The organism is Rhizobium sp. BK538, from assembly GCF_014197575.1.
Lineage (GTDB): Bacteria > Pseudomonadota > Alphaproteobacteria > Rhizobiales > Rhizobiaceae > Rhizobium.
The window spans coordinates 1-57,081 of the sequence record NZ_JACIFT010000023.1; the positions used below are offsets into that span (position 1 = coordinate 1).

Annotated in this window: 51 protein-coding genes (1 of these 51 only partly in view); 26 read left to right on the forward strand and 25 right to left on the reverse strand. The window is 60.3% G+C overall.

Features of this window, described 5'->3' with window-relative positions; genetic code table 11:
- Positions 1-166: 166 nt before the first annotated feature.
- Positions 167-6,661, reverse strand: a complete 6,495-nt coding sequence (locus FHX09_RS23955; protein ID WP_184450755.1) for a hypothetical protein — start codon at positions 6,659-6,661, stop codon at positions 167-169.
- Positions 6,662-7,128: 467 nt separating this feature from the next.
- On the opposite strand from FHX09_RS23955, the gene FHX09_RS23960 reads away from it, so the two are divergent.
- Positions 7,129-7,497 carry an Hpt domain-containing protein gene (locus FHX09_RS23960; protein ID WP_007792209.1) on the forward strand — a complete coding sequence of 123 codons (369 nt, stop codon included), beginning with the start codon at positions 7,129-7,131 and terminating at the stop codon, positions 7,495-7,497.
- Positions 7,498-7,695: 198 nt separating this feature from the next.
- Entirely contained in the window at positions 7,696-8,016 is a 321-nt protein-coding gene (locus tag FHX09_RS23965) for a 2Fe-2S iron-sulfur cluster-binding protein (protein ID WP_132593172.1), read from the forward strand.
- A 291-nt stretch (positions 8,017-8,307) separates the two neighbouring features.
- Here FHX09_RS23965 and FHX09_RS23970 read toward each other — a convergent pair whose 3' ends face one another.
- On the reverse strand, positions 8,308-8,934 hold the full coding sequence (locus tag FHX09_RS23970; protein ID WP_007792217.1) for a DUF922 domain-containing protein: 627 nt from the start codon (positions 8,932-8,934) through the stop codon (positions 8,308-8,310).
- Positions 8,935-9,025: 91 nt separating this feature from the next.
- Between FHX09_RS23970 and folP the strand changes: the two genes are divergently transcribed.
- From folP to folK, 3 genes are read left to right on the forward strand one after another with little or no spacing between them, the layout of a single operon-like run.
- The gene (gene folP / locus FHX09_RS23975; RefSeq protein ID WP_132593170.1) at positions 9,026-9,898 is read left to right on the forward strand and encodes a dihydropteroate synthase; all 873 of its coding nucleotides are present in this window, start codon (positions 9,026-9,028) and stop codon (positions 9,896-9,898) included.
- Positions 9,895-10,263, forward strand: coding sequence for a dihydroneopterin aldolase (gene folB, locus FHX09_RS23980; RefSeq protein WP_007792223.1), 369 nt, complete (start codon positions 9,895-9,897; stop codon positions 10,261-10,263). Before folP ends, folB begins: the two co-directional genes overlap by 4 nt.
- Positions 10,256-10,774, forward strand: coding sequence for a 2-amino-4-hydroxy-6-hydroxymethyldihydropteridine diphosphokinase (folK, locus tag FHX09_RS23985; RefSeq protein ID WP_132593168.1), 519 nt, complete (start codon positions 10,256-10,258; stop codon positions 10,772-10,774). Before folB ends, folK begins: the two co-directional genes overlap by 8 nt.
- 51 nt (positions 10,775-10,825) lie before the next feature.
- Here folK and FHX09_RS23990 read toward each other — a convergent pair whose 3' ends face one another.
- The 4 genes from FHX09_RS23990 to FHX09_RS24005 all read right to left on the reverse strand — a co-directional run bounded on the left by FHX09_RS23990 (position 10,826) and on the right by FHX09_RS24005 (position 14,715).
- Positions 10,826-11,377 (reverse strand): hypothetical protein, encoded by a 552-nt coding sequence (locus tag FHX09_RS23990; RefSeq protein WP_184450756.1) that lies wholly within the window; start codon positions 11,375-11,377, stop codon positions 10,826-10,828.
- Between the two features lie 210 nt (positions 11,378-11,587).
- Positions 11,588-12,667, reverse strand: coding sequence for a TIGR01620 family protein (locus FHX09_RS23995; RefSeq protein ID WP_184450757.1), 1,080 nt, complete (start codon positions 12,665-12,667; stop codon positions 11,588-11,590).
- Positions 12,664-14,139, reverse strand: a complete 1,476-nt coding sequence (locus tag FHX09_RS24000) for a YcjX family protein (RefSeq protein WP_132593164.1) — start codon at positions 14,137-14,139, stop codon at positions 12,664-12,666. Before FHX09_RS24000 ends, FHX09_RS23995 begins: the two co-directional genes overlap by 4 nt.
- A gap of 78 nt (positions 14,140-14,217) precedes the next feature.
- Positions 14,218-14,715, reverse strand: a complete 498-nt coding sequence (locus tag FHX09_RS24005; RefSeq protein WP_007800227.1) for a histidine phosphatase family protein — start codon at positions 14,713-14,715, stop codon at positions 14,218-14,220.
- A gap of 272 nt (positions 14,716-14,987) precedes the next feature.
- On the opposite strand from FHX09_RS24005, the gene dksA reads away from it, so the two are divergent.
- Positions 14,988-15,407 (forward strand): RNA polymerase-binding protein DksA, encoded by a 420-nt coding sequence (gene dksA, locus FHX09_RS24010; protein ID WP_007532954.1) that lies wholly within the window; start codon positions 14,988-14,990, stop codon positions 15,405-15,407.
- A 72-nt stretch (positions 15,408-15,479) separates the two neighbouring features.
- Here dksA and FHX09_RS24015 read toward each other — a convergent pair whose 3' ends face one another.
- Positions 15,480-16,493: a flagellar biosynthetic protein FliO gene (locus FHX09_RS24015; RefSeq protein WP_132593162.1), complete on the reverse strand. Its 1,014-nt coding sequence runs from the start codon at positions 16,491-16,493 to the stop codon at positions 15,480-15,482.
- 287 nt (positions 16,494-16,780) lie between these two features.
- On the opposite strand from FHX09_RS24015, the gene FHX09_RS24020 reads away from it, so the two are divergent.
- Positions 16,781-19,381 carry a PAS domain-containing sensor histidine kinase gene (locus tag FHX09_RS24020; protein ID WP_184450758.1) on the forward strand — a complete coding sequence of 867 codons (2,601 nt, stop codon included), beginning with the start codon at positions 16,781-16,783 and terminating at the stop codon, positions 19,379-19,381.
- A 78-nt stretch (positions 19,382-19,459) separates the two neighbouring features.
- Positions 19,460-19,648, forward strand: a complete 189-nt coding sequence (locus FHX09_RS24025) for a hypothetical protein (RefSeq protein WP_132593158.1) — start codon at positions 19,460-19,462, stop codon at positions 19,646-19,648.
- 262 nt (positions 19,649-19,910) lie between these two features.
- Here FHX09_RS24025 and FHX09_RS24030 read toward each other — a convergent pair whose 3' ends face one another.
- Together FHX09_RS24030 and FHX09_RS24035 are read right to left on the reverse strand one after the other, a co-directional pair.
- The gene (locus tag FHX09_RS24030) at positions 19,911-20,837 is read right to left on the reverse strand and encodes a pseudouridine-5'-phosphate glycosidase (protein ID WP_132593156.1); all 927 of its coding nucleotides are present in this window, start codon (positions 20,835-20,837) and stop codon (positions 19,911-19,913) included.
- Between the two features lie 28 nt (positions 20,838-20,865).
- Positions 20,866-21,810, reverse strand: coding sequence for a carbohydrate kinase family protein (locus FHX09_RS24035; protein ID WP_007800240.1), 945 nt, complete (start codon positions 21,808-21,810; stop codon positions 20,866-20,868).
- 241 nt (positions 21,811-22,051) lie between these two features.
- On the opposite strand from FHX09_RS24035, the gene recA reads away from it, so the two are divergent.
- The 5 genes from recA (at position 22,052) to FHX09_RS24055 (ending at position 28,728) form a co-directional block, all read left to right on the forward strand.
- The gene (gene recA / locus FHX09_RS24040) at positions 22,052-23,140 is read left to right on the forward strand and encodes a recombinase RecA (protein ID WP_007800243.1); all 1,089 of its coding nucleotides are present in this window, start codon (positions 22,052-22,054) and stop codon (positions 23,138-23,140) included.
- A 154-nt stretch (positions 23,141-23,294) separates the two neighbouring features.
- Complete coding sequence (gene alaS / locus FHX09_RS24045; RefSeq protein WP_183723011.1) at positions 23,295-25,955, forward strand: alanine--tRNA ligase; 2,661 nt, start codon at positions 23,295-23,297, stop codon at positions 25,953-25,955.
- 471 nt (positions 25,956-26,426) lie between these two features.
- Positions 26,427-27,467, forward strand: coding sequence for a group II intron reverse transcriptase/maturase (gene ltrA / locus FHX09_RS24050; RefSeq protein WP_246699504.1), 1,041 nt, complete (start codon positions 26,427-26,429; stop codon positions 27,465-27,467).
- Between the two features lie 30 nt (positions 27,468-27,497).
- Positions 27,498-27,707, forward strand: a complete 210-nt coding sequence (locus FHX09_RS30090; protein WP_245505527.1) for an RNA-directed DNA polymerase — start codon at positions 27,498-27,500, stop codon at positions 27,705-27,707.
- Between the two features lie 169 nt (positions 27,708-27,876).
- Positions 27,877-28,728 carry an AraC family transcriptional regulator gene (locus FHX09_RS24055; protein ID WP_184450759.1) on the forward strand — a complete coding sequence of 284 codons (852 nt, stop codon included), beginning with the start codon at positions 27,877-27,879 and terminating at the stop codon, positions 28,726-28,728.
- An 11-nt stretch (positions 28,729-28,739) separates the two neighbouring features.
- On the opposite strand, the gene FHX09_RS24060 is transcribed toward FHX09_RS24055, so the two are convergent.
- From FHX09_RS24060 to FHX09_RS24070, 3 genes are all read right to left on the reverse strand, one after another.
- On the reverse strand, positions 28,740-29,360 hold the full coding sequence (locus tag FHX09_RS24060) for a glutathione S-transferase family protein (RefSeq protein ID WP_132593150.1): 621 nt from the start codon (positions 29,358-29,360) through the stop codon (positions 28,740-28,742).
- A gap of 107 nt (positions 29,361-29,467) precedes the next feature.
- A complete protein-coding gene (locus FHX09_RS24065) occupies positions 29,468-29,914 on the reverse strand; it encodes a GNAT family N-acetyltransferase (RefSeq protein WP_007789518.1) in 447 nt (148 codons plus the stop codon).
- Positions 29,915-29,992: 78 nt separating this feature from the next.
- Positions 29,993-31,204: an NADP-dependent isocitrate dehydrogenase gene (locus FHX09_RS24070; RefSeq protein ID WP_007789520.1), complete on the reverse strand. Its 1,212-nt coding sequence runs from the start codon at positions 31,202-31,204 to the stop codon at positions 29,993-29,995.
- A 186-nt stretch (positions 31,205-31,390) separates the two neighbouring features.
- Between FHX09_RS24070 and FHX09_RS24075 the strand changes: the two genes are divergently transcribed.
- From FHX09_RS24075 to FHX09_RS24120, 10 genes are all read left to right on the forward strand, one after another.
- Positions 31,391-31,921, forward strand: a complete 531-nt coding sequence (locus FHX09_RS24075) for a hypothetical protein (protein ID WP_184450760.1) — start codon at positions 31,391-31,393, stop codon at positions 31,919-31,921.
- 167 nt (positions 31,922-32,088) lie between these two features.
- On the forward strand, positions 32,089-32,919 hold the full coding sequence (locus FHX09_RS24080) for an RNA methyltransferase (protein ID WP_007789524.1): 831 nt from the start codon (positions 32,089-32,091) through the stop codon (positions 32,917-32,919).
- Complete coding sequence (gene murI, locus FHX09_RS24085; protein WP_007789526.1) at positions 32,900-33,700, forward strand: glutamate racemase; 801 nt, start codon at positions 32,900-32,902, stop codon at positions 33,698-33,700. The genes FHX09_RS24080 and murI overlap by 20 nt, the downstream gene beginning before the upstream one ends.
- Before the next feature lie 107 nt (positions 33,701-33,807).
- Positions 33,808-34,935, forward strand: coding sequence for an MFS transporter (locus tag FHX09_RS24090; RefSeq protein WP_132593146.1), 1,128 nt, complete (start codon positions 33,808-33,810; stop codon positions 34,933-34,935).
- Positions 34,936-35,028: 93 nt separating this feature from the next.
- Entirely contained in the window at positions 35,029-36,543 is a 1,515-nt protein-coding gene (locus FHX09_RS24095; protein ID WP_184450761.1) for an ATP-binding protein, read from the forward strand.
- Between the two features lie 265 nt (positions 36,544-36,808).
- Positions 36,809-37,426: a 30S ribosomal protein S4 gene (rpsD, locus tag FHX09_RS24100; RefSeq protein ID WP_007789529.1), complete on the forward strand. Its 618-nt coding sequence runs from the start codon at positions 36,809-36,811 to the stop codon at positions 37,424-37,426.
- 170 nt (positions 37,427-37,596) lie between these two features.
- Positions 37,597-38,526, forward strand: a complete 930-nt coding sequence (locus FHX09_RS24105; RefSeq protein WP_132593142.1) for a glutaminase — start codon at positions 37,597-37,599, stop codon at positions 38,524-38,526.
- 59 nt (positions 38,527-38,585) lie between these two features.
- Positions 38,586-39,470, forward strand: coding sequence for a tRNA 2-thiocytidine(32) synthetase TtcA (gene ttcA, locus FHX09_RS24110; protein ID WP_007789532.1), 885 nt, complete (start codon positions 38,586-38,588; stop codon positions 39,468-39,470).
- 29 nt (positions 39,471-39,499) lie between these two features.
- Positions 39,500-40,324 carry an inositol monophosphatase family protein gene (locus tag FHX09_RS24115; protein ID WP_183722864.1) on the forward strand — a complete coding sequence of 275 codons (825 nt, stop codon included), beginning with the start codon at positions 39,500-39,502 and terminating at the stop codon, positions 40,322-40,324.
- Between the two features lie 242 nt (positions 40,325-40,566).
- Positions 40,567-41,163, forward strand: coding sequence for a LysE family translocator (locus FHX09_RS24120; protein WP_132593138.1), 597 nt, complete (start codon positions 40,567-40,569; stop codon positions 41,161-41,163).
- 83 nt (positions 41,164-41,246) lie between these two features.
- Here the strand turns inward: FHX09_RS24120 and FHX09_RS24125 are convergent, their stop codons facing one another.
- The 3 genes from FHX09_RS24125 to grxD form a co-directional block, all read right to left on the reverse strand.
- A complete protein-coding gene (locus FHX09_RS24125; protein WP_132593136.1) occupies positions 41,247-42,527 on the reverse strand; it encodes a multidrug effflux MFS transporter in 1,281 nt (426 codons plus the stop codon).
- 35 nt (positions 42,528-42,562) lie between these two features.
- Positions 42,563-43,768: a multidrug effflux MFS transporter gene (locus FHX09_RS24130; protein ID WP_007789536.1), complete on the reverse strand. Its 1,206-nt coding sequence runs from the start codon at positions 43,766-43,768 to the stop codon at positions 42,563-42,565.
- A 143-nt stretch (positions 43,769-43,911) separates the two neighbouring features.
- Entirely contained in the window at positions 43,912-44,247 is a 336-nt protein-coding gene (grxD, locus tag FHX09_RS24135) for a Grx4 family monothiol glutaredoxin (protein ID WP_007532908.1), read from the reverse strand.
- Positions 44,248-44,532: 285 nt separating this feature from the next.
- Here grxD and FHX09_RS24140 point away from each other — a divergent pair, with 285 nt between their 5' ends.
- Positions 44,533-45,684, forward strand: coding sequence for a hypothetical protein (locus FHX09_RS24140; protein WP_184450762.1), 1,152 nt, complete (start codon positions 44,533-44,535; stop codon positions 45,682-45,684).
- A 21-nt stretch (positions 45,685-45,705) separates the two neighbouring features.
- Here FHX09_RS24140 and FHX09_RS24145 read toward each other — a convergent pair whose 3' ends face one another.
- The 3 genes from FHX09_RS24145 to FHX09_RS24155 all read right to left on the reverse strand — a co-directional run bounded on the left by FHX09_RS24145 (position 45,706) and on the right by FHX09_RS24155 (position 49,901).
- Complete coding sequence (locus FHX09_RS24145; protein ID WP_007789538.1) at positions 45,706-45,939, reverse strand: BolA family transcriptional regulator; 234 nt, start codon at positions 45,937-45,939, stop codon at positions 45,706-45,708.
- Positions 45,940-45,958: 19 nt separating this feature from the next.
- The gene (gene purL, locus FHX09_RS24150; RefSeq protein WP_132593134.1) at positions 45,959-48,193 is read right to left on the reverse strand and encodes a phosphoribosylformylglycinamidine synthase subunit PurL; all 2,235 of its coding nucleotides are present in this window, start codon (positions 48,191-48,193) and stop codon (positions 45,959-45,961) included.
- A gap of 289 nt (positions 48,194-48,482) precedes the next feature.
- Positions 48,483-49,901, reverse strand: coding sequence for a PLP-dependent aminotransferase family protein (locus tag FHX09_RS24155; protein ID WP_184450763.1), 1,419 nt, complete (start codon positions 49,899-49,901; stop codon positions 48,483-48,485).
- A gap of 79 nt (positions 49,902-49,980) precedes the next feature.
- Between FHX09_RS24155 and FHX09_RS24160 the strand changes: the two genes are divergently transcribed.
- A complete protein-coding gene (locus FHX09_RS24160; RefSeq protein ID WP_132593130.1) occupies positions 49,981-50,247 on the forward strand; it encodes a DUF1127 domain-containing protein in 267 nt (88 codons plus the stop codon).
- Here the strand turns inward: FHX09_RS24160 and FHX09_RS24165 are convergent, their stop codons facing one another.
- The 7 genes from FHX09_RS24165 to FHX09_RS24195 form a co-directional block, all read right to left on the reverse strand.
- Positions 50,248-50,646, reverse strand: a complete 399-nt coding sequence (locus FHX09_RS24165) for a hypothetical protein (RefSeq protein ID WP_007789545.1) — start codon at positions 50,644-50,646, stop codon at positions 50,248-50,250. It abuts the gene before it with no gap.
- A 48-nt stretch (positions 50,647-50,694) separates the two neighbouring features.
- Positions 50,695-51,366, reverse strand: coding sequence for a phosphoribosylformylglycinamidine synthase subunit PurQ (purQ, locus tag FHX09_RS24170; RefSeq protein WP_132593128.1), 672 nt, complete (start codon positions 51,364-51,366; stop codon positions 50,695-50,697).
- An 8-nt stretch (positions 51,367-51,374) separates the two neighbouring features.
- Positions 51,375-51,620, reverse strand: a complete 246-nt coding sequence (locus tag FHX09_RS24175) for a hypothetical protein (protein WP_007789550.1) — start codon at positions 51,618-51,620, stop codon at positions 51,375-51,377.
- 21 nt (positions 51,621-51,641) lie between these two features.
- Positions 51,642-51,884 (reverse strand): phosphoribosylformylglycinamidine synthase subunit PurS, encoded by a 243-nt coding sequence (purS, locus tag FHX09_RS24180; protein WP_007789552.1) that lies wholly within the window; start codon positions 51,882-51,884, stop codon positions 51,642-51,644.
- A gap of 33 nt (positions 51,885-51,917) precedes the next feature.
- Positions 51,918-52,682 carry a phosphoribosylaminoimidazolesuccinocarboxamide synthase gene (gene purC, locus FHX09_RS24185; protein WP_007532892.1) on the reverse strand — a complete coding sequence of 255 codons (765 nt, stop codon included), beginning with the start codon at positions 52,680-52,682 and terminating at the stop codon, positions 51,918-51,920.
- A 231-nt stretch (positions 52,683-52,913) separates the two neighbouring features.
- Positions 52,914-55,208: an EAL domain-containing protein gene (locus FHX09_RS24190; RefSeq protein ID WP_132593126.1), complete on the reverse strand. Its 2,295-nt coding sequence runs from the start codon at positions 55,206-55,208 to the stop codon at positions 52,914-52,916.
- 456 nt (positions 55,209-55,664) lie between these two features.
- Positions 55,665-56,222: an alpha/beta hydrolase gene (locus FHX09_RS24195; protein ID WP_037081977.1), complete on the reverse strand. Its 558-nt coding sequence runs from the start codon at positions 56,220-56,222 to the stop codon at positions 55,665-55,667.
- A gap of 159 nt (positions 56,223-56,381) precedes the next feature.
- Here FHX09_RS24195 and FHX09_RS24200 point away from each other — a divergent pair, with 159 nt between their 5' ends.
- Positions 56,382-57,081, forward strand: the 5' portion of a protein-coding gene (locus FHX09_RS24200) for a DUF2189 domain-containing protein (RefSeq protein WP_132593124.1). The gene runs 104 nt beyond the window's last position; only the first 700 of its 804 coding nucleotides appear in the window; its start codon is at positions 56,382-56,384; its stop codon lies beyond the right edge, outside the window.

The window sequence follows — 57,081 nt, forward strand, 5'->3', positions numbered from 1 at the left end:
TCCTTCGGCACCAGGCTGTCGAGCGTCACCATCTCAAGAGCCGTCTGGGTGGGGGCAGGTTTCTTCAACATGTCCCACAGAATCATAAAACCCCCGGCTACGCCAGGGGTTTGTCAGCAGTCTGAGGGCCGCCTTTTGGCGGCCATTTCTTTTTTGCCTAGGCGTCTTAGCTCAATCGTCCCGCGGCATGAGCAAGCATCGTGTAGACCTTGCCCGTGTCGGAGGTCAGATAGGACTGCGTGATCGTCTTGTCGCGGTCGCCGCGAGAGACATCGGCAAGCAGCTTTTCGAAATCGGCGATGTAGCGATCGACAGCGGTGCGGAACTCCGGCTCGCGATCGTACTTGCGCTTGATCTCGTCGAAGGTCTGCTGGCCCTTGAGCGTGTAGAGGCGGCGCGTAAATACGTCCCGCTCGCCGCGCTGATAGCGACGCCACAGGTCGACCGACGCATCGTGATCGATCGCGCGAGCGATATCCACCGAAAGCGAGTTTAAGGACTCGACTACATGGCGCGGGTTGCGGCTATCGGCGGTGCGGGCCGGTGCTGCCGCGGCAGCCTCAGCGCGGGGTGCCGGTTGCCGGGCCGGAGCTTCTTCGGCAGCCTCTTCGCGCGATGCGCCGCGCAGGAGGTCGCTGATCCAGCCGCCGGTTGCCGGCGAGGCTGGAGCCGGGGCGGCAACGGGCGCCCGCTGCGGCGTCGCGGCCGCGGGTGTCGGAGGCGTTAGCGAGCCGCGCAGGCCGAAGTTTTCGATCGGCGTGGGCGTTACGGCCGGTGCCGAGGCGGGTGCTGCCGGAGGGGTGGGCTGGGGTACCTGCTGGGTAGTGGCCGGCTGGGCCGGACGTGGCGCGGGTTGAGGCTGAGGAATGGCCCGCGGCGCAGGCTCGGAGATTTCGAGCTGCTGTGTCGAACGGCCAACGATGTGCGAGATATCCTGCAGGGCCTTGATCTGCTCGGCGACGGCGCGACGCATGGCAGCGGCGCTCTCCTTGGCTTCCTCGGGAAGGTCGAATGCACCGCGCTTCAGCTCGCTGCGGGTCATATCGAGTTCCTTGCGGATGTCGCCGGCCGAGCGGCGGATCTCCTCGGTCGCACCGGAGAAGCGCGATACCGCCTCCTCGACTGCCTCGCGAAGCGACTCGCGCATGGTCTGGGCGGCGCCGTCGGATGCGCGACCTGCCTCGCCCAGCATACGCTCCACGTCCGACAGAGACGCTGTCAGGCCACCGCGCAAGCGGTTGGAGAGCTCGCCGGATCGACGCTCCGCATTGCCGAATGCACCGTCGATTGTCGCGTTGGCCTCTTCTCCGGCCTTGACGAGCGCGGCGCGCATGGTCGCGGCCGCTTCCTCTGCACGCTTTTCGGTTTCGGAAAGAACCCGGCCGATGTCGGAGAACGAGGACTGCACGCTTTCGCGCAGCGTACCGCTGACCTGGTTGGAGCGCTGCTCGGCGCGGTCGAAGGCGGATTCGACCATGCCTCCCAGCGAACGCATGGTCTTTTCAATCTCCTCCGAGCGCTGGACGAGGCCAACGGAAAGGTTCTGCAGTGCGGTTTCGCGATCCTCAAGCGTCGAGACAAGGTTCGATTGAGCCGCTGCGAGCAGACCGGATGCCTGGCTGAGCACCTTTGAATGCTCGTCGAACCGCCCGATGATGCCGCCGACCTGGGCGAGCGTCTGGCCGGAAATATCGGACAGGCGATCGACCTTGCCTTCGAGCAGGCGGGTCGAGGCGGAAACCATTTCGGCGGCCTTGGATGCGGACTCGGTGAAGCGCGACGTCGTATCGCCGAGGCGACCATCGACCGCCGCCAGATCTTCGGCCGCACGGCTCATCATCTGGCCCATAGCGGAGCTGTTGTCCGACAGGCGTTCGATCAGCTTGTTGACGTTGGCAAGCAGGCTGTTCTCCATCGCGTCGACGGCCGACGATGCGCTCTCTGTGCGTGCGGCGATCGCGCTGATCAGAGCCTCGTTCTCACTGCGCAGGCGTTCGGTGCTGCGCTCGGTCGCCGCCGTGATGCGCGCGGCGGCGTCCTTGCCAGCCTCGGCATAACGGTCGATCAGCGGCCGTGCCGTTTCGTCGAGAATGCGCGACAGCTCTGTCGAGCGGCCGGCAAGCATCGAATTGAGTTCGCGGGTCCGGTCGTCGAGCGTCGTGCGGATTGCACTGCCGCGCGCTTCGAGCGCTTTTTCGACATCGGTCAGCGTCGAGTCGATTTCGCGTGTGCGGTCCTCGATGCTTGAACGGATGGCATTGCCGCGAGCTTCCAGAGCACGTTCGACCTCTGCCATGGTCGAGGTGATTTCCTGGCTTGCATCGGAAATCGTCGTGCGGATGCCTGCGCCATGACTTTCGAAGGTCGCCTGGGCGTCGCCGAGGGCGCGGGAAATGGCGCCAACCTGACCGCTGACCAGGGTTTCCGCCTCCGCGACCTTGTTGATAATTGCGTTGCCTGCCTCCGAGAAGGTTTGAGCGACGGCCGCTGCCTGGCCGGCGAGGCGGTTCTGTGCCTCGGAAACGCGACCGACGATCTGTTCGGACCGCTCTTCGATTGCACGGCTGAACTCGTTGCTCTTGGCCTCAAGGCCTTCGGCAAACTGCTGTCCGGTACGCCCGAGGTTTTCGGCGGCGCGGGTCGCTTCGTCGTCCATGCCCTGCGTTGTCTCGGCGACGGCGCTGCGCAGCGAAGCGGCGAGGCCGGCAGCCTTGCCTTCAATCGTGCGATTGACGGCATCGAGACCAACGGTCAGAGCGCGGTCCATCGTCGACAGGCGCTCCTCGATGCGGGCGCTGCCACGCTCCATTGCCTCGCCGATACTCGCTGTGCGGGTGTCAATGCCCGAAGTCAGATTGGCCGTGCGGCCATCGATCGTCTCCGCAAACTTTGCGGCGCTGTCGTCGAGCGCTGCCGCGATGCGGCCCGTAGCCTCTTCGCCGAGCGTCCCAAGGCGCGAAATACCGTCGGACAAAGTGTTGGAGAGGCGGCCGCCAGCGGCGTCGACCTGCTCGGCTACGCCGCCGACGCCGTCACGAATGCGGTTTTCGAGGGCGGCAAGGCCGGCCTCGACACGCGACCCGGTTTCCGCAAAGCGACCGGTCATGCCTTCGATTGACTGGTCGAGCTGTGAGGAGAAGGTTTCTGCCGAGCGTGAGATCTCGCCTGCAGCCTCCTTGAAGCGGCCGGCAATATGGCCGGTGCTGTCACGTAGGCGGTCTTCGAGAGCGCGGCCGCTGTTGTCGATCGTCTGGCGAAGCGAGACCTCGTGGTCTTCCAGCGACATTTCCAACATGCCGACGCTGGTGGCGATCGACGCTCCGATTGTTGTCGCCTGGTCGGAAAGCGTGTCACTGATACGGGCGTGAGCGTCGCTGAGCGCGAGATTGATCGCCTGTTCGCGATCGGTCAGCGTCGAACGGATGCGTTCGTGAGCCGCGTCCAGACCACTTTCGATGCGTGTGGCCGCATTGCCGGTCAGCGCTTCGAAGCGATCGTGTGCCGCGGCAAGGCCGCCTTCGATGCGGGATGCTGCATCGCCGTGCAATGTCTCCAGTCGCTGATGCGCGTTGCTCAGGTTGGATTCGATGCGGGCAGCGGCGTTGCCGGTCAGCTGCTCGATGCGGTCTCCACCGCTCGAGAGCGTGCCAGCAAGCGTCGATGCGTGGTCACTCAGCGAACGCTCGAGGCGTTCCTGGCTCTCTGTGTAGGCGCTGCGAATTGCGTCCGACTTGTCGACGAGGGCCCCGGCAACGCGCGATTCGGCTCCGGCCACCGTGTCGAGCAACGCGTTGGTGCGCGCTTCCAGCGCGTCGTCAAAGCGGCTCTGGCTTTCGCTGAAGGAGATAGCAAGCGCCATCGCCTTCTCGTCGAGAGTGTCCGAAAGACGGTCCTGAACCGTGGCAATCGAATTCGCGATGGTATCGACGCGGCGGGCAAGCGCATCTTCGATGCGGCTATGGCCTTCGTTCAGGGATACGGCGAGCGCCATGACGCGGTCGTCGAGCGCCTCGGTGATCCGGTCATGTCCGCCGGCAAGCGAGTTGCTGATCGTTTCTGCGTGGTGGCCGAGCGTGTCTTCGAGACGGGCCTGGCTGTCGTTGAGGGAAATGGCAAGTGCCATGGCCCGATCGTCGAGAGCCTCTGTCAGCTTCTCGTGGCCGCCGGCGATCTGGTTCGCGATCGTCTCGGCATGATGGCCAAGGGTATCGGCAAGCCGCGTTTGGCCTTCATTGAGCGAAATGGCGAGCGCTACCGTCTTGTCGTCAAGCACTTCGCTGAGCTTTTCGTGGCTGCCGGCGAGCTGGTTTGCGACTGCGTCGACATGAAGGCCAAGGGTATCGGCAAGGCGGATCTGCCCCTCATTGAGGGAAATGGCGAGTGCCATTGCCTTGTCATCAAGAGTGTCGGCAAGCTTCTCGTGGCCGCTGGCGATCGAGGCGGCAATCGCTTCGGCACGCTTGGCAATCGTATCCTCGAAGCGGTTCTGGCTCTCATCGAGCGAAATGGCCAGCGTCATCGCCTTGTCGTCGAGCGTGTCGGCAAGCCGCTCATGGCTGCCGGAGACGGCGCTGATGATTGCTTCCGAGCGGCTTGCAAGCGTGCTCTCGAAACGGTCCTGGTTGTCGGCGAGGGCAGCAGTCAGCGCACCGCCGCGATCGGCCATCACGCCGTCGATCCGCTCATGCGCGGAGTCGAGCGCCTGCGTGATGTCGGCTGCTCGCCTGGAGATCATCGTATTCAGTTCGTCGGCACGGCCAAAGGCCGAGGTGATCTGCTCGGTTCCCGCGGAGACCGCAGAGCTTAGATCGGAGGTCGTAGACAGCAACGTGTCGCGGAACTCCGTCGCGCGTGCGGCGAGATTGTTGTGGAGTTCCGACGTGCCCGAGGCGAGCGCCAGCGAGATCTCGGAAGTGGCATGGCTGAGCGCCGACGTCATACCCGTCGTTTGCGTATGGATGGCCTCGGTGACTTCGGAAACCTTGCCCGCCAGCGAGCTTTCCATAACTTCCTGGCTGGTGGCGAGGGCGGTGGCCAGTGCGAAGGACTGGTCGGTGAGCGACGCGCCAAGGCGCTCGATGCTCGAACTCAGGATGCCGTTCAGCGAGTCTGAACCGCCCGTCATCGTGTCGTTGATACGGTTGAGGCTCTCCATGAGCTTGGTGTCGAGCGAGCCGGCGCGCTTGTCGAAGGCATTGGCGAATTCCGCGACGCGCTCATCGAACGAGGTCGAGAGCTGCGCGACGGTTGCCTGCAGCCTCTCGTCAAAAAAGCCGGAGCGCAGATCGAGGTCCATGATGGTGTCGTCGACGCTCGACTGCAGGCTCTGGCGGAAGCTAGAGCCCTTCTCGTCGAGCGCGCTGTTGAGCTTGGAGAGAACGTCGTCCAGCGTGGTACTGATCGTGCGTTCGCCGCCGGTCAGGCTCTCGTTGATCTCGCGGGTGCGGGCGATCAGGATCTCGTTCAGCTGGCGGGCGCGGTCGTTCAGCGCGGCGTTGAGCTTCTCGGCGTTGCTGTCCATCGTCGACGCACGCGTCTCGAACTGCCGAAGGATCTGATCTCCGTGTTCGCTGAGGCTCGACGTGAGTGAATCCAGCCGCGTATCGAATTCGTTGGTGAGCGCGAATCCTGAGGACGTCAGCGTTTGCAGCAGCGAATCCGTCTTTGCAGCAAGAAGCGTGCTGAGCGACTGGATCGCCGACTCCGACTTTTCGGTGATGGTGGCCGCGCGCGTGTCGATCATCGAGGCGAAAGCTTCGCCCGAGGTTGCCAGGCGTACAGCGATTTCTTCCGTCGCTAGCGACAAGTCTTCCTTGAGCTGGTCGTGCACGCCGGCGATCGACGTGCGGATACGCTCGGCGTGATTGACGATCGCTTCTCGCTCCGAGCCAAGCTCGTGCACGAGGCCGCGCACGCGCAATTCATTGTCTGCGTAGCTGCGCTCGAGCGCGTTGACCTCGGAGTGGACCAGGGTCTCAAGCTCCGAAGCGCGCGCGATCGTACGCTCGATGCCTTCGTTCATCGCAGAGACTTCGCGGCGAACGGCCTGGCCGACGGTCATGATGCGTTCGGAAGCGACAGTCTCCGGTTCAGAGAGGCGAAGTGCCACCTCGGCCATGGAGCGTGCTGCGTTGCGCATGTCCTGGGCACGGGCCATCATGACGGCGAAGGCATAAAACAGCAGCACCGGCACGATGATGCCGATGAAGCCGGCGATGACGCCCGGAAGCGCCAGAAGATCGGCCAGGGAGCGGATCTGCCAGATCTGGGGCGAATAGAGCAGGGCCATCAGGCCAAGCCCTGCGACGATCCAGAGAAGCGACACGATGGTTGCGTTGCGGATAGCTGATCGGCTGGATCCGTTCTCCAACGACTTCAGCAGCGAAGCTGGAGATATGCGGTTGGCGTCATTGGCGGCGAAGGACGGCGCACGGGACGGCTGCTCGGGCTGGCGAGGCGTGTTGGCAGGGCGCGCGCGCTTGGTTTCCTTGGAGGTTTGTTCACTGCGGGCACTTGGTGTTTCGGACAATTTGGCCTCCGGGGCGTCGGTCTTGCCGTTGCGAGACAGCGTATCGTCTTCTCCGAAGTCGATCTGGAGCGCTTCGTCCAATGCCTTGAACGCCTTGTCCTCGATCGACTCGTTGTACTTGTTGTTCGCCATTTACGTTACGCCTCGTTACATCCCAGCCGGTTCAACAACGCATCCGGGCTTCCCGCCGAGCCCGAACAAAACCTTAGCCTCTGAGCTCGCCCGCCCACATTGCCGAGGACGGATAAGCATATCATTTCAGAGTGGATAGCTGCTTTTTCATACAGACGGTATCAAAACATTACCATTATCCACTTGACGAGCAAAGGCAGGTGCCACAGAGCTCGCCCAGTAGTATCGTAGTGACACATCCGGGACTGCTAGACAATTAACGCAACCGGTCAAATCCCCTAGCATTAAGGGCTTGTTAACATCATTTAATAAATGTGTGGCTTTAAAAACCAAAGAGTTAGGGGTGTTTAACAGACGTTAACCATAACCCGAGAAATCCGCCCTGAATGTGCCGGAATTTAACGCGATGCCCACCCGGCGCCCGCACGATCATAGAACGGCGGGATAGATGACGGGAGAATTGGCACATGGCAGCAGTCAGTATTGCGTTTGCGGCACCCGACAATTGCAAGGGTCCACGCCCTTCGCAGGAGCGTCCGGTAGATCTGGTGCATCTGGCAAACCAGACAATGGGCGACAAGAGCCTGGAAATAGAAGTTCTGCAGATGTTTGCACGGCAGGCACGAGCTTGCCTGCAGGAGATATCATCCGGTAACGCGAAAATCGTTGAGGCCGCAGCGCACCGCCTTAAGGGTGCCGCCGGCGCCGTGGGCGCGTTCCGCGTTCATGCAGCTGCGGAGGCGCTCGAGGGCAATTGCGGCGATGCGGCCACGATGGCGGCGGTCGGTATCGCGGTGATCGAAGCCGAGAACTTCATCCTCAAGCTTTGCCGCTGAGCCGTAGGGTCAGATACGAGACCCGCTGATCCATTTCGGGGCAGCGGGTCTTTTTGTGACTGTCGGCATGGCGCATTTTGACAAGCGCGTTGCTTCCCAATCTGGAATGAAAGGTATCGGGCGGTCGATGTTGACTGCCTCGACGATTTGTTGGAAGAAAAATCCAGACCCTCCCATTGACGACTACCGGAAATCATTATGCCCAAACTGACCATTGTCGCCTTCGACGGCACGCGCTTCGATCTTGATGTCGATCAGGGATCGACCGTTATGGAAAATGCCGTGCGCAATTCGGTGCCGGGCATCGAGGCCGAATGCGGCGGCGCCTGTGCCTGCGCGACCTGTCATGTCTACGTCGACGACGAGTGGACGGATCGCGTCGGTCCGCCTGAGGCCATGGAAGAAGATATGCTCGATTTCGCGTTTGACGTGCGTCCGACGTCGCGGCTCTCCTGTCAGATCAGAATGAAGGCAGCCCTGGATGGGCTCATCGTCCACGTGCCCGAGCGGCAGGCCTGATCCACTGCACTTCCCAAAAAAAGCCTCGCTGGCCGTTAGACGAGCGAGGCGAGGTAGGCGCATTACCTACGGACGAGGGAGGATCATCCGCGGCTTCGCAACGCGCCAGGAGAACCCAGGAGCGAAAGTTCGGGCTTACGGACCTGAACTTTCGAATGTTTGAATATTACCGCGTTGTAGTTGATTTAGCTAGACCGAGAAATAACCACTAAAACACTGGGGCGACTGCAGTTTCACACAAGTTTTGTTACGCGGATAAACTTCTGTGATCGTTTTTGACCTAAGAATCAGCTATCTTACGCCGCCGGATTTCTTTAGCCGGTGGTCGAGCAACCTCATCATGCGATTCTGGAAATTGGCGGCTTCGACTCGGTCGAATCGGGCCTGCAGCCGATCGTGTTCCTCGATGCCACGCGTCGATACCTCGGTAACGAGCTCCTGCATGCGTTCGCAATTGGGTTGTGGAGGCAGGGCGAGAATCTGCTTTTCCATGACGCGCGCCTGGTTTCGCGCGATCTCGGCATGGCGTTCTTCGTGGCGCTTGATGTCGCTCGAGAGTGCATCCCAGATCATCGAGAGCTGTTTGCTAGCACCTTTACGGTTGGTCCAGCGCGGCAGGATGATCTGCGTATGGACCGTCACCTTGGCATTGCCAACCTTGCACTTGCCCCCTGCCTGGACATAGGTGGCATCGCCGCCGAAGCGGATTTTGGTCGCGCCGGGATGGCGGGCCGACGACCCGCTAGCCGTCGGTCCATTGGAGCTCAGCTGTTGATCCAGCTGATCTGCGGTTTTGCCGCCGATCGCGAAGTAGGAGTAGCTCTTGGTCGCGATGACGGCGGCAGAGGCCGGCGCGCACACCAAGACGGTCATGGAAAAGCCGAGCAGGAGGGGCATATAACGCGGTACGGAAAGCATTCTACAGATACTCAGGTTGAAGTTTGCCGGAGCTTGGGGCATAGGCACCGCTAGCGCAATATCGTTGACGCTTTTTCAATCGATAGGATGAATGCCATTGGCACAGCTTCGGAGCAGTTTCTGGCGCGTCGGGCATGGTCGTGAGATCGAGCTGGGCGCACGTTCCGTGATCATGGCAATCGTCAACGTGACGCCGGACTCCTTCTCGGACGGCGGGCGATACGAGACGGTTGATGCCGCCGTTGCGCATGCGCTCCAGGCCGCTGAGGAGGGAGCCGAGATTATCGATATCGGCGGCGAATCGACACGTCCCGGCGCCGATGTCGTCACTCCCCTGGAGGAGCAGGCACGGGTGTTGCCGGTGATCGAGGCGCTGCGCGGCAAGACAGATGCATTGATCTCGATCGACACCTATCGGGCCGAGACGGCCCGGCTTGCTGTCAGCGCGGGAGCGCATGTTATAAACGACGTGTTCGGGCTGCAGAAGGAACCGGAGATCGGAAAGATCGCTGCCGATACCGGTGCAGGCCTGTGCCTGATGCACACCGGTCGAGAAAGGGAGAAGCTTCCCGATGTGATCGCCGACCAGTTTCTCTTCCTTGAGCGCTCGCTCGAAATCGCAGCGGCCGCAGGTGTTGCGAAGGATCGCATCGTGTTGGATCCGGGCTTCGGCTTTGCGAAGGATACTGACGAGAACATCGAGCTGATGGCGCGTTTCGGCGAACTTCACCGCCTTGGACTACCGCTGCTTGCCGGGACATCACGCAAGCGTTTTGTCGGCGCCATCACGGGCAGAGAGGCCGCCGATCGGGACGGGGGAACGGCAGCGACGACCGTGCTGCTGCGTCTCTCCGGAGCGGTCATTTTTCGTGTACACGATGTCGCAATCAACAGGGACGCTCTGGCCATCGCTGATGCTATGCTCGCGGCGCGCTATAGCTTGGAGCAAGGACACTCGGCATGAGCACCACTTACACAATCACGCTTCAGAACTGCGCCTTCTTTGCCCGCCACGGCGTTCATGACGAAGAGGAGTTCCTCGGCCAGCGTTTCTTTGTGGATGCCGAACTCGACGTCGTCGCCGGCGATGCCCTGGAAAGCGATTCCATCAATGACACGGTCAACTACGGCATTGCCTTCACCGTGATCGAGGAGATCGTCACGGGCAAGCGTCGCTACCTGATCGAGGCGCTTGCACTTGATATCGCAAAAGGACTTTGTTCGAAGTTTCCGCAGATCAAGCGTGCAAAAATCACGGTCCGCAAGCCGAACGCGCCGGTGCCGGGCGTTCTGGATTTCGTCCAGGTGAGCGTCGAACACTTTGCCTGAGTCCCTTTTCAAGACCGCAACGCTTGGCCTTGGCGGCAATCTCGGCGAGCCTGTCCATGCCATGGCCGTCGCACTGAGAGCGCTTGACCAGCGATCCGATTGCCGGGTGGTAGCCGTGTCGCGGCTCTACCGTACGCCGCCTTGGGGCAAGACCGATCAGTCCTATTTTTTCAACGCTTGCGCCGCCGTCGAGACGACGCTTGGCCCGGAGGCGCTTCTCGATGTCTGTCTGGACATCGAACGGGGGATGAAACGAGAGCGCATCGAGCGGTGGGGGCCGCGCACGCTGGACATCGATATTCTGACCTATGCCGACGCGGTGCAGTCCGCGCCGCGGCTGGAACTTCCTCACCCGCGGATGACGGATCGCGGTTTCGTGCTGATGCCGCTGGCCGACTTCGCGCCGGATCTGCTGGTCGAGGGCGCAACCATTCGCGACTGGCTTGCCAAGGCTGATGTACAGGGGATCGACCTGGCCGAGGCAAGCACTGACTGGTGGCGTACGGCTTAAAAAAGCAAAAGCGGCGGGAAATCCGCCGCTTGCGGAAATCAGTATTGAGAACTATTCGACAGAGCCGACGGTGATTTCGTCGACTTGGCGCGTGAGCGTCAGGCCAATAACAGGGATCATCTGGCTTTCGACCTTGACCGAAACGGTAACGTTCATGGTCTTGTCGTCTCGTACACGAGCGATCATGGCGCCGTTCAGCTTGGAGCGATTGAGCCCGACGACCACGGTATCCTGCGTCACGGCACCCGATACGACGTCGAGTCCCTTACCATCGGCGCCATCAAGGAACTTGCCCTTGTAGGAGTTGCCCGACTGGGTGATGAGGGCGGTCATCGGCTGCTTGAAGACGCCGACCCTGCAGCTTCCGTCGAGCTTGATGCCCGCACCGCCCGCGCTCACCGGTTCGCCTACGAGATTGCAGGTGAATTTCGTGCCTTTATACTTGCCGGCAACGATCTCGCCGGGGCCTCGCCAGGTGCCGGCGACAGACTCGAAGAAGGCTTTGTCACGTGTTGCCGCTGTTGCGGACGGAGCCATGTCAGCAACCGGTGACAGCGCCACCGCAGCGAGCCCGAAAAGAACAAGAAACTTGCGCGAATACATGGATTTTCCCTAGCGACACCATCGCTTAACTGCTGCTAAGTTTTGCCGAATAATGGTTAATGGTTGGTTTCCTCCTAGCCAAAAAGCGCTGAATGGCAGGGTGTTTCTCAGTTGGCGGTGGGCGAGACCGGCGCGCTAGCGCGTTGAATTCATGGGAAGTATTTCCACATGTCGGTTGGCGCATCGTAAGCGCGACAAAACTGTCAATTCTCAGGAATTCCTATCACGCGATGTCATGGACGGCGCAAGATCCCCAATGAAGTCGCCGATTCCCGGACGTTTGAGGGCATGGAAGGAAAGGGGGCGGCAGAGATCCATGGCAGCGATTCCTATGCGGGCGGTCATCAGGCCGTTGATGACGCCTTCGCCGAGGCGCGCCGACAGCTTCGACGCCAGTCCATGGCCAAGCACTTGCTGCACGAGGCTATCGCCAACCGCGATCGAGCCGGTCACGGCAAGATGCGCCAGAACGTCTCGCATGAGCCTGACCATGCCGAGCGTACCCGGCCGACCGCCGTAGAGTTCCGCCATCGCGCGAACGAGTCGGGCAGCTTCATAAAGTACGTAGAGCAGGTCGACGATGGCGCGCGGACTGACAGCGGTGACGATGGATACCCGTTTCGATGCATTGACGATAAGGGCCCGCGCCTGCCGATCGAGCGGTGCCAGAAGCTCCCGTTCCGCGAGCGCGATGAGATGCGGCGCGTCGACGATATCGCCCTCTGTCGCTTTCAGCGTGGCGCGGCCCTTGGCCGTCTCGGGCTTGCCGGAGAGCAGGGTTTCCAGCCGCTTGACCAGCGCGCGCGCCTTCGCCGGCTTAGTCTCCACCATGGCGGCCTCGGCTTCCGTCTTAATCGCCTGCACGGCAGTCAGGCGCATTATCCCGGCTGTCTCACGGATAACGATGGCGATCACCGCCAGAATGCCGATTGCGAGGGCTGCAAGGGCGGCATAGCCCAGCCAATCCGCGCGGCCGAAGAGATTGCGGATAAGGCTGTCGGTCCAAAGGCCGAAGGCAAGCGAAAAGAGAACGCCGAACGCGGCTGCCGCGATTTTCGCAAACGAGGTGCCGCGCTTGCGCGGGACCGCGACCGGAATTGGAGGGACATCCTTGTCGGGATTGAGGAAAGGATCGTCCTCGTCAGCGGTCAACACGACATCGTCCGTGAAGCTACCCGGTCTTCGTTGGCCACGGTTGGTTTCGGTCGTCGGCCGCGCCAGTGCGTCCTCCTCATAGGAAAAGGCGGCCGGCGCGCGGTGTACTGGATGTTCGGATGGTGGCTTGATCATGCGAGGCGATCTCCGAACAGAAACTGCATGGCACGGTCGAGGCGAATATGCGGGACCGAAAGCTTGATGCCGCCGCCTGTCTCTTCAAGATGTGGCGGGCGAAAGCGTACGACACTGACATCGGGCAGGGCGAGGTTACGGTCTCCGGATTCTATGCGCTCGAACAGGCTCTCCGGATCTTCCGGCAGGTCGCCGGGAAATATCGCCGTCTTCTTGAGGCCGTCAAAGCATTCTCCGCCGATGGCCTCACCCTTCATCGGTATACCGACAATAACCGGGAGCTCATGGCCGTCGTGTTTCACGGTCGCTTCGCGCGTGGCGCGGACCGAGGCAAGTGCCATGACGTCAATGCCTGCGCCTGCCATACCAATGCGATGCACGGCACGATCGACCAGGCGGCGGGTAAGTGCGTCGAGCCGGTCATGGCTTTCATGGTGCAGGTGGTCGGCCTTCGTTGCGGCGACGAGTACGCGATCGATACGGCGGCCAAGCAATGACGACAGCCAGGAATTCGTGCCCGGACGAAAGCACGCCAAAACGTCCGTCAGGGCTCGCTCGAGGTCCTGTACTGCCTCTGGGCCACGGTTGATGGCCTGCAGCGCATCGACGAGCACAATCTGTCGGTCGAGGCGGGCGAAATGCTCGCGAAAGAAAGGCTTCACCACGACCGATTTATAGGCCTCGTAGCGCCGCTCCATCATCGCCCAAAGCGATCCTTTTTGCGGTTTGGCCTCCGGCGGAGGCGTGAGCGGCGCAAAGGTAAGGGCGGGCGAGCCATCAAGATCGCCGGGCAGCAGAAAGCGGCCAGGCGGAAGTGTGGAGAGCGAGCGTTCGTCGGCTTTGCAGGCCTTGAGGTAATCGGCAAAAGAAGTCGCGAGGTCGCGGGCGCGCATTTCGTCTGCCGGAGCGTTAACGTCCGTGGCGTGGGTGAGGGCTAGCCAATTGCGCGAGAGTTCTGCACGAATGCCCGTCCCCGCCAAGGCGATCGTCTCCTCGCAGAACGTGCGGTAGTTCTTTCCGAGCAAAGGCAGGTCAAGCAGCCATTCGCCGGGATAATCGACGATATCGATCGACAGCCGACCCGGCGAGAAGAGACGGTTCCAGCCGCTGGCACTTTGATATTCGAGCGTGATGCGCAGTTCGGATATCGCCCGGGTTGAATCGGGCCATACCCGATCCTTCACGAGAGAGCCGATATGATCTTCGTATTGGAAGCGCGGCACGGCATCATCCGGTTGCGGCTCAAGCCGCACCGCCGAGACACGACCGGACTGCACAGGCTCGAAGAGCGGCAGGCGGCCGCCGTGCAGAAGATTGTGGACCAGAGAGGAAATGAAGACGGTCTTGCCGGAACGCGAGAGGCCGGTGACGCCAAGGCGCACGGTGGGATTGATAAGGCCCGATGCCCGGTCCGCAAGATTGTCCAGGGCAATGCGTGCGTCGTCGGAAAAAGAGGTCAGGCTGGGTGGCAAGGCGGAATTCCGGTTCTAATCGTGACAAGCCATATAGGAACGGCAAGCCGACGCGAAAAGACGTTCCGCGAAAAGACCTTAGTCGATCACCAAATCAACGAGGCGCCAGCCTGCCAACCTGCCGTCATAGTCCAAAACCGCAAGACCGGCTGTCGGAAAGCCGGTCGGCAGTGCCTGACAAAGCGCCTCGTGGCCGATCAGCGCTTCCAGCGTTTGCTCCATGGTCGGGTTGTGGCCGACGAGCATCACCGAGCCGACCGCTTCTTGCGCATCGATGATCTCGAGATAGATGTCCGGTGAGGCATTATAGAGTTCGTCGACGAATCGGAGGTCGAGCGTCGAGCCCATCGCCCGGTGCACTGCATCGGCCGTGTCCCGGCAACGCACCGCTGTCGAACTCAGAAGCAGATCCGGCCTATAACCCTTGTCGGCCGCCTTGTCGGAGACGATCTCGGCGTCCGCATAGCCTTTCTCGCTCAGCGGGCGGTCGAAATCACGTTGTCCGGGCGCGGCCCAGGCAGCTTCGGCGTGTCGCAGCAGATAAATCCGGGAAGGCGGAGGTGTGATTGCGGCCATAGAAAACCCATGTCGAAGGGACTTTTTCAGTAGCGGGTGAGCGGCCCGCGCGTCAACCGTGGCGGCAGGTGTTGCCGCCAAATCCGAGGTAGGAAAGTGCGCGGTTACCAGGAGGGGAATATGCGCCCGGCGGAATAATGGTGAGAAAATAGTCTGTTAGCTAAAAAATATGACAGATTTAAAAAACTGTTTACCTAGCGTATTTGGCTTGAATCATCGGTAGTGCTCGCGATATACACCCGCCAGATGAGATGTTCTTCAGGAGAATCGCGTTGAGTGAGAAGATCGATCTTAGCAACTATGTACCCTCGGAAGAGGAAGAGTTCATGAACGGCAATCAGCGGGCTTACTTTAGAGCCAAGCTGGTCGCCTGGAAGAATGATATTCTCAGAGAGGCGCGCGAAACCCTCGACCACCTGGCGGAGGAAAGCGCAAACCATCCGGATCTTGCCGACAGGGCATCGTCCGAAACCGACCGGGCTATCGAACTGCGTGCCCGCGACCGCCAAAGAAAGCTGATTTCCAAGATCGACGCAGCACTGCAACGTATCGAAGACGGCACCTACGGCTATTGCGAGGAGACCGGCGAGCCAATCGGCCTCAAGCGGCTTGATGCTCGACCGATCGCAACGCTCTCGATCGAGGCCCAAGAACGGCACGAGCGCCGAGAAAAGGTCTACCGGGACGAATGAGTCCCGACATGCTGACAACGAAAAGGGCACCGTGGAAGCCGCGGTGCCCTTTTGCTTTGTTCAGTCGGTCCACTATTTATCGCGATTAACACTCATCTCCCCGAAGATGCGCGCGACCTCGTTTTGAAGGGCGGCGTCGGCGCCGGTAAGCGGCGCCATCTCAGGGTCCCGGCGCGGCAGGTTCCCGGGCGGCGGAGCGGGTCTTGCAGCAGGCGCCTGTGGCGCCGGCACGATGCGCTCGGCGGCAAGTGTACTCGTCATTTCTTCCTCGAGAATGCGCTGGAAGTCGCTCGGCTGCGCAGCAGGCGTCAGCGTGCCAACTTCGACGAATGCCGACGAGGGTTGTACGGGCGCGGGCGTGCTCCGGACGGAGGGCGGGGTGGCCTGCGGTTCGATGCGCTGTTGCGGCAACACGCGCTGGCGGGCGGAATCGAGGATGTCTGCGGCAACCGAGGCCTCGATCGGCGCACGCGTCTGACGCGGTTCCGGTCGGGGCTCGAAGGACGGCGCCGGGCGCGGCGCACGTTCACGTTCGGCGATAACAGGCGGAGTCGAGGGCGGCGTGGCGACAATAGCCGGCTCGGGGCGGGCTTCGATCGGCGCGCGTTCGGGCACGTAGGGTTCGACCGGCGTGTGGATGTGGGCCGGCGGCGCGTGCTGGGGTTCAGCCGGTGCGATGCGAACAGGCGCTGGCGCTTCGGGCGTCGCTTCGAGCTGCGGCGGTATCACGGGGACAGGAACTGGAGCCGGAGCCGAAGCTGATTGATCCGCCGTCTCAGGCGATACAAGCTTGTCGACAGGTTCGCCAATCCGGCTCTCGATGACGATATCGGTCGGTCCGCCGATCATGATAAGGTGTTCGACGTCGTCTCTGCGAACGAGGACGAGGCGTCTGCGTGCATCGACAGCGGCCGCATCAAGAACCTGCAGCCGCGGCTGGCGATTGCGGCCGCCGCGCACAAAGGGCGAAGGCGCGCGGCTGCGCATGATCCAGAGCACGACAATCAGCAGCAATAGAGCTATGCCGACGCCACCGGCGGCAAGAAGGAAGCGGCTCCCATAGGCTCCCATGAGATCATCGAACATCTTGGCTTACTCCCTTCGCGGTTTTGAACCACATGGCGACTTTACCACTTCGTAGACAAGTCCCGATGGCCTTGTCCAGTCATGCCAACCCGAAGTGGAATTCGAACATGCTTTCTTAACAACGCATTTTAATGGCGAAATTGGCGCTCTTCGTTGTGAATTCAATCAGTCTTCACAGAGACCGGTGTTTTTGCAGAGACTGCAAATTGGTAAGAAGGAAAAGGCGCCTGATTCCTGCTTTGTCTCCCTATTGCGAGTGAAGCCCGGCAGGCCATGCGAGGGAATAGATGACGAGACCGCGTCAGGCCGACGATTACAGCGAACCGCTCTTGGACCGCGGGGGCCGCACAGGCACGGCTTTGCGGATCATTCTGCTTGCGCTTGTGCTGATCGGCGCAGCCGCTGCGTTCGTTGTTTTCAAAAGTTCCCTCGACAACGAAATGGTGCTCGGCGTTCTCGGCGTGCTTGCCATGGTCGGGATCTTCTTCCTCGTGTCCTCGGTGATCGGTTTTATCGAAGTCATGCCGCAGCGGCAGTCCGACAGCCTGGCGCGCGCATTCTTGAACAGCCACCCCGACGGGTCGCTCATCACTGATGAGAAGGGTCGCATCGTTTATGCGAATGCGGCCTACGGCGAACTGACCAGTGCCCGCAAGTCGACTGAGGTTCAGACACTTGAAGCGCTCCTGTCGCGTCATCGAGAGTCGAACGAGGCGCTCTATCGTCTCTCCAACGGCCTGCGTGAGGGTCGGGAGGGCAGCGAGGAATTCCGCCTGTTGCGATCGCTTGGCCCCTCGACGAACGGCGCCGGGGCGCATTGGTATCGCCTGAAAGCGCGGGCTCTCCACAGCGAGGAGATTGGACGCAAGCCGCTCCACATCTGGCAGATCAGCGACATCACCTCGGAGCGCGATGATCAGGAGCGGTTCTTCAAGGAATTGCAGAATGCGATCGACTATCTCGACCACGCGCCGGCCGGGTTCTTTTCCGCCGGGCGCAAAGGTGAGATTTTCTATCTCAACGCAACGCTGGCGGAATGGCTCGGCATCGATCTCACCAAATTCGTCCCCGGTTCGGTAACGATCGGCGACTTCGTTGCGGGTGAGGGACTTGCGCTCATACAATCAGTGCAGGCCGATCCAGGCCTAAAGAAGACCGTGACACTGGATCTCGACCTGAAGAAGATGAACGGTCAGAGCCTGCCGGCACAGATCGTCCACAGCGTGACGTCGATGCGCGATGGCGCGCCCGGAGAAAGCCGGTCGATCGTGCTTACGCGTCAGAAGAGCGGCGAGAGCGATCAATCCGCCTCGGCGGCCGCGATGCGGTTCACCCGTTTCTTCAACAACACGCCGATGGCGATCGCCTCGGTGGACGGCGAAGGCCGCATCCTGCGGACGAATGCACCGTTCCTGAAGCTGTTTTCCGGGATGGTTTCCCGTGATGACGTAGAGAACGGCGCTTTGCTCGAAGTCATTGTTCAGGACAGCGACAAGTCGAAGCTGCAGCAGGCGCTTGTGGCGGCAAAGGACCGGCAGGGCGACATCCCTCCGATCGACTCTCGCACGCCAACGGACGAAGCCCGCCATTTCCGCTTCTACGTCAATGCGGTGATCGACCAGAGCGACGAGGCACCGGAAGAGGCTGCGATCGTCTATGCCGTGGAGGTGACGGAGCAGAAGGCGCTCGAAGCGCAGATGGCACAGACTCAGAAAATGAACGCGGTTGGCACGCTGGCCGGCGGCATTGCGCACGACTTCAACAACGTTCTGACGGCCATTCTGCTCTCTTCCGATCATCTGCTGCTGCAGGCGAGACCCGCCGACCCTGGCTTTGCAGACCTGATGGAAATCAAGCGCAATGCCAATCGTGCCGCAGTGCTCGTTCGGCAACTGCTGGCGTTCTCGCGCAAGCAGACGATGCGGCCGACGGTGCTTAATCTGACCGATGTGGTGGGCGACCTCAGGATGCTGGTCGACCGGCTGCTATCCGGTACGAATGTGAAGCTTGACGTCGAGTATGGCCGCGATCTCTGGCCTGTTAAGACTGACCTGTCGCAGTTCGAGCAGGTGCTCATCAACCTCTGCGTCAACGCGCGCGATGCCATGCCGCAGGGCGGCAAGCTGACGCTTCGCACGAAGAACGTGACGGCGGAAGAGATCGCAGCATTCAATTACTCCTATATGCCGCACGAGGACATGGTCCTCATCGAGGTCTCGGACAACGGGACCGGCATTGCGCCTGAGATCATGGACAAGATCTTCGAGCCCTTCTTCACGACGAAGGAGGTCGGCAAGGGAACGGGTCTTGGTCTCGCGATGGTTTACGGCATCGTCAAGCAGTCGGGTGGCTATATTCAGCCGGAGTCGGAAGTCGGCAAAGGTACGACTTTCCGCGTCTTCCTGCCGCGCCACATTGTCGAGCCAGCCGTTGCGGCGGAAGGTGATGCCGTCACGCCTGCGATCGGCGCGCCCGGCGAACAGGTACCGGCACCGGCGCAGCAAGCCGAGGATCTGACCGGATCTGCCGTCATTTTGCTGGTCGAGGATGAGGAAGCAGTGCGTCGCGGCGGCAAGCGCATGCTCGAGACCCGCGGCTACACGGTTTACGAGGCCGGATCTGGCGTCGAGGCGCTCGATATCATGGACGAGCTCGAAGGCAAGGTCGACATCGTCGTCTCGGATGTGGTGATGCCGGAGATGGATGGTCCATCGCTGCTGCGCGAACTGCGCAAGAATTATCCTGACCTGAAGTTCATCTTCGTTTCGGGCTATGCCGAGGATGCATTCGCACGCAACCTGCCGCCGGATTCCAAGTTCGGCTTCCTGCCGAAGCCGTTCTCCCTGAAGCAGCTTGCCGTCGTCGTGAAGGAGACGCTCGACAGCTAGTCGGTACCTAGAGTTTTAGCCTTTTTTGAACCCATCCTCAGCGATCGTTTGTTATGAAATCGCAACCTGGAGGAGAAAATGCGCTGGAAGCTCTTTGCCATCCTGGTGGCCGTGTCGTATGTCTGGGCGATCCTGACAGGCTTTAATGGTGTGCCGCGATCGCAATTCAGGATGGTCGGCGATGCATGCATCGGTCTTTTCGCCACAATAGGCGTTCTGCTTTACGCTTTTGAACGCCAGTTGCTCAGCGAGCAATTTTGGTCGTGATTTTCACGATTGTACTTGGTTTGGATTTGCTTGTGGCTGGCAGTTTTCCTTGTCCGCTTCGCAATCTTTTACGGCGCGAATACCGACCTGCTGTCCGCGAAAAAAATGGTTGTTCTATTGTTCGGTTATTCGGCGCTTTTGTGGAGCTTCGATTCGACTCCTTTCAGTGGCTGGCTCTTGCCCGTCATGCGAAGGGCGAAATGCTCAAATGACGATTGCGGAGTCGGCCGTTAGGGAGGCGCTGGAACGCCCCCTCAAACGATCATCCCGCCAGCGCGACGGCAATTTCTGCCGCCAATCTCGCATTATTTTCGACCAAGGCAATATTGGTCTTCAGGCTCTGGCCGTCGGTCAGGTCAAAGATCGTGCTGAGCAGGTAAGGGGTCACTTCCTTGCCGCTGATCTCGTCGCGCTCGGCGCTGTCGAGGGCGCGCTCGATGTAGATTTCCATTTCCTCCCGCGGGATCTCGTCTGCCTCCGGCACAGGGTTCGCGATCAGCATGCCGCCATCGATGCCGAGCTGCTCGCGCACCGTCTGGAAGTTGGCGATTGCGGCTGGGCTGTTGAGCGTCAGCGGACTGCGCAATCCCGACGCCCGCGACCAGAAGGCGGGGAATTCCTCGCTCTCGTAGGTCACAACGGGCACGCCCGCGGTTTCCAGCACCTCCAGAGTCTTCGGAATATCCAGGATTGCCTTGGCGCCGGCGCAAACGACGATGACACCGGTGCGGCTGAGTTCCTCGAGGTCAGCGGAGATATCGAAGCTTTCTTCGGCGCCTCGGTGGACTCCGCCGATGCCACCGGTGGCGAAGACCTTGATGCCGGCACGCTCGGCGGCGATCATCGTAGCTGCCACGGTCGTCGCACCATGACGACGCTCGGCGACCGCGAAGGCGAGATCGGCGCGCGAGACCTTCAGAACATCCTTGGCCTGCGCCAGCTGCTCCAGTTGCTCGGCTTCGAGGCCGATATGCAGCGTCCCGTGAATGACCGCGATCGTTGCCGGGACCGCGCCCTGCTCACGAATGATCGCCTCGACGCTGCGGGCCATCTCGATGTTGCCGGGGTAGGGCATGCCATGCGTGATGATGGTCGATTCGAGCGCCACAATCGGCGCGCCGCGCTGCTTGGCGCTTGCGACTTCCTTGGAATAGGCGATCGGCAGGAGGGGGGAGATCGGTTTCGTCATTGTCTCTTCCATTTCGTCGGTATTGCCTTCAATGCAAAATTCTCGCCGGCGGAACAAGGGAAAGTGTCTTCCTCACCAAATCCGGGGAGAGGTTTTCATTGACGGCGTGCGGGGACTGTACCGTAAGAGCTGCGGCAGCGGCGCCTTCCCGCACCGCATCGGCCAGGGGAATTCCGCGCATAAGCCCGGAAATAACGCCGGCCGCGAGCGAGTCGCCGGCGCCCGTGACATCTGCGACGCCTTCGAGGTTTACCGGCTGCAGGGCAACGACGCGGTGATCAGCAAAGGCAATCAGCTCGCGTTGGCCGCGCGTGACGACGCCGCCACGCAAGCCGATGTCACCCAGCAGCGACGGCCAATGCGACGGGTCATTGGGCCGTTCGCCAGTCAATGCGGTGGCTTCAGCCTCATTGAGGAAAAGATAGTCTATCCCATCGATGCACGGTTTCAGCTTGATCGCCTTGGCCGGCGAGATTGCGATCGCGCCCACCGGCTTGCCGAGAGCCTTAGCGCGCTCGACGATCGATGCCATCGTCTCCGCCGGCAGGTTGGCGTCAAAGAGGATGAAATCGGTCGCGGCAAAGGCATCGCGGACGGCACGGATCGAGAGCCGGCGCGGCATGAACATGCGGTAGAGATCCATGTCGGCAAGCGCAATCACCAGGTTTCCATCGTTCTCGATGATTGCGGTGTAACTGGGCGTCTTCCGATCCAGGAAAACGAAGGGGCGGTCATGAACGCCTGCGAAATCGGCCGCCTCGCTGACCGCCTCGCCGATCGGATCGCCGCCACGGGGCGAAATCATCGTCACGTCGAAGCCCAACCGGGCCAGGTTGCGCGCTGCATTGAAGCCACCGCCGCCTGGCTCCTCGAACCATGACCCCGGATTGCTGGCACCGGCCACCGTGTCGCCGGAAATGCGTCCGCGCCTGTCGATATGGGCTCCGCCGAGGACAAGAATCTTCTGCTTCATTTCATCGCCCTGCATCCGCCAAAAGACACGAATCGTCCCGCCGTCGCTAGCAGGTTGGCGGCGACTGCCCTATCTTTAAGCCGTTGCTTTCCATCACTAAAACAAATGTAGAACACGGGCTATTTTACCTTTTTCTTTCAACTGTTTGAACGGCGCTTGCGCAATGAGAACAAATGCGGTACAAAATCGACATCGGCGGCGACATTGCTTGAGCGGCTTCAATAACCTAAAGGTGGATCGAATGTCACAGAATACATTGCGGCTTGTAGAGGACAAATCGGTGGACAAAAGCAAGGCACTTGAAGCGGCACTCTCACAGATCGAGCGGTCGTTCGGCAAGGGCTCAATCATGAAGCTCGGCTCGAACGAGAATGTCGTCGAGATCGAAACGGTTTCGACAGGTTCTCTCGGGTTGGATATCGCGCTCGGCATCGGCGGCCTTCCCAAGGGCCGCATCATCGAGATTTACGGACCGGAAAGCTCGGGCAAGACGACGCTCGCGCTGCAGACCATTGCGGAATCGCAGAAGAAGGGCGGCATCTGCGCCTTCGTGGACGCAGAACATGCGCTCGATCCGGTCTATGCCCGCAAACTTGGCGTCGATCTGCAGAATCTCCTGATCTCGCAGCCGGATACAGGCGAGCAGGCGCTTGAGATCACCGACACGCTGGTGCGTTCCGGCGCTGTTGACGTTCTCGTCGTCGACTCCGTTGCAGCGCTGACGCCGCGTGCGGAAATCGAGGGCGAGATGGGGGACAACCTGCCGGGTCTCCAGGCGCGACTGATGAGTCAGGCGCTGCGCAAGCTGACGGCTTCGATCTCGAAGTCGAATACCATGGTGATCTTCATCAACCAAATCCGCATGAAGATCGGCGTCATGTTCGGGTCGCCGGAAACGACGACCGGCGGTAACGCGCTGAAGTTCTATGCCTCCGTTCGCCTCGATATTCGCCGCATCGGCGCGGTGAAGGAGCGCGAAGAGATCATCGGCAACCAGACGCGCGTCAAGGTCGTCAAGAACAAGATGGCGCCTCCCTTCAAGCAGGTCGAATTCGATATCATGTATGGCGAAGGCGTTTCCAAGACTGGCGAACTGGTCGACCTCGGCGTCAAAGCCGGTATCGTCGAGAAGTCGGGCGCCTGGTTCTCCTACAACAGTCAGCGCCTCGGCCAGGGCCGTGAGAACGCGAAGCTTTTCCTGCGGGACAATCCGGATCTCCTACGCGAGATCGAGACGGCACTTCGTCAGAATGCCGGTCTGATTGCGGACCGCTTCCTGCAGAATGGCGGCCCTGATGCGAACGACGGAGACGAGGCCGCAGACGGCTAATCGTCTGAAGGTTTCAAACAGTTCAAGACCGGCCGCATTCCTTGATCAGAATGTGGCCGGTTTTGTTTGTCTGCTGGACAGTGGTTAAGGCGAGCGATAAAAGCCACTGGATTTAAGTTTTGACCTGCCTTCCGGCAGCATTGAAGGGCATAGCATGAGCGGTGTGAATGATATCCGGTCGACCTTCCTCGACTACTTCAAGAAGAACGGCCACGAAATCGTTCCGTCGAGCCCGTTGGTGCCACGCAACGATCCGACACTGATGTTCACCAATGCCGGCATGGTGCAGTTCAAGAACGTTTTCACCGGCCTTGAGCAGCGGCCGTACAAGACGGCCTCGACCGCCCAGAAGTGCGTCCGTGCCGGTGGCAAGCATAACGACCTTGATAATGTCGGCTATACCGCGCGCCATCACACCTTCTTCGAGATGCTCGGTAACTTCTCCTTTGGAGACTACTTCAAGGAGCGGGCGATCGAGCTCGCCTGGAACCTGATCACCAAGGAATTTGCTATCGACGCCAAGCGGTTGTTGGTCACAGTCTACCATACGGACGACGAGGCCTTTAACCTTTGGAAGAAGATTGCAGGGCTGTCGGACGAAAAGATCATCCGCATCCCGACCAGCGACAATTTCTGGGCGATGGGCGATACCGGCCCGTGCGGCCCATGCTCGGAAATCTTCTATGACCACGGCGATCATATATGGGGCGGACCTCCCGGCTCGCCTGAGGAAGACGGCGACCGCTTCATCGAGATCTGGAATCTCGTCTTCATGCAGTACGAGCAGGTCACGAAGGAAGAGCGCATCGACCTTCCGCGGCCGTCGATCGACACGGGCATGGGTCTGGAGCGCGTCGCTGCCGTCCTGCAGGGCAAGCATGACAACTACGACATCGACCTGTTCCGCGCGCTGATCGAGGCTTCGGAAGAAGTGACAGGCGTAAAGGCAGAGGGCGAGCGTCGTGCAAGCCACCGCGTCATTGCCGACCACCTGCGTTCGTCGGCCTTCCTGATTGCCGATGGCGTGTTGCCCTCGAACGAAGGCCGCGGCTATGTGCTTCGCCGCATCATGCGCCGCGCGATGCGGCATGCCGAGCTGCTCGGTGCCAAGGAGCCGCTGATCTGGAAGCTGCTGCCGACGCTAGTCCAGGAAATGGGGCGAGCATATCCGGAACTGGTCCGCGCGGAATCGCTGATCTCCGAGACACTGAAGCTTGAGGAAACCCGTTTCCGCAAGACGCTAGAGCGTGGCCTTTCGCTGCTCTCCGACGCGACTACGACCCTCGGCAAGGGCGATATGCTCGACGGCGAGACGGCCTTCAAGCTCTATGATACCTACGGCTTCCCGCTCGACCTGACGCAGGATGCGCTTCGGGCCCGCGAAATCGGCGTCGACATATCAGGCTTCACCGACGCGATGGAGCGTCAGAAAGCCGAAGCGCGTTCGCATTGGGCCGGCTCCGGCGACAAGGCCACAGAGACGATCTGGTTCGAACTCAAAGAAAAGCACGGCGCGTCGGAATTCCTTGGCTACGACACCGAGACCGCAGAAGGTGTCGTTCAGGCCATCGTGAAGGACGGTGCTTCGGTCGCTTCTGCGTCCGCTGGCGATAAGGTTCAAATTGTCGTCAACCAGACGCCGTTCTACGGCGAGTCCGGCGGCCAGATGGGTGACACGGGCGTGATTACTTCCGATACGGCCAAGATCGAGATCACGGACACCCAGAAGAAGGGCGAGGGCCTGTTCGTCCATATCGGCACCGTTGTCGAGGGCACGGTGAGGGCGAGCGAGCCGGTTGCGTTGACGGTCGACCATGCGCGTCGCTCGCGCCTGCGGGCAAACCACTCGGCCACGCACCTTCTGCACGAGGCGCTGCGCGAAGTGTTGGGCACGCATGTCGCACAGAAGGGCTCGCTGGTCGCGCCCGAGCGTCTGCGCTTTGACGTTTCGCATCCGAAGCCGATGACGGCTGACGAATTGAAGGTCGTCGAGGACATGGCAAATGAGATCGTGTTGCAGAATTCGTCGGTCACGACCCGCCTGATGAGCGTCGACGACGCGATTGCCGAAGGCGCCATGGCATTGTTCGGCGAGAAGTACGGCGACGAAGTGCGCGTCGTCGCCATGGGCCAGGGCGTGCGTGGCGCCAAGGCGGGCAAGCCCTATTCGATCGAGCTTTGCGGCGGCACGCACGTCGGCGCGACCGGTCAAATCGGTCTGATCCGCGTTTTGGGCGAAAGCGCGGTTGGCGCCGGCGTGCGCCGTATCGAGGCGGTCACCGGCGAGTCCGCGCGCGAATACCTGGCGGAACAGGACGAGCGCGTCAAGTCGCTCGCGACGTCGCTCAAGGTGCAGCCGGCCGATGTTCTTGCTCGCGTCGAGGCGCTCATGGATGAACGCCGCAAGCTCGAGCGCGAATTGGCCGACGCCAAGCGCAAGCTTGCAATGGGCGGCGGACAGGGCGGTCCTGCCGATGCGGTCCGTGATGTCGCTGGTGTGAAGTTCCTCGGCAAGGCGATCTCGGGCGTCGATCCCAAGGATCTCAAGGGGCTTGCCGACGATGGCAAGGCGAGCCTCGGTTCCGGCGTCGTCGCACTGATCGGCGTGGGCGAGGACGGCAAAGCGAGCGCAGTCGTTGCGGTGACCCCGGACTTGACGGACCGGTTCAGTGCCGTCGATCTCGTTCGCGTCGCGTCGGCTGCTCTTGGCGGCAAGGGCGGCGGCGGTCGTCCCGATATGGCCCAGGCGGGCGGGCCAGATGGGGCAAAGGCCGACGAGGCGATCGAGGCTGTGGCGGTCGCGCTGGCAAGCTGAGCGAACTAGAGTTCGCACGAAACTCTTTGGAAGGCGGGGCTGGTCCCCGCCTTTTCGTTGTGCGCCCAGCATGAGCGCATTCTTGTGGGTGGAAGTCCCACCGTAAGCTGGTCATGGCGAGCGAAGAGAAGCGCAACTGCGGAAGGGCGACCGAACGTGGGGAGGAAGCGTGGATCGCAACTGCGGGCCGATGAACAAGAACCGGATATGAGGCGATGCCGACCAGGGCGAGCGGGCAACATACCGCGAAGCTCTTGTGACCAAGGGTCGGTGGCGTAAATCCGGCGGTCGTGCAGTGAAGGAGTGCGTTCTTACCTGTTGGGGTGATCTCGCCTTGCGCCTGAAAGGGCGACGGTGTCGAGCCGGAGCGAGAAGTCAGCAGAGGTCGTAGTAGGGAGCAGGTAGGCGCGAACGAAGGGCTGAACGAGAGAGAGTGAAGTTCCTCCAAGGATGAGCAAGGTCATGCGTCAGATGCCGGGACAGCCCGGGAGATCGGAGGGGCAAGCGGGTGAAGCCCGCCGGAGTTCCGATCTTGACGAAACCGCGCCCCCGCCGCGGATCGGGAACGACACAGGTGCTGGGCTGCTTGAGGCGGCCCTGCGGCGAGAGAACCTTCTGCAGGCGTGGAAGCAGGTGCGAGCCAACAAGTGCGCGCCAACAAGGGGCGCTGCGGGCGTGGACGGTCTGGACATTGACCAGACGGCTGCGGCGCTGCGCATCTCTTGGCCTGCCATCCGCGACAGCCTGCGGGAAGGGACGTATCGGCCACAGCCGGTGCGTCGCGTGATGATCCCGAAGCCAGGGGGCGGCGAGCGCGAGCTTGGCATCCCTACGGTGCTGGACCGCCTGATCCAACAGGCGCTCCTGCAAGTCCTTCAGCCAATCCTTGATCCGACCTTCAGCCAGCACAGCTACGGCTTCCGTCCGGGAAGGAGTGCACACGATGCCGTCCTGGCGGCGCAATCGTTCGTGCAGTCCGGACGGTGGGTCGTTGTGGACGTGGATCTGGAGAAGTTCTTCGACCGGGTTGACCATGACATCCTGATCGACCGTCTGCGCAAGAAAATCCCTGATCCTGGCGTGACCCGCTTCGTACGGGCCTATCTGAACGCCGACATTGTTGATGGGGGTGCGGTCATTGCGCGGACCAGAGGCACGCCGCAGGGCGGGCCGCTGTCGCCGCTATTGGCCAACCTGCTGCTGGATGAGGTCGACAAGGAGCTTGAACGGCGGGGCCATGCCTTCTGCCGCTATGCCGACGACTGCAACGTCTATGTGCGGTCGCAGCGGGCGGGCGAGCGGGCGATGGCTCTGCTGCGGCGGCTTTATGGTCGACTTCGCCTGATGGTGAACGAGGTCAAGAGCGCTGTTGCCAGCGTCTTCGGCCGCAAATTCCTCGGCTATGCTTTCTTCAAAGCACCAGGAGGGGTGGTCAAGCGAGGTGTTGCCGACAAGGCAATCAAGGCGTTCAAGGAGCGCATTCGCGAACTGACACCGCGGGTCGATCCCTGAAAGCAGTTCTGGCGAGAGCTGGTTGAATGGATGCGTCACCGTGTGAGGGCAATCCAGCTCAAACAATGGAGGCGTGGCACGACGATCTTCCGCGAACTGCTGGCAAAGGGGGCAAACCCTCTTGTGGCACAGCGAGTGGCAGCCAAGGCCGGTCGCTGGTGGCGCAACAGCGGCAAACTCCTCAACAGCATCCTCACCATCAAATGGGCCGACCAACTCGGAATGCCCAGACTCGTCTAACCTCAATCTCTCGAACCGCCCGGTGCGGATCCGCATGCCGGGTGGTGTGGCAGGGGCGCGATCGAATACGATCGCCCCCTATGCCGATTGCGGATTGGTCAAAGTCCGCAGGATTTGTCAAATCGCAGTATGGTTTTCTGCAGCCGATCGATTTGCACGAGGTTCAGACATGAATGGCGAAACGGCATGGGCCCTCTACGAGGACCGTCTGCGACGGGTATCGGCCTATATCCATGATCATCTCGACGAAGAGCTTGACATGGACAGGCTTGCCGAGATTGCCTGCATGTCGAGCTACCACTGGCACAGGATCTATCGCGCGGTTTACGGCGAAACACTCGCGGCGACCGTCAAGCGGCTGCGCTTGCATCGCGCCGCCGGCGACATCGTGCGCACGGGTCTTTCTGTTGGGGAAATCGCAAAGCGATCAGGCTATCCCAACCTCCAGTCCTTCAACCGTATCTTCAAATCGGTCTACGGCATGCCGCCAGCTCAATACCGGAAAGAGGGAAGCCATAAAGCCTTCGAACCCTCACCTAACGGAAAGACTGCAGCCATGTTTGATGTCACCTTACGGAAGATTGAGCTAATTCAATTGCTTGGCGTGCCGCACATCGGCTCGTACATGCAGATCGGCAAGGCGTTCGAGACCTTGTTTGGCACGCTGTATGCGCGCCGGCTTGCCAAGCCTACGATGCGCATGGTCGGTGTCTATCTCGATGATCCCGATCTCGTGCCGGCCGAAAGGCTGCGGTCCATCGCATGCGTGACGATGGAAGACGAGATCGCCGCTGCACCGCCATTCGAACATCGTACCCTCGACGGTGGGGAATATGCCGTGCTGCGTCACAGGGGGCCTTATGCCGACATGCACAAGGCCTATCAGTGGCTCTATGCGGAATGGCTGCCCGCTTCAGGCCGGCAGCTTCGCGACAGCGTGATGTTCGAGGAGTATCTCAACAACCCACGCGATGTATCGCCGACCGAACTCTTGACCGACATCCACATGCCGCTTGCCTGAGCCTCCGGTCGCTACTTTGCGGCCTTCATGGCCTCGTCATCGATGGAGACGGCCCGCTTGTAGGCCGGGCGATCGGTGACGCGGCCGAGATAGTCGACAAAGGCCTGGCGCTTCTCGATGGTGCCGAATCCCAGGCCCCAGCCAATATGTGAACCGACGTAGACGTCGGCTGCCGTGAAGCGATCTCCGGCAACGTAAGGTGTGGCACTGACGGCGCTCTCCAGCGTGTTCATCACATCGGCGAAGCTGCCATATCCCGCCATCCGGGCCTTGTCGGGCGGAGTTTCAAAGCCCAATGCCTTGTTGGTCGCTGCGGCTTCGAGCGGTCCGGCGGTAAAGAACATCCAGCGATAGTAGCTGCCGCGTTCATCCGACTTTGGAGCGAGGCCTGCTTCGGGGAAGGTGTCAGCGAGATAGGCGCAGATCGCTGCGCATTCCGTCACAACCGTTTTGCCGTGCCGGACCGCGGGAACCTTGCCCATCGGGTTGACGGCAAGGTACTCCGGCGACTTCATGGTTTCGCCAAAGGTCAGGATCTCTGTTTTGTAGGGTACGCCCGTCTCCTCCAGCATCCAGCGGGCGATGCGACCACGCGACATAGGGTTCGTATAAAATACCAGTTCGTCTGCCATGCACTCCTCCTCATTTTCTTTTTACGCTCCGGGATCTGAACGCAGTGTATTAAGGCCGGCCATCAGGAAGATAGGACAGAGAGGTCCAGCGCAAAGTCCGTAACTATTTAAAGTACCTTGCGATATTGGATGAAGCCGGATCGCTCGGCGATCCTGTCGTAGAGTTTTCGCGCCGTGGTGTTGGTTTCGTGCGTCATCCAGTAGAGCCGGCCGGCTCCGTTCTCACGGGCGAGATTGGCGACGGCATCGATGAGAGCCGCGCCCGTGCCGAGACCGCGCTGTGTGTCGTCCACATAGAGGTCCTGCAGGTAGCAGGTCCACTTCGGCAGCCAGGTCGAGCGATGGAAGATGGCGTGGACGATGCCGACGAGGCGGTCGCCTTCGTCGAAGGCGCCGAGCGCGTGCATGTCTTCGGCCGGATCCTGGAAACGACCCCAGGTCAGATCCGTCGTCTCCGGCGGAATGACGACCTCGTAGAAGCGCTGATAGCTGGCCCACAGCGGTTCCCAGGCGGCCCGGTCGGAAGGCTGCAGCGGACGGATTGTGGTGGTCATGCTTGTTGTTCCCCTACTTGTCGCTGAAACGAAAACGGCGGGGAAATCCCCGCCGCCCATTCCGCTATTGTTTCTGGCTTATGCCATCGCCTTCTGCAGGTTCTGATCGATCTTGTCGAGGAAGGCGGTGGTGGAGAGCCAGGGCTGATCGGGACCGATGAGCAGTGCCAGATCCTTGGTCATGAATCCGGCTTCGACCGTATCGACGCAAACTTTCTCCAGCGTTGCGGCGAACTTTGCGAGTTCGGCATTGTCATCGAGCTTGGCGCGGTGCGCGAGGCCGCGTGTCCAGGCGAAGATCGAGGCGATCGAGTTCGTCGAGGTTTCCTGGCCCTTCTGGTGCTGGCGGTAGTGGCGGGTAACCGTGCCGTGCGCGGCTTCGGCTTCGACCGTCTTGCCATCCGGCGTCAGCAGAACCGAGGTCATGAGGCCGAGCGAACCGAAGCCCTGGGCAACCGTGTCGGACTGGACGTCGCCATCGTAGTTCTTGCACGCCCAGACGTAACCGCCCGACCACTTCAGCGCCGAAGCGACCATGTCGTCGATCAGGCGGTGTTCGTAGGTGATGCCCAACTCCTTGAACTGATCCTTGAATTCGGTCTGATAGACTTCTTCGAAGATGTCCTTGAAGCGGCCGTCGTATGCTTTGAGAATGGTGTTCTTGGTCGACAGGTAGACCGGCCATTTGCGCATCAGGCCGTACATCATCGAGGCGCGGGCGAACTCGCGGATCGACTCGTCGAGGTTGTACATAGCCATGGCAACGCCAGCGCCGGGGGCGTCGAACACGTCCTTTTCGATGACCTGGCCGTCTTCGCCGACGAACTTGATCGTCAGCTTGCCCTTGCCGGGGAATTTGAAATCGGTGGCGCGGTATTGGTCGCCGAAGGCATGACGGCCGACGACGATCGGCTTCGTCCAGCCCGGAACCAGGCGCGGAACGTTCTGGCAGATGATCGGTTCGCGGAAGATAACGCCGCCGAGGATGTTGCGGATCGTGCCGTTCGGGCTCTTCCACATCTGCTTCAGGTTGAATTCCTTGACGCGGTCTTCATCAGGCGTGATCGTCGCGCACTTGATGCCGACGCCGTGCTTCTTGATGGCGTTGGCTGCATCGATCGTCACCTGGTCATTGGTGGCGTCGCGGTTTTCAACGGAAAGGTCGAAATAATCGATCTCAAGGTCGAGATACGGATGGATCAGCTTATCCTTGATGAGCTGCCAAATGATGCGAGTCATTTCATCGCCGTCGAGATCGGCGACGGGATTGGCGACCTTGATCTTCTTCATGTATCTGCCTCGTTAAGCTAAGAAGGGACCGGTGTCCCGGGTGGGTGATGTGAAATCCCTGGCGCTATAGCATTGTGCGCCGGGAGTGCAAAGCCGGAAGCAGGAGAGGGCGGTGTTTTTGCGGCCATTGCCAAGTGTCGGAAAATGGCTAGTCTCCGCCGCGAAACCATTGCCCGGATATTCGTCATGAAGAAGATTTCCCTTGTCCTAGCGGTCCTTCTCGGTTCGACCTCGCCAATGCTTGCTGGCGACCTTACGGCGCCGGTCAAGGAGATCATGGACGCGACGATCAAAAACTGGTCGGGCGCGGATAGCGACTGGATCGACATCTTCGATCCGAGCAAGCTTTCGCGGCTATACAGCAAGGACTTCGTGACCAAATACCAGGCAGCCATCCAGAACCCGGCTGCCGACGAGGACGGCATTTCGCCTTTCGACTACGACGTGATCATCAACGGCGAGGATGCATGTCCTCTCGCGGATCTGACTTACACGCCAAAGCAGGCCACCGACGGAGCGACGGAAGTGATTGTCACTTTCAAGAAGGCGACATGCATGGACGACGGGTCGGACAAGCAAGCCGTGACCACCGTGCGGTTCGAGATGCTCGACGAGGCCGGCAAGGCTGTGATCGACGACATCGTCACTGAGGGTGATCCTGGGCAGCCACCGAACTCGCTCAAGAACACCATGGTGCAGATCGCCAAGGGTCAGTGATGGCGGTGACGCTCGGCCGGGCACCCTTCCCGGAAACGGCCTTCGCGCCAGCTTTGGACATTGTGTGCCGACGAGCCCGAGGGATGTCCTAACGTCGCCGGGACGCTTGGCCCTTGCCGTTTCAGCCTGGCTTGGCTATTGCGCCCGTAGCAAAAGGATCCAGCGTCATGGCAGGCACGAACAGCGAGCGGCGACTTCTCACAGAAGGCCCGGTTATCATTCTCGTCGAACCGCAGATGGGAGAAAACATCGGAATGGTGGCGCGCGCCATGGCGAATTTCGGCCTGGCGGATCTCAGGCTTGTCAATCCGCGCGATGGCTGGCCGAATGACAAAGCTCAGGCTGCCGCGTCGAAGGCGGATCATGTGATCGAAGGCACCAAAGTATTCGAGACGCTGGAGCAGGCGATTGCTGACTTGAACTTCGTCTACGCGACGACGGCGCGCGAGCGGGACGGCTTCAAACCAGTTCGCTCGCCTGTTGTCGCAGCGGAGACGCTACGAGCAAAATTTCGCGCGGGCGAGGGCACCGGCATCCTGTTCGGACGTGAACGTTGGGGGCTCAATAACGAGGAGGTGGCGCTTGCCGACGAGATCGTGACTTTTCCGGTCAACCCCGCTTTCGCGTCGCTCAACATCGCTCAAGCCGTGCTGTTGATGTCCTACGAGTGGATGAAGTCGGGCATGGAGGATGTCGCGGCCGTTCCCTTCCAGGCAATGTCGCAGACGCAATCCACGAAGGAACAACTATTCGGGCTCTACGACCAGTTGGAAGAGGCACTGGAGGCGCGCAATTATTTCCATCCGCCCGCGAAAAAGCCGAAAATGGTGGACAACCTGCGCGCAGTCCTGTCCCGCCGCGCCTTCACAGAGCAGGAAATCAGCGTGTTGCGCGGTGTGATCTCCTCCCTCGACCGCTTCTCGCGGAAATATCCGCGCGGGAGCCGGCCACCCGTAGACGTCAAGGAACAATCGGAAGATGACAGCAGCGCCGAATGAGCTGAAACCGGTTCTGGTCTTCGATTCCGGCATCGGAGGGCTGACCGTGCTGCGCGAAGCGCGCGTGCTCATGCCGGAGCGCGGTTTTATCTACATCGCCGATGATGCTGGCTTTCCCTATGGCGGCTGGGAAGAGCAGGCGCTGAAGGAGCGGATCATCGGCCTGTTCGCGAGGCTGCTTGCGGATTATGCCCCTGAGGTCTGCATCATCGCCTGCAACACGGCCTTTACGCTGGTTGGCGCCGATCTTCGCGCGGCTTTTCCGCAGATGACCTTCATCGGCACGGTACCGGCGATCAAGCCGGCGGCAGAGCGGACACGCTCGGGGCTCGTCTCCGTCCTGGCGACCCCTGGTACGGTGAGGCGTGCCTATACGCGCGACCTTATCCAATCCTTCGCGCAGCAGTGTCACGTGCGCCTGGTCGGGTCCGAAAATCTGGCGCGAATGGCGGAGGCCTATATCCGCGGCGATGCGGTATCCGACGAGGCCGTGCTGTCCGAGATCGACCAATGCTTCGTGGAGAAGGACGGTCGCAAGACCGACATCGTGGTGCTTGCCTGCACGCACTATCCCTTCATGGCCAACGTCTACCGGCGGCTCGCACCCTGGCCTGTCGATTGGCTCGATCCAGCGGAGGCAATTGCGCGGCGCGCCCGCAACCTCGTGCCGCAGGTCGCCGATGGCGTGCACCCCGACAGTTTCGACTTCGCGGTCTTCACGTCAGGCAATCCCGATTTCGCGACGCGCCGGCTGATGCAGGGATTTGGCCTCAAGGCTTGACATCAGGCACACGCGCAACGCCGGTCTTGTCTTGATGCAATAGGGGCTATCGCAAAGCCAAGCGACTGCGCAGACTGTGAGATGTGATTCGTCCCGCCAGGCTCCGCATGTCCTTCCAAAAGCTCGTTATGGCTATCTTTTTCCTGCAGCCGATCGCATTCGGCAGCTGGTTGCCGCGCATCCCCGAAATCCAGGCTCGTCTGGAGCTCGGTCCGGCCGATCTTGCGCTGGCTCTGCTCGGCATGCCGGTAGGCATTCTGTCGACGTTGCCTTTTGCGGGAAGAGTGGTCTCTCGCATTGGGGGAAAGACCGCGGTCATTGCGGGTTTTTTCGTCTTCTCGGTAATTGTCTGCCTTCCGGCCTTCTCGCTCGCGCCGGTTGAATTGTTCATCGCTCTGGCCTTGCTTGGCGTTGCGATGTCGATGCTGGAGCTCGGGTTGAATGTCGAGGCAGATCGTGCCGAAAAGGATACCGGCTCGATCATCATGAACCGCTGCCATGGCTTCTGGAGCCTTGGCATCATGGCGGGCAGCCTGCTTGGTTCCGCGATGGTAGCGGTTGCCGCGCCGGCCGGATGGGCAATCCTGGCGGCGGCTTTTGTCGTGCTGCCGTTTGCTGTTGCGGCAAGTCTCCGCCTGCCGCCGGATCGCGAAGCCGGTTCGGCTCCGCCGCACGCGCCGTTCAAACCGCCGAGTGTGACACTGCTCGGGATCTGTGCCTTCGTCTTCGGCATTACCATGACCGAAGGGGCGATTGCCGACTGGTCGGCGGTCTATCTCAAGGATGTCTTCCAGACCGATGGCATGATGACCGGTATCGGCTATACGATCTTTGCCCTCATGGTGGCGGCCGGGCGCTTCAGCGGCGACCATCTGAAGCAGCGCTTTGGCGCGATTTCACTAGCCCGAGGCTGCGGCGCGGCTGCTCTTGCGGGCATGCTGATTGTCGTCTTTGCTTGGCATAGCCTGGTGACGCTGGCGGGCTTTGCGCTGGTCGGTATCGGTGTGTCGGTCGGCTTTCCGCTGGCGGTTACCGCCGCGGCGAGCCTCCGGGATCGGCCGGCGGCAGCCAATGTCGCGATCCTGTCTTTCATGGCGCTCACCGGCTTTCTGATCGGACCGCCTCTGATCGGATTCATCGCGGAGGCGTCGGGGTTGCGCGTCGGGTTGGCGGTGTTGCTGGTGCCGCTCGCGATCAGCCTGGCGTTCACGCGGATGCTGAAGGCTAGGTTCTGACGGTTTTCTCCTGTGGGTTTGTGCGGGCGTGTTGCCAAAGACACGGCCAAACCTGCTAGGACGCCGTGTTCGAATTGAAAGAGGAATGTGACATTGCAGGTTGGTATCGATATGGGAACGGCGTCGGGAGGCAATCCGGCCACGCTCGATATCGAGGAGCTTCTGGCTACCCGTCTTCTGGTGCAGGGCAATTCCGGCTCCGGCAAGTCGCATCTGCTTCGCCGCCTTCTGGAGCAATCTGCGCAGTGGGTGCAGCAGGTCATCATCGATCCTGAAGGCGATTTCGTCACTCTGTCTGACAAGTTCGGCCACGTCGTGGTCGACGGCGAGCGGACGGAGGCCGAATTGGCCGGCATTGCCAATCGTATCCGCCAGCATCGCGTCTCCTGCGTTCTGACGCTTGAGGGGCTGGATATCGAGCAGCAGATGCGGGCGGCAGCCGCTTTCCTCAATGGCATGTTCGATGCCGACCGCGAATACTGGTATCCAGTTCTTGTCGTGGTCGACGAGGCGCAGATGTTTGCGCCTTCGGTCGGCGGCGATGTTTCCGAAGATGCGCGCAAGATGTCGCTCGGCGCCATGACGAACCTGATGTGTCGCGGTCGCAAGCGCGGTCTTGCCGGAGTGATCGCAACGCAGCGTCTGGCAAAGCTTGCGAAGAACGTTGCCGCGGAAGCCTCGAACTTCCTGATGGGCCGCACCTTTCTCGACATCGACATGGCGCGTGCGGCCGATCTCCTCGGCATGGACCGTCGTCAGGCGGAAATGTTCCGCGATCTGAAGCGTGGTAATTTCGTTGCGCTCGGGCCTGCCTTGTCGCGTCGCCCGTTGCCGATCGAGATCGGCAACGTCGAGACTTCGGCACGCTCGTCGAGCCCGAAGCTCATGCCGCTGCCGGATGCGCCTCAGGACGTCGAGGATCTGATCTTCACGCCGGATCCGGAAGAGTTTCAGAGGCCAATCGTTCGTCGCGCTCCGGCAGCGCCACGGCCAACCACAGATATTCTCGCCGAATTGTCGCGTTCGGCTCCTGCCGCCTCGGCTCCTCCCTCAGAGACTCGCGCAGCTCAGCCCGAGCTATCGACGGAGGAGCGCGAGGAGCGGCTGACGGCTGTGCTCCACGAGATCCTGGACGACCCGGGGTCCGGCTTTCGAACGGATTCGGTGTTGTATCAGGACTTCCTCGTGCGGCTTCGTATGCGCCGGGTTCCGGGTTCTCCGATGTCTCTTCCTGAGTTCCGGCGCCGCGTCGCGATTTCGCGCTCCGGGGTGGACGCTGCAACAGCCGAAACGGAAGCCTGGGCGACAGCGCTGTCGCTTTCGGCCAGTGTCACCGACGATCTGCAGGGCGTCTTTCTGATGATAGCAAAGGCTGCCGTCTGCGGTGAGCCATGCCCGTCGGACGCCCGGATTGCGCGAGCCTACGGCACCCATTCGGCACGGCGGGCAAGGCGCCTGCTCGGGTACTTCGAGGAGCAGGGCACCATAGTGGTGCACGCGGATTTCTCGGGCAAGCGGATTGTCGCCTTTCCCGACATGGACTGCCAAACGGCGCCTGGCGATGCAAATGCGACCGACGCCGATGACGTCCGCCCCGCGGCGGAATAGCAACGCTGCTCAAGGTGAGACGTTCCGCCTGCCAGAAAGCAAGCTACCGGGTATGGATTGTGATTGACATTCCAGCGACTTCGCCCTAAACACCGCGCCAGCACCGGGCAGAGATGTCCGGTGTTTCATTTGACATGTCCCGTGGATTTGTCCCGTTCGCGTAATGGGATGATCCTGTCGGATCCTCGAAAGAAGATCAAAGGAGGGCGTGTTTCCTTCACGCGGCTTGGTAACAGACCGTCCTAACTATCTGAAAGGAAATACGATGAGCAAGCGCGAATCGTCTAAGTACAAGATTGACCGCCGTATGGGCGAAAACATCTGGGGCCGTCCGAAGTCCCCGGTGAACCGCCGCGAATACGGCCCGGGCCAGCATGGTCAGCGCCGCAAGGGCAAGCTTTCGGACTTCGGTGTGCAGCTGCGCGCCAAGCAGAAGCTCAAGGGCTACTACGGTGACCTGCGCGAAAAGCAGTTCCGTGCAATCTTCGCTGAAGCCGCCCGCCGCAAGGGTGACACCTCGGAAAACCTGATCGGTCTTCTGGAGTCCCGTCTGGACGCGATCGTTTATCGCGCCAAGTTCGTTCCGACCGTTTTCGCTGCCCGCCAGTTCGTGAACCACGGCCACGTGACCGTGAACGGCGTCCGCGTCAACATCGGTTCCTACCGTTGCAAGGCTGGCGACGTCATCGAAGTTCGTCAGAAGTCGAAGCAGCTCGTTTCCGTTCTGGAATCGGTTGCTCTGGCTGAACGCGACGTTCCGGACTACATCGAAGCCGACCATAACAAGATGGTTGCTACCTTCGCTCGCGTTCCCTCGCTCTCCGACGTCCCGTATCCGGTCGTCATGGAGCCGCATCTGGTGGTCGAATTCTATTCGCGTTAACGCATAACCCCGACAATCGAGTTTCGATTGTCGGAAAGGCTTATGCGTCTCTTTAAGGGCTACTGCGTTCTTTGCGCGTCTTCGACGCGTGGCGCAGTAGGATGCGAGGCGTTTTCGCATACGGAAAAGCCGCCTCTTGGGGCGGCTTTTTTGTTATCTGGGGAGATACGATGACGGACTTGCAGGCAGTTCTCGACAGCATCCACAAGGAGCTGGCACCCCGTATCGGCGAAGGCAAGGTTGCGGACTACATTCCGGAACTCGCCAAGGTCGACGCGAATCAGTTTGGCTTGAGCGTGGTGACCATAGACGGCAAGGTCTACAGCGTCGGCCATGCGGATGTCCCGTTCTCCATCCAGAGCATCTCAAAGGTCTTCATGCTGACGCTTGCGCTTGGCAAGGTCGGCGAGGGACTGTGGAAGCGCGTCGGCCGCGAACCTTCGGGCTCGGCTTTCAACTCGATCGTCCAGCTCGAGCACGAGCAGGGTATTCCGCGCAATCCCTTCATCAACGCGGGCGCAATCGCCGTGACCGATGTCGTCATGGCCGGCCATGCGCCGCGCGAGGCGATCGGTGAGTTGCTGCGCTTCGTTCGCTATCTCGCGGATGATGAGTCGGTGACGATTGACGACCGTGTCGCAAAGTCCGAGACGCAGACGGGATACCGCAATTTTGCACTCGCCAACTTCATGCGGGCCTATCGCAATCTCGACCATCCAGTCGATCACGTACTCGGCGTCTATTTCCATCAATGCGCCCTGTCGATGACCTGCGAACAACTGGCGAAGGCGGGGCTGTTCCTCGCTGCACGTGGCAGCAATCCGATGACCGGCCACTCGGTCGTGTCACCGAAGCGGGCCCGGCGCATCAATGCGCTGATGCTGACGTGCGGTCATTATGACGGCTCCGGCGACTTCGCCTACCATGTCGGCCTTCCCGGCAAGAGCGGTGTTGGCGGAGGCATCTTTGCGGTGGCGCCCGGCATTGCCTCGATTGCGGTCTGGTCTCCGGGTCTCAACGAGGTCGGCAACTCGCAGCTCGGCGCTGTCGCGCTCGAAATGCTGGCTGCCCGGACTGGATGGTCGGTTTTCGGCGATTGATGCTGGGTTGTCGTGGCGCTTTCTGCTAAGGCGGAGGCAGACTCTGATTGGACGAGAGAATGAACATCGCAGCCAACATCGCCGATGAGTTGGAAACGCCGACCGCGGACGACGCCGTCGCACACGCGCTCTTTGCCGATGCGCCGAACTCGGTGTCGTTCAACAAGCTGCGCAAGCGGCTGCTGCGCAACGTCAGGCAGGCATTCGACGATTTTGCGATGCTGAAGGGCCAGAAGCGTTGGCTGATCGGCCTCTCTGGCGGCAAGGATTCTTATGGGCTGCTGGCTCTTCTGCTCGACCTGCAGTGGCGCGGCCTGCTTCCGGTGGAACTGGTCGCCTGCAATCTCGACCAGGGGCAGCCGAACTTTCCCAAGCATATCCTGCCTGACTATCTCACGAAGATCGGTGTCAAACACCGCATCGAGTATCGCGATACCTATTCGATCGTGAAGGAAAAGGTTCCGGAGGGCGCGACCTATTGTTCGCTCTGTTCGCGTCTACGGCGGGGCAATCTCTACCGGATCGCCAAGGAGGAGGGCTGTGACGCATTGGTGCTCGGCCACCACCGCGAGGATATTCTCGAGACCTTCTTCATGAACTTCTTCCATGGCGGGCGGCTCGCGTCGATGCCGGCCAAGCTGCTAAATGACGAGGGCAACCTCATGGTTTTGCGCCCTCTCGCCTACTGCGCCGAAGACGACATGGCAAAGTTTGCGGCGGCCATGCAGTTCCCGATCATTCCTTGTGATCTCTGCGGCTCCCAGGACGGGCTGCAGCGCAATGCGATGAAGGAGATGCTCGCCGATTTCGAGCGGCGCATGCCGGGCCGCAAGGATACGATGCTGCGGGCGCTTGCGCATGTGAACCCGTCGCATCTGCTTGATCCCAAGCTTTTCGATTTCGCCGGCCTGATGGCCGGAGAGACCGCGCCGAAGAGCGAATAGTCGGCGCTCACGCCAAAGAAGGAAAGTCCATGAGTTCCACGATAGATGTAGCGACGCTTGCCGATCTTCTGAGGCGGGCGGCGAAGGCAGAGATATTGCCGCGTTTCCGTCGACTTGGGAGCGATGACGTGCGCGCCAAGAGCGAGGCGACCGATCTGGTGACGGAGGCCGACCTGCAGGCCGAGCGGATGATCAAGGCGGAAGCAGCCACGCTCTGGCCAGATGCCCTGTTCGTCGGCGAGGAGTCGGTCGCCGCAGATCCGGCGCTGCTCGGCAAGCTCGAGGGTGCGGATCTTGCTATCGTTGTGGATCCCGTTGATGGGACGTTCAATTTCGCATCGGGCATTCCAGCCTTCGGCGTCATGGCGTCCGTGGTGTCCAAGGGCGAAACGGTTGCCGGCATCATCTACGACCCGATGGGCGACGATTGGGTGATCGGAGAGAAGGGCAGTGGCGCATGGCTTCGGCGTCCTGACGGTGAGGCGGAACGGCTTTCGGTTGCCGCAGCTGTCGCGCTGGAAGAGATGGTCGGTATGGCATCGACCGGATTCCTGCCGAAACCGAAGCGTGGCGAGATCCTTGCCAACCTCGCCAAGGTTCGGTTTCTTGCCAACTATCGCTGCGCGGCCCACGAATACCGCGCCTTTGCGAGCGGTCATGTGCACTATCTCATGTATAACAAGCTGATGCCCTGGGATCATCTTGCAGGCACGCTTCTCAGCATCGAGGCCGGTGCTTATGCAGCGCGTTTTGACGGCTCGCCCTACCTGCCGCATCACACCAGCGGTGGTTTGCTGATTGCGCCTGACAAGGAGAGCTGGGATATCCTCCGGCGCGAGGTTTTCACGGTCTAGCGCCAAGCGAGCGAACCTCGCGACTCCCTTGGAGAAGACGTGAAATACGTCTTGTGCAGAAGTGGCAGCTAGTCTGCGCGTTTGGACCGACGGTGCGCCGCATCATATCGGCTGCCGTCGCTCCATTCGGTTTCCTTATGAGAAGCTGACCCGCTAGTAGCTTGCACACAAACATACAAGACAAGAGTGTGCGCCAGGCCTAGAGGTTCTTTCGTCTTTCGAGAACCACGTGGAGAGGGACGATGGATACCGCTCAGGCGCTGGCCTTCCTGCTGTTTGCATTCATCGCGGCGGTCACGCCGGGGCCAAGCAACACCATGATCCTGTCCACCGGTGCGACCGTCGGCACTTTGAGAGGCATTGGCTGTCCGCTCGGTGCGTCACTGGGCATGGGAGTGATGATCGTTTTAAGTACCTTCGGTGTCGGAGAAATTGTCGCCGCTGTACCAGCTATCGTAACGGCGATGAAAGTGGCCGGTTCTCTGTTCCTGCTGTGGCTTGCCTGGAAGATCGTCAATGCCGGCACTTTTGAGGCGGATAGCCTGACACAGGCGGCGGGATTTCTGCAGGCTTTTCTGTTCCAGTGGTTGAACCCAAAAGGGTGGCTGGTCGCCCTGAGCGCGGGCAGCACCTATCTTGTGTCCCCGCAGCATGCGCAAACCAGCGGCGCCCTATGGATGGGGACGCTGTTTGCTGCTGCGGCTTTTCCGGCCGGGCTGCTATGGCTTGTCTTGGGCGCACTCATGGCCCAACTTCTCCGGGCACAACGTTCGGCCAAGCTTTTCAATATCGCCATGGCATCGGCGCTGGCCGTATCGGTTGTTCTGGTGTGGCGCTAACTCCCTGAGGCAGTGGCGCCCGCAACGGCATGTTGCGGGCGATACGCTATGCGTTCAAACGGGAGAGACAGGCCGGTCGGCTTCTAGAAGTGGCCGGCGCCGGAATCGAGCTGCGGGCTGTCGCCAGGATGCGTGAAGAGCTTGCCGCCTTCCGCCCAGAGCGTTGCCGCGATGCTGATCGCACCGAACACTGCGAAGCCGCCGAAGAGTGGCTGGACCGTGCCGTTGAACAGCTGGCCGACGGTGCCGCCGAGGATCGCGCCGAAGGTCGTCGACACGAAGCCGGTGATGGCGGTTGCCGTGCCGGCCAGGTTGCCCATCGGTTCCAGGCTGATCGCCGTGAAGTTGGTGGCTATGACCGCAAACATCATCAGCAGGATCGTGAAGAGCGCATAGGCGAAGGCGAAATCGGGGCGACCGCCGAGTGCTTTGACATAGCCGATCGCTGAAACGATCGTGAACAGGATCATGGCGACGTGCGAGATGCGGCGCATGCCGAACTTGCGGACGAAGAAGCCGTTGGCGAAGTTTGCCACCGCGATACCTCCCGCCGTCGCCGCAAAGGCGATCGGCAACCAGTCGCCGAGACCATAGACCTCGCCGAAGACTTGCTGGACCGAGATCACATAGGCGCTGATGACGCCTGTGAACATGGTCAGGCCGATCATGTAGCCGCAGGTGATCTTGTTGGTCAGGACGGTCTTGAAGCCGTCGACGACGGAGCCGACCGACAGGGGGATACGTTCTTCCTTCGGGAGAGATTCCTTGAGACGCAGCAGTGCCCATAAAAACAGGATGGCGCCAACGAGGCCGAGCAGGATGAATATCCAGTGCCAGTTGGCATAGGTGATAATCAACTGACCGACGGAAGGTGCCACGATCGGAACGATCATGAAGACGATCATAACGTAGGACATCACGCGCGCCATTTCGCGGCCACCGAAGCAGTCACGGACGATCGCCATCGTGGTGATGCGGACGGCTGCGCCGCCGAGGCCCTGAACGAAACGCATGATCAACAGCATTTCGAAGCTGCCTGTGGCAGCAGCGGCGAACATGGCGAGCACGTAGACCGCCAAGCCTCCAAGCAGGATGTTCCGGCGGCCGAACGTATCCGACAAGCTGCCGAAGATGATCTGCGAAACGCCGAAGCCGAGGAAGAAGACGCCGATCACGAGCTGCGCGTCGTTGGCGTTGATAACGCCGAATGAATGGCCGATCGCGGGCAGGGACGGCAACATGCTATCGATCGCCATGGCGACGCTGGCGGTCATGATGGCGATGGTGATGACAAATTCGACGAAGCCCATGCCTATTCGGCCGGAGCCCTGATTTTCAACATGTGGTTTATGCAGTGGCGTCATAATGGAAATCCTGAAATACGAGGCGGGTGACCCGATCAGACCGCGGGATTATGCGGCTGGAAGAGACGCCCCTTTTCTGCGATCAAAACGAAGATCAGGCCGATGATCGAGACGGTGAAATAGCCCGCGACCATCGGCAGAGCGGTACCGTTGAAAGCTTGGCCGATGCCGGCGCCGATCAGTGCGCCCCCGACGGTGCTCATGAAGCCGAGGACGGACGAAGCCGTTCCCGCAACATGGCCGAGCGGTTCCATGGCAAGCGAATTGAAGTTGGAGCCAATCCAGCCGAACTGGAACATCGCCAGGCCGAAGAAGCCGATGAAGAGCGGGAAGGGCATCGGGTGCGGACCCAGCAGAAGGGCCAGAAGCCAGATGGTATTAATCGTGATAAAGCCGGCCAATGCACCATGGGAAAGCCGCCGCATGCCGAACTTCCCGACAAGCCGCGAGTTCAGGAATGACGAGAGCGACATGAAGACGGCGACGCCGGCAAAAGCGAAGGGGAAGTAGACGCCTAGCCCGTAGATGCCGACGTAAATCTGCTGCGCGGAATTGATGAAGCCGAACAGTGAGCCGAAGATGAAGGTGCTGGCGATCGTGTAGCAGAGCGCGATCCGGTTCGTCAGCACGAGCTTGAAACCACCGATCACTGAACGGGCGGTGAAGGGGCGAACGTTCAAGGGATGCAGGGTTTCTGGAAGGCGAAGATAGGCCCAGCCCGAAATCAGTGCAGCCATGACGGCGATGAATACGAAGATCAGATGCCAGCTGCCGAAGAACATGATGATCTGGCCGCTGCCCGGCGCGATGACGGGGACGATCATGAAGACCATCATGATCAGCGACATGACCTCCGCCATCTGCCGGCCGCCGTAGATATCACGAACGATGGAGATCGTGATGACGCGGGTGGCCGCCGAACCAATGCCCTGAACGAAACGAAGCGCAAGCAGCCCCGCAAAGGACGGTACCAGCGCGATCCCGAGCGCGGAACAGATATAGATGACGAGGCCGATCAGGAGCGGCAGGCGACGGCCGAAGCGGTCTGAGAGGGGGCCGTAGAAGAGTTGCGCCGAGCCGAAACCAAGCAGATAGGCAGAAACGACGAATTGACGGTGATTTTCGCTTTCGACGCCGAGGCTTGCGCCGATCTGCTGAAGCGCCGGAAGCATGATGTCGATCGCAAGCGAATTGACCGCCATCAGGAAGGCGGCGAGTGCAATGAACTCCCCTTTGCCCATGGGCAATTGGCCCGCGTGCGCGGCTTGTGATGAATCTGTCACAATGGAATTCCCATAAACGGGCCAAGGCGCTGTTCAGCACAGCGCCTCGGACTCAAAATACAAGATTTGGAAACCGGGCGGACGCCCGGTGACCGGACAGGTCAGGCGGCGCCGCGAACGGTGACGCCGTGTTCCTGCAGGTGCTGCTGCAACTCACCGGCCTGGAACATTTCCCGGACGATGTCGCAGCCGCCGATGAACTCGCCCTTGACGTAGAGCTGCGGGATCGTCGGCCAGTTTGAATAATCCTTGATGCCCTGGCGGATTTCGGAGTCAGCGAGCACGTTGATGCCCTTGTAGTCGACGCCGATGTAATCGAGAATCTGCACGACCTGGCCGGAGAATCCACACTGCGGAAACTGCGGCGTTCCCTTCATGAAGAGGACGACGTCGTTGCTCTTGATTTCGTTGTCGATGAATTCGTTGATACCGCTCATAGGGACCTAATCCTTTCCACAGGCGAGTTAAAGGCCCGCCGTTTCAATCGTTAAGCTTAGATAGCATGTGATCGCCGGAATTCCAGCAGGCGCCGGCAAAAAAAGAGCACCCTATCGGTTTGCAGACGGCGGATTGTTGCGCTTGCGTTACGCCCTCCACTGAAGCGTTACGACGAGGTACGAGTGGCGCGCATTTCGCACGGGAAATTACCCGGATTTCGCCACAATTCTCGCCGATTGCGGCGCAGCAATTATCTGCCGTGCCCGCGGCAAAGAAAGAGAATAATGACAGTGATTTCGAAAAGGGTCGTTCTCCATTTTCCGGGGTTCGAGCCACTTGACGGGCGTGCTCACATCGCTCGCTACCAACGCTCAGCAAAGCAAAGTGCGGCTGTTTGGGATTTCTCAGTGCTGACAGGTGAACCGGAATACGGACCCGATTCAACGAGCTTCAAGGTGAGGGCGAGCGCGGATGGCTGGGAAACCAACAGCCATATCCATGTCTTCGACCACGACGCTCTCGTGGAAAAGCTTAGAGCTGGCAGCCGGGCGACACAGATCCTCTCAGGTTTTCGGAGCGCTTTGCAGGTCATCGCCTTTGGGGGGATGGCGGGTTATTTCAGGCATGCCTGGCGATTCGGATTGTTCTTCATCTTTCCGTTTCTGATGATGATTCTGGGCTTTGCGCTCAGTGCGACGATCGCTGTTATACCGATCGGTACGGAGTTGCCCGCCCTTCATCTTCTGTGGAGCGTGGCACTAGCGTTATGTTTCTTCATCTTTGCGTTTCTGCCTTTTGCCGAACGTTTCTACACATTGCATCTTTTCGCGGACTGGCGCATGGCGGTGGCTCTTGCTTGGATGAGCGATCCAGAATTCAATCAATGGCTCGATCACTGCGCCACTGCCGCCCGGGCAGCCTTGTCGGAGACTGCGGACGAATACGTCATCTCATCTCACAGCATGGGCTCCAGCGTTGCTGCGCATGTGATCGGCACACTTCTCGAGCGATATCCGGATATTTTCGCCGGCAAGAGGGTGATCTTTGCGACGCTCGGGTCAGCAATCCTTCAGTGTGCTTTGTTGCGTCCCGCGCAATTGCTGCGGTCACGGGTGGGCCTGATTGCGCGATGCGACAACGTTTACTGGCTCGATGTCCAGTGCCTGACCGACGCAATCCATTTCTATAAGGTGCCGGTGGTGGCGGTTTGCGGGCATGGCTATCTACGGCCTGCCAGGATGGTTTTCATCCGCGTCAAGCAGATGCTAACCGTTGAACACTACAGGAGGATTAAGAAGGACCTTCTGCGCGTGCATCGGCAGTACGTCCTGGGGCCGGACTTGCGGGCTCCCTTCGACTTCACGCTGCTGACCGCCGGTCCACGGTCGGGCTCGGTCTTTGCAGAAGGTGGCTACAGCAAAACGCCCGGCTTGTGACCGGGCATTTTGCATTCGATATCAATCAGGTGCCGATGTCTGCAGCGCCAGGGCATGCAATATGCCGCCCATGTTACCCTTGAGAGCCTCGTAGACCATCTGGTGCTGCTGCACGCGGCTCTTGCCGCGAAAGGCTTCAGCGACCACCTCAGCCGCATAATGGTCGCCGTCGCCGGCGAGATCGCGGATGGTTACCTTGGCGCCGGGGATGCCGGCCTTGATCATGTCTTCGATATCACCGGGTTTCATAGGCATGATCGTTACTCCTTGCGCATTATTCCGTGGCAGCGAGCGTGCCATGGCCTTCCATGTAATCAGGGAACCATGATTCATGGGCGTCGCGCAATTGCTGAATTGGCAGCGATAGCAGATCGTCGACGACAAGGCTGTCACCCTCGACCGTGCCGAGACGGCGGAAGGGTATGCCCGCACCTTCGGCATTGGCGCAGACGAAGTTTGCTACATCCGCTGGCACCGTCAGAACATAGCGGGCCTGATCTTCGCCGAACAGCAGCGCATGCGGCGCGCCCCTGCATTCACCGAGGCTGATCTTGAGGCCCTTGCTGGACGCCATCGCCATTTCGGCGAGAGCGAGTACGAGGCCGCCCGAAGAGATATCGTGGCAGGCCGTTGCCTGGCCGTTGCGGATCACCGAGCGCACGAAGTCGCCGTTGCGGCGCTCTGCCAAGAGGTCGACTTCCGGAGCGGGGCCTTCAGTGCTGCCAATAACATCACGCAGGTAGACCGAGGAACCGAGATGGCTGCCGTCCGTACCAATCATGATCACCTTGTCGCCATTCGAAGCGCTGCCGATACGAGTCATCTTCTTCCAGTCGGGCAGGAGGCCAACGCCGGCGATCGTCGGTGTCGGCAGGATCGCAACACCATTGGTTTCATTGTAGAGCGAGACATTGCCCGATACGATGGGGAAATCGAGAACCCGGCAGGCTTCTCCGATGCCCTTCACGGCCTGGACGAACTGGCCCATGATCTCGGGCTTCTCGGGATTGCCGAAGTTCAGGTTGTCGGTGGCTGCCAGGGGCTCTGCGCCGGTTGCCGTGATATTGCGCCAACATTCCGCGACCGCCTGCTTGCCGCCTTCGAACGGGTCTGCCTCGACATAGCGTGGCGTGACGTCAGAGGAAAAAGCGAGAGCCTTGGTCGCATGGTTTTCGACACGAACGACGCCAGCATCACCGCCCGGAAGCTGGAGCGAGTTGCCCTGGATCAGCGTATCGTACTGCTCGTAAACCCAGCGGCGGCTTGATTGATTGGGAGAGCCAACGAGTTGCAGCAGCGCCTGACCGTAGTCAGCCGGTGCGGCAACGAGGTTGGCAGGCAATGGCGCGCGCTTGTCGGACTCGCGCCACGGACGGTCATATTCGGGCGCTTGGTCACCGAGATCCTTGATAGGCAGGTTGGCGACTTCTTCGCCTTGGTGGACGACGCGAAAGCGCAGGTCGTCGGTGGTCTTGCCGACGATCGCGAAATCGAGGCCCCACTTAACGAAGATCGCCTTTGCGACGGCTTCCTTTTCCGGCTCCAGGACCATGAGCATGCGCTCCTGGCTCTCGGACAGCATCATCTCATAGGCCGTCATCTGCTCTTCACGCACGGGCACGGTGTCGAGATCGAGCAGGATGCCGAGATCGCCCTTGGCGCCCATCTCGACGGCCGAGCAGGTGAGGCCGGCAGCCCCCATGTCCTGAATGGCGATGACGGCCCCGGTTTGCATCAGCTCAAGGCAGGCTTCCAGCAGGCACTTTTCGGTAAAGGGGTCGCCGACCTGTACGGTCGGGCGCTTTTCCTCGATGGATTCGTCGAATTCAGCCGACGCCATGGTCGCACCGCCAACGCCATCACGGCCGGTCTTGGCGCCGAGATAGACGACCGGGAGACCGACGCCCTTGGCTTCTGACAGGAAGATCGCGTTGGACTTGGCGAGACCCGCGGCAAAGGCGTTGACCAGAATGTTGCCGTTGTAGCGGGCGTCGAATTCGACTTCGCCGCCGACGGTCGGTACGCCGAAGGAGTTGCCATAGCCGCCAACGCCGGACACAACGCCGGAGACGAGGTGGCGGGTCTTCGGATGGTCCGGCTCGCCGAAACGCAGCGCATTCATCGCTGCGATCGGGCGGGCGCCCATGGTGAAGACGTCGCGCAGAATGCCGCCGACACCCGTCGCCGCGCCCTGATACGGCTCGATGTAGGAGGGGTGGTTGTGGCTCTCCATCTTGAAGACGACGCAGTCACCGTCGTCGATGTCGACGACACCGGCGTTTTCGCCGGGTCCCTGGATGACACGCGGGCCTTTGGTCGGCAACGTGCGCAACCACTTCTTGGAGGATTTGTACGAGCAGTGCTCGTTCCACATGGCCGAGAAGATGCCGAGCTCCGTGAAGGTCGGTTCGCGGCCGATCAGGTCCAATATCCGCTGATATTCGTCTGGCTTCAGGCCATGGGCGGCGATCAGTTCGGGGGTGATCGGGCGGGTATTGGAAATGGTCATGAGCTCTCGGAAGTCCCTGCCGTTGCGCGATTGCGGTGTCTTTAGCCTAACTGAATGAAACGCGCGACAGGAAAATGGCAGCTGTTAACAGACGGCGGGTATACAGGGAGCCAACTGCGCCGCTTAAAACTTGTAACCGACCTGATGCAGGCGCGCGTCATGCCGTTGCTCGGACCGTCGCAGAGATTGGTATGGGACGAATGGGCGTACCATCGATGATCGTTGGGTAAAGCGACTTTTGCCGACCGGCGCTGTTTTGTCGCCGGTCAGCGGCCCCGTCGCCGCAATCTCAAATCTCGCCGTCGTAGCCAGCGCCTCCGCTTTCCAGCAGGCGTCGCAGCGTCATCAATCCCGCAACCATATCCTCCCGGTTGCGCGGCGAGGAGAAGCCTATCCGTACGCGATGATAGACTTTCTCTGCTCGAGCTGCCTTGAACTCATCCTCGTCGTCGATCAGGACACCATCCCTGTAGGCGGCGTTCTTGAAGGTTCCAGAGAGCCAAGGATCGGGCAGCTTCAGCCAGAGGAATGGCACATGCGGATGCGATACGAAGTCGTATCCCTGCAACTGTTCCCGCGCGAGCCGTTCACGTAACGTCAGTTCCGCCGCACTGGCCTTGCGGATTTCGTGTGCCTGGCCGCTCATTACGAGACGGGCGCAAGCCTCGGCCAGAATGAAAGGCAGTCCGCCGGTGATCATCTTGTGCGTCACCTTGATCCGCTGCGCAAAATGCGGCGGGCAGGCGACCCAGCCGCCGCGCACTCCGGCAGCCACCGACTTCGAAAGGCCGCTGATCAGGAACGTGCGATCGGGCGCGAGCGATGCGAGCAGGGGATTTTCGTCTCCGGTCATTCCGCCGTAGAGATCGTCCTCAATCAGCCAGACGCCATGCCGACGCGCAATTTCCGCGATGCTTGCCCGGCGGTCGCGGGGCATCGTGGCCAGCGTGGGATTGTGTGCGGTGGGCATCAGGAACGCAAGTTTCGGATGCTGCTGAAGGCAGAGGCGCTCGAAGTCACCGGGGATCACACCATTCTCGTCGGACTCGACAGTAAGGGTGCGGCGACCGAGAATGCGCGCGCTGCGACTGACCTGCGTGTAGCTCAGGTCTTCGAATACGATCTTGTCACCAGGCGATGACACGGCCGAGATGACCGCAACAGCCGCCGCATGCGCCCCAAGGGTAGGGACGATGTTTTCTGTTTCAGGCGTCCAATCGTTTCTGGCGAGCCAACGCCGGCCAGCCTCGTACCAATTTTGCGGGAAGACACGGGAATAGGACGAGATTTCGGAAAGCTTTTCCACGCCAATGGCGGCGAGCACGCTGCCGATGATCTTACCCTGACCGAGATCCGGAGCCGCCGTGGTGTCAAAGCGTATCTTGCCGGCCGGCGCATCGATAGCACGCGTGCCGCCGAGCGCGATGGTTAACGGATCCGGCTGATTGCCGGGTGCGGTCTCGGCGCGATCCAGCACGTAGGTTCCGCGGCCGACTTCACCGGCGACGAGGCCGCGCTCGTGCACCAGCGCGTATGCGCGGCCGATTGTCCCGATTGTTACGCCAATGTCGTAGGCGAGGTTTCGTTGCGGCGGCAATTTGCTGCCTGCAGGCAATGTGCCGCTGGCGATGGCTGATTCAATGCTGTCCGCAATCCGGAGGTAGACCGGGCCGGAACCACGCGAAACGTCTGGGAGCCAAGTTGGCATGATGACAATTCTCTATATTGTCACCCTTCATTCGTCAAGATTATCTGAATGACAGATACAATTCCGTTTGGAGAAAGATATGTCTGCCGTTCCAGAGAGCGAGTCCCCGATTGCACCTTTGTCTTCTCAGGTGCAATCGATGCAATACCGTGTTCGGCAAGACTTAGGCGGCGTATCGCGCGCTCAAGCCTTACTGCAGTCCGTATGGCATCGGCTATCGTCGTGGCATCAGAAGCGCGAGAGCCGCAGGGTGTTGCGCGATTTGACAGACGCCGAGCTAATAGACATCGGCGTTACGCGTGCGGATGCACGCAGGGAAGCCAGTAAGTCATTCTTCTGGGATTGATCAGCTGCAAGCTTTGCCGCCGGATGCCCAACGGGTGACGTCCTTGACGATCCGCGGTCCCGTGGCGCTTTGCATCATCGGACCAAAGGCATCGAGCTTGGAGGGGGTGCCTTCAGCCTGAACGACGAGCAATGGACGGCTCTCAGGGCTTCCCTTGTGCACGACGAGAATGCGTGGACGGCCGGAGAAGGAATTCAGTTCCGGCGCCAGCCTGTAGGCTGCGAAGGCGGCATCGCCCGATTTGAACCAGCAGGCATTTGCGCCAAGAGCAACGCGCTCCATGGTGGAAAGCGCGCTGCGATCAGGCGCCTTCGCCGGCGTGTTTGATTGGCAGGAGGCGATCAGCGCCGCCGTTGCGGCAATCGCGAGAACACGTGTCGTCGTAAGGCGAGGGCGCATCAATCTTGCTCCAATGGACCGGATGAATGGCCTCTTACGTGCCGAAGGTTAAGCAGCGATTACCTCGAGGGCAGAAGCGAACAGACCGCGGCCGTCGGAACCGCCGTGTGCTGCTTCGATGAGGTTTTCGGGGTGCGGCATCATGCCGAGGACGTTGCCCTTGTCGTTCAGGACGCCAGCAATATCGTTGATCGAGCCGTTCGGATTGGTGCCCTCCGCGTAACGGAAGACCACCTGACCATTGCCCTCGATCTTCGCCAGGGTTTCGGCGTCGGCGAAATAGTTGCCATCGTGATGCGCAACGGGGGAGCGGATGACCTGGCCCTTGGAGTAGGCACGGGTGAAATCGGTGTCGGCATTGACGACTTCGAGCTTGATCTCGCGGCAGACGAACTTGAGCGAGGCATTGCGCATCAGTGCGCCGGGCAGCAGACCTGCCTCGAGGAGGATCTGGAAGCCGTTGCATACGCCCAGAACCTTGACGCCCTTGTTCGCCTTTTCGATGATTGCCTGCATCACAGGCATGCGCGCGGCGATGGCACCACAACGAAGGTAGTCGCCATAGGAAAAGCCACCAGGGATGACGATGAGGTCGACGTCCGGAATGTCCGTTTCCGTTTGCCAGATCGTCACCGGTGCGCGACCGGAGATTTTCGTCAGTGCAGCGATCATGTCGCGATCGCGATTGAGGCCCGGAAGTTGAACGACGGCTGATTTCATGAGTGCGACTAAAACCTTGTTTGTGCTTCTGCAAGTTCTCTAAGTACGAGACGCTTTTCAATGCGTTCCAGCCGGCCTTCGTGCCGGCCAAGGACACCGTAAATACTATGTATTTCCTGCTGCATCGAGCTCATTGTGTCGCGCATGCAATGCATTTCGCTCCGGATGTCGTCAAGCGACGCATCCAGTGTGTCGATGTGCTCGTGCATTTTCGTCAACAACTCAAGCATGAGCTCTTGCGTCAATTCAGCCATCGAGTGCGCTCCACGACCAGATTAGTCGACGGAAATATTATAGTTCTCGATCACCGTATTTGCGAGGAGTTTCTCGCACATTGCCTTAAGGTCGCTCTCCGCTTTAGCCTTGTCGGCGCCTTCGAGTTCGACGTCGAAAACCTTGCCCTGACGGACATGGCCGACACCATCGAATCCGAGCGCGCCGAGGGCGCCCTCGATGGCCTTGCCCTGCGGATCGAGAACGCCGTTCTTCAGCGTGACGGTTACACGAGCCTTGATCACTTTATCTTCCCTGTCTTGCTTGGCCTGAAAGTCTTACTTCACGAGCACCGGACCGGTGCCGCGCACGGGTTCGTTCTCGTTGATGATACCGAGGCGGCGCGCAACTTCCGAATAGGCTTCGAGAAGTCCACCCATGTCACGACGGAAGCGGTCCTTATCCATCTTCTCGCGGGTATCGATATCCCACAGACGGCAGGAGTCCGGCGAAATCTCATCGGCGAGGATGATGCGCATCATGTCGCCTTCATACAGGCGGCCGCATTCGATCTTGAAATCGACAAGCTGGATACCGACGCCGAGGAAAAGGCCGGTCATGAAGTCGTTGACGCGAATGGCGAGCGCCATGATGTCATCGAGCTCGGCGGGATTTGCCCAGCCGAATGCGGTGATGTGCTCTTCCGAGACCATCGGATCATCGAGCGCGTCGGACTTGTAATAGAACTCGATGATCGAGCGCGGCAGCACAACGCCTTCCTCGATGCCCAGGCGCTTGGACAGAGAGCCGGCGGCAACGTTGCGTACAACGATCTCGAGCGGGATCATTTCCACTTCGCGGATCAACTGCTCGCGCATGTTGAGGCGGCGAATAAAATGTGTCGGAATGCCGATCTTGTTCAGATGGCTGAAGATATATTCCGAAATGCGGTTGTTCAGAACGCCCTTGCCATCGATGACTTCGTGCTTTTTCTTGTTGAAGGCGGTGGCATCGTCTTTGAAGAACTGGATCAGCGTGCCCGGTTCCGGGCCCTCATACAGAATCTTTGCCTTGCCCTCGTAAATACGGCGGCGACGGTTCATTGCAATTGTTCTCTATCGTTGGCGCTCTTGGGATAGCGCGAGTGGATCGATCTCGTGGCGTCCCCTTAAAGGAAAAGCGAGGGTTTCACAATCCGCCTGTCACTCCTTCCCCGGAATCCGGGATTGCCGGAGTGCCGCTAAGAGAATCGAAGACTTTCTGCAAAGCAGTCTACAGGTTTTTTGCGATCAACGGAATGTGAGGCGTCCCTGTCGGGGCCGTCATGCAGGCCTTTATCTCTGGCCGGAGCCGTTGACCGACTTACGCAGATCCTGCTGGAGGCCGCGGGCAGGGCCTTCCACGCCCCGCCAAGACGCGGTGCGTACAAAAGGCGCTATCTGCAGCGCGGGCATCGGACGGGCCAGCGCGTAGCCCTGAAGCATATCGCAACCGAGGTCACAAAGGATACGGACGTGGTCCATCGTCTCGACCCCCTCCGCCGTGACCAGAATGTTCAGCGAACGGCCGATATCGATGATCGAGCGGACCAGTTTCCGCTGCTCTGCCGAATGGGGCAGCAAGCGGATTAGTTCGCGGTCGATCTTCAAGGTTTTCGGACTCAGCTTCAAAAGGCTGACAATGGACGCATGGCCCGTGCCGAAGTCATCGATTTCTATGTCGATGCCAAGGCGGCGCAGGTGCCGGAGATTGGCGATCACGGCGTCATCGCAATCGTCCAGCGAGATCGATTCAAGCAACTCGAACGAAATCGTGCGTGGTTCGATCTTCAAGCCGCGAAGCTTCTTCGCCAGGTTTGGATCTCCGAGGCGACGCGACGATACGTTGACCGCAATTTTCGGGATGAGGAGCCCCTCATCCTCCCATCGCTTCCGGTCAGCCAGCGCTTGCTCGAGGATGAGGCCGTCGATCGTGGAGACGACATCCAGATCCTCGGCGATCGCCAGGAAACGATCGGGCGCCAGTAAACCGTGCTCCCGGTGCTGCCAGCGAGCCAGCGTCTCGACTCCGGCAACATCGAGCGTTCGGGCATGGAACTGCAACTGGTAGAACGGAACAAACTCCCCCCGTTCCAGCCCCAGTAGGATTTCGTCCGCCAAATGCTTGCTGGCGATGATGCGGCGTCGCTCATCGGTCGAGAAGAATTCGTGCCGGTTGCGTCCGCCGCTTTTTGCGCGGTAGAGCGCTATATCCGCATTGAGCAGAAGTTGCTTGGCATCGAGCGCCGGACTGCTTTCTGTGGCAATGCCGATGCTGGCCCCGAAACGGCAATCATGGCCCTCGTAGCGAATGGGCCTGCAGAGCTTGCGGATGATGCGCTCCGCCAGATTGGAGATCTTCTTCGGCGTGACATCAAGTGTACAGAGGACCACGAATTCGTCGCCACCAATACGGGCGACAAAATCGGTCGAACGGACACTTTCCTTCAGCACTTGCGCTGCATGCTTCAGCATCGCGTCACCGGCGCGGTGGCCGAGAGTGTCATTGATTTGCTTGAAGCGATCGAGATCGATGTGGAGGATCGCGAGCGCCAGGCCGTTCCGGCGACATTGGGCGGAACATTCGTCCAGCATACGGTCCAGGTATCGGCGATTGGGCAAGCCAGTGAGATAATCGTGCAACGCCAGGTGCTCGATGTTCTCCTTGGCGCTTTCGAGCTCCCTGTTTCGGGCTTCCGCGAGATCCTTGGCGCGCTGCAGTTCGTTGTTGAGCCTAACTTCGGCCGTAACATCCCAATTCGCGCCAATCAGCTTGCGACGCCCGTCGCTGTCAAGAAAGAAGGCCGCTTTTGCGCGAATGACGCGCTCGATGCCGTCCTGCCTGATGATGCGGAATTCGTGCTGGAAATCGGTGTTATTGGTGACGCACTCATCGATCGTTGCCAGTACGCGGTCCCTGTCGTCGGGATGCAGCGAGGCCTCCCAGGCGTTGCCGGTGTTGGCCGGCGACGTGTCGGTAATGCCGTAGATCGCCAGAAGGCGGTCGTCCCAATCGACCGTTCCATTCTCGATGTCAGCCTCGAAGACCCCAATATCGGAGATATCAAGGGCAAGATCGAGGCGCCGCGACACGTGCGCAAGCCGCTCCTCCGCCCCCTTACGCGCGGTGATGTCTGTATCGGTGCCGACGAGCCGGGCAGGGATACCGTTTTCGTCCCATTCAACACAGGCGCCCCGGCACTCAATCCAGATCCAGTGGCCATCCCTGTGGCGCTCGCGATACTCGAAGATCTGATAGTCGGGATCGCCGGCATTTTGCCGATCGACGGCCTTTACGACAAAGTCCCGGTCGTCGGGGTGGATGAGTTCGATCCACGTGTCGTAGTCGCCGTCTGCATCCTCGTCGGGCGCCATGCCGCGCATGATCTTCCAGGTATCGGAATAATAGCGTTTGCCAAGACGAAGATTGTGATCCCAGACGCCGAGACCCGATCCGACAAGCGCGTAATTCCAGCGGCTCTCGCGTTCCAGGAATTCAGCACCGTTCAGTGGCGCCGTGTCGCCGTCAAACGCTGCGGCTTCGACCTTGGTCTTCGATTTAACCCGTTTATCGGGAGTCGCTTGCTTCAATCTGCATACTCGCTCTTTTAGCGTGTATATATTTTGCATTCATTGAATTAAATAGCCCTTAATGTCATAAAAATAATATTCTATTAAAAACAAACACGTAGTGTCTATCGGCTTTTGTGTGCCGCTCTATATGCGTGTAACTTTTCCGTAACGTGCATACACTTGGCTGACTGCGCCCTATATCGCGTTGATTGGGGAGGGACCAACATGTCTCCAGAATGGCCAATGTTCATACTGCAATGCATAGTACTTGTGGGCTTAGCGGGCGTTCTCTTTATTCGCGGCGAGGGCGACTGACGGATAGTCGCAAACAGTCAGCGGATCTCCAGGGAGTGGTGGTCGAATGGTCTTGACCCTTTTTCTCCGGTTTCTGCCTATTCGCGGCACGGGCGGTCGAACCGGCATCCTGGTCAGCGGCGATGCTGCGAGGTTGCTGGTGGCGGGGGTCTAGCGCCTCTAGGACGGCTTTAGGCGGCTCAGGAACTGGGCAAACACCATTGTTCCTTCCGGCCATGGTCCGTGGCCGGACTCGCTGTTGATGTGCCCGGCCTCACCGGCGTCGATGAGGAGCGATCCCCAGCTGGCAGCGATGTCGTCGGCATGCTCATAGCTGCCGAAAGGATCATTGCGGCTCGCGATCGTGATCGTCGGGAAAGGCAATGGATCTCGTGGATACGGGCCGAATGTCATCAGGTGCTTTGGCCGTATCGCGGGATTGGCGACATCGGGCGGTGCAACGAAGAATGCCCCTGCCACCTTGTTGCGGAAATGGGGAATGGCGTGGATGGCGGACGGAATGCCAAGCGAATGCGCGACCAGTATGACTGGTCGCGTCGCAGCGTTCACCTCTTCGGAGATGCGCTTTACCCAATCGTCGCGGACCGGCTTCGACCATTCGGCCTGTTCGACACGGCGAGCGGTGCTGAGCTTGGCCTCCCAGCGGCTTTGCCAATGGTTGGGACCGGAATTCGTATAACCGGGGATGATGAGGATTTCGGCGTCTGAAGCTTTCATGATGGCGCGGATGTGAGAAAGCCTGGCGGCGATGTCAAGGGAGGGGTGGGACAAGGCCGCGAAATTTGTTATGTTTTTCCGCAGTGCCGGTTGCGTCTCGTATCGGCGTTGTCGCCGATCCTTTCGTTGCCGGCTATCTTGGCTGAGGAGGAGAAAGCCATGACGGCATTCCATGTTATGTCGGGTGCAAGCGATGTCTATACACGCCCGGTCGTCAACAAGATCAGCGTTGCGGATGTCCTCGATGCGCTACGGCGCGGGCTCGACGATTTTCGAGAAAAACCATCCCACTATGTATTTCTATGCTTGATGTATCCGATTGCCGGCATTTTTCTTGCAGTCGCAACATCAAGTGCCAACCTCCTGCCGATGATTTTCCCGCTGATATCAGGTTTCGCGCTGATCGGCCCCATCGCAGCGATCGGGCTCTACGAAATCAGCCGCAGGCGTGAAGCCGGTATGGACACCTCGTGGAGACACGCTCTTGAGGTAACGAGATCGCCGGCGTTCCCGTCGATCATTGCCGGCGGATTGCTGCTGTTCGGCTTCTTCGTCGTCTGGCTCGTTGCTGCGCAGACGCTTTATTCCAACGTCTTTGGGGATGTTTTCCCGCGGTCGATCTCAGTGTTCCTCTCGGAGATCTTCGGCACGCCTGAGGGGATACAGCTGATCATATGGGGGCATCTGCTTGGCCTAGGCTTTGCCATCATCGTTCTGGCCACGACCGTCGTGACCTTTCCCTTGCTGCTGGATCGGGACGTTGGGCTCGTCTGCGCGATGGAGACATCGGTCAGGGCGACTGTCGCCAACCCGGTGCCGGTCTTCTGCTGGGGGCTGATCATCGCCGTTGCTCTCATGG

What these genes read in the sequence shown, in the direction of transcription:
- FHX09_RS23955 (WP_184450755.1), bottom strand. Translation starts at nt 6,661, where the DNA reads ATGGCGAACAACAAGTACAACGAGTCGATCGAGGACAAGGCGTTCAAG.
- FHX09_RS23960 (WP_007792209.1), top strand. Translation starts at nt 7,129, where the DNA reads ATGGCAGCAGTCAGTATTGCGTTTGCGGCACCCGACAATTGCAAGGGT.
- FHX09_RS23965 (WP_132593172.1), top strand. Translation starts at nt 7,696, where the DNA reads ATGCCCAAACTGACCATTGTCGCCTTCGACGGCACGCGCTTCGATCTT.
- FHX09_RS23970 (WP_007792217.1), bottom strand. Translation starts at nt 8,934, where the DNA reads ATGCTTTCCGTACCGCGTTATATGCCCCTCCTGCTCGGCTTTTCCATG.
- folP (WP_132593170.1), top strand. Translation starts at nt 9,026, where the DNA reads ATGCCATTGGCACAGCTTCGGAGCAGTTTCTGGCGCGTCGGGCATGGT.
- folB (WP_007792223.1), top strand. Translation starts at nt 9,895, where the DNA reads ATGAGCACCACTTACACAATCACGCTTCAGAACTGCGCCTTCTTTGCC.
- FHX09_RS23990 (WP_184450756.1), bottom strand. Translation starts at nt 11,377, where the DNA reads ATGTATTCGCGCAAGTTTCTTGTTCTTTTCGGGCTCGCTGCGGTGGCG.
- FHX09_RS23995 (WP_184450757.1), bottom strand. Translation starts at nt 12,667, where the DNA reads ATGATCAAGCCACCATCCGAACATCCAGTACACCGCGCGCCGGCCGCC.
- FHX09_RS24005 (WP_007800227.1), bottom strand. Translation starts at nt 14,715, where the DNA reads ATGGCCGCAATCACACCTCCGCCTTCCCGGATTTATCTGCTGCGACAC.
- FHX09_RS24015 (WP_132593162.1), bottom strand. Translation starts at nt 16,493, where the DNA reads ATGTTCGATGATCTCATGGGAGCCTATGGGAGCCGCTTCCTTCTTGCC.
- FHX09_RS24020 (WP_184450758.1), top strand. Translation starts at nt 16,781, where the DNA reads ATGACGAGACCGCGTCAGGCCGACGATTACAGCGAACCGCTCTTGGAC.
- FHX09_RS24025 (WP_132593158.1), top strand. Translation starts at nt 19,460, where the DNA reads ATGCGCTGGAAGCTCTTTGCCATCCTGGTGGCCGTGTCGTATGTCTGG.
- FHX09_RS24030 (WP_132593156.1), bottom strand. Translation starts at nt 20,837, where the DNA reads ATGACGAAACCGATCTCCCCCCTCCTGCCGATCGCCTATTCCAAGGAA.
- FHX09_RS24035 (WP_007800240.1), bottom strand. Translation starts at nt 21,810, where the DNA reads ATGAAGCAGAAGATTCTTGTCCTCGGCGGAGCCCATATCGACAGGCGC.
- recA (WP_007800243.1), top strand. Translation starts at nt 22,052, where the DNA reads ATGTCACAGAATACATTGCGGCTTGTAGAGGACAAATCGGTGGACAAA.
- alaS (WP_183723011.1), top strand. Translation starts at nt 23,295, where the DNA reads ATGAGCGGTGTGAATGATATCCGGTCGACCTTCCTCGACTACTTCAAG.
- ltrA (WP_246699504.1), top strand. Translation starts at nt 26,427, where the DNA reads ATGCCGGGACAGCCCGGGAGATCGGAGGGGCAAGCGGGTGAAGCCCGC.
- FHX09_RS30090 (WP_245505527.1), top strand. Translation starts at nt 27,498, where the DNA reads ATGCGTCACCGTGTGAGGGCAATCCAGCTCAAACAATGGAGGCGTGGC.
- FHX09_RS24055 (WP_184450759.1), top strand. Translation starts at nt 27,877, where the DNA reads ATGAATGGCGAAACGGCATGGGCCCTCTACGAGGACCGTCTGCGACGG.
- FHX09_RS24060 (WP_132593150.1), bottom strand. Translation starts at nt 29,360, where the DNA reads ATGGCAGACGAACTGGTATTTTATACGAACCCTATGTCGCGTGGTCGC.
- FHX09_RS24065 (WP_007789518.1), bottom strand. Translation starts at nt 29,914, where the DNA reads ATGACCACCACAATCCGTCCGCTGCAGCCTTCCGACCGGGCCGCCTGG.
- FHX09_RS24070 (WP_007789520.1), bottom strand. Translation starts at nt 31,204, where the DNA reads ATGAAGAAGATCAAGGTCGCCAATCCCGTCGCCGATCTCGACGGCGAT.
- FHX09_RS24075 (WP_184450760.1), top strand. Translation starts at nt 31,391, where the DNA reads ATGAAGAAGATTTCCCTTGTCCTAGCGGTCCTTCTCGGTTCGACCTCG.
- FHX09_RS24080 (WP_007789524.1), top strand. Translation starts at nt 32,089, where the DNA reads ATGGCAGGCACGAACAGCGAGCGGCGACTTCTCACAGAAGGCCCGGTT.
- murI (WP_007789526.1), top strand. Translation starts at nt 32,900, where the DNA reads ATGACAGCAGCGCCGAATGAGCTGAAACCGGTTCTGGTCTTCGATTCC.
- FHX09_RS24090 (WP_132593146.1), top strand. Translation starts at nt 33,808, where the DNA reads ATGTCCTTCCAAAAGCTCGTTATGGCTATCTTTTTCCTGCAGCCGATC.
- rpsD (WP_007789529.1), top strand. Translation starts at nt 36,809, where the DNA reads ATGAGCAAGCGCGAATCGTCTAAGTACAAGATTGACCGCCGTATGGGC.
- FHX09_RS24105 (WP_132593142.1), top strand. Translation starts at nt 37,597, where the DNA reads ATGACGGACTTGCAGGCAGTTCTCGACAGCATCCACAAGGAGCTGGCA.
- ttcA (WP_007789532.1), top strand. Translation starts at nt 38,586, where the DNA reads ATGAACATCGCAGCCAACATCGCCGATGAGTTGGAAACGCCGACCGCG.
- FHX09_RS24115 (WP_183722864.1), top strand. Translation starts at nt 39,500, where the DNA reads ATGAGTTCCACGATAGATGTAGCGACGCTTGCCGATCTTCTGAGGCGG.
- FHX09_RS24120 (WP_132593138.1), top strand. Translation starts at nt 40,567, where the DNA reads ATGGATACCGCTCAGGCGCTGGCCTTCCTGCTGTTTGCATTCATCGCG.
- FHX09_RS24125 (WP_132593136.1), bottom strand. Translation starts at nt 42,527, where the DNA reads ATGACGCCACTGCATAAACCACATGTTGAAAATCAGGGCTCCGGCCGA.
- FHX09_RS24130 (WP_007789536.1), bottom strand. Translation starts at nt 43,768, where the DNA reads ATGGGCAAAGGGGAGTTCATTGCACTCGCCGCCTTCCTGATGGCGGTC.
- grxD (WP_007532908.1), bottom strand. Translation starts at nt 44,247, where the DNA reads ATGAGCGGTATCAACGAATTCATCGACAACGAAATCAAGAGCAACGAC.
- FHX09_RS24140 (WP_184450762.1), top strand. Translation starts at nt 44,533, where the DNA reads ATGACAGTGATTTCGAAAAGGGTCGTTCTCCATTTTCCGGGGTTCGAG.
- FHX09_RS24145 (WP_007789538.1), bottom strand. Translation starts at nt 45,939, where the DNA reads ATGCCTATGAAACCCGGTGATATCGAAGACATGATCAAGGCCGGCATC.
- purL (WP_132593134.1), bottom strand. Translation starts at nt 48,193, where the DNA reads ATGACCATTTCCAATACCCGCCCGATCACCCCCGAACTGATCGCCGCC.
- FHX09_RS24155 (WP_184450763.1), bottom strand. Translation starts at nt 49,901, where the DNA reads ATGCCAACTTGGCTCCCAGACGTTTCGCGTGGTTCCGGCCCGGTCTAC.
- FHX09_RS24160 (WP_132593130.1), top strand. Translation starts at nt 49,981, where the DNA reads ATGTCTGCCGTTCCAGAGAGCGAGTCCCCGATTGCACCTTTGTCTTCT.
- FHX09_RS24165 (WP_007789545.1), bottom strand. Translation starts at nt 50,646, where the DNA reads ATGCGCCCTCGCCTTACGACGACACGTGTTCTCGCGATTGCCGCAACG.
- purQ (WP_132593128.1), bottom strand. Translation starts at nt 51,366, where the DNA reads ATGAAATCAGCCGTCGTTCAACTTCCGGGCCTCAATCGCGATCGCGAC.
- FHX09_RS24175 (WP_007789550.1), bottom strand. Translation starts at nt 51,620, where the DNA reads ATGGCTGAATTGACGCAAGAGCTCATGCTTGAGTTGTTGACGAAAATG.
- purC (WP_007532892.1), bottom strand. Translation starts at nt 52,682, where the DNA reads ATGAACCGTCGCCGCCGTATTTACGAGGGCAAGGCAAAGATTCTGTAT.
- FHX09_RS24195 (WP_037081977.1), bottom strand. Translation starts at nt 56,222, where the DNA reads ATGAAAGCTTCAGACGCCGAAATCCTCATCATCCCCGGTTATACGAAT.